Source organism: Micromonospora haikouensis (assembly GCF_000876225.1).
GTDB lineage: Bacteria > Actinomycetota > Actinomycetes > Mycobacteriales > Micromonosporaceae > Micromonospora > Micromonospora haikouensis.
In genome coordinates this window covers 3,619,837-3,677,507 of sequence record NZ_JXSX01000001.1, presented here as the reverse complement: position 1 = coordinate 3,677,507, position 57,671 = coordinate 3,619,837, and the positions used below count along the sequence as shown (strand labels likewise).

The following is a 57,671-nucleotide window of genomic DNA, read 5'->3' as shown; positions in this document are numbered from 1 at the left end:
TTGGTCTGCTTCTTCGTGGGGCTGCGCTCCAGCGCCTGCTGCATCTGCTCGGCCCACTTGTCGACGGTGAGCTGGCCGAGGGTGACCTGCTGCCAGCCGCGGGCCAGGGCGTCGGCCTCGGGGCCGGAGAGCATCACCCCGGCGTGCAGGGTCGGCTGGGCCACCAGCTCCTGGATCTTCAGGAAGGCCGGCGACGAGGGCAGCAGCGCCTTGTCGACGTTCTTGTTCAGCGGCTGGCCCTTGCCGTACTTGACCCACAGCTCGCCGTTCTCCTTGCCGGCGAGCCAGGTGATGAACTCCAGGCCGGCCTGCTTCTTCTGGCTCCACTGGGTGACGCCGTAGACGGCGCCCTCGATGCCGGAGAACTTCTGGGCCAGCGGGGCCGCCGGGTCGATCGCCGGCCACCGGGTGACGCCGAGCTTGTCGTCGCCGAGGGCCTTGCCGAACGCCTCCCAGTTCACCGCGTCGGAGATGATGGTGCCGGCGAACGCGGCGTCACCGCGCTGGAAGATGTCCGCGCCGTCGGGGAGCATGGTGATCGACGGGGCGTTCTTGTTCGCCCAGCCCTTGGTGGTGATCTCCGCGAGCTTCTCCAGCACCGCGACGAGCTTCGGGTCCTTCCAGGACAGCTTGCCGGCGAGCAGGGCCCGGATGTCGTCCTCGGTGAGATAGTTGCGGGCGATCTCCGGGAAGTCCCAGTACGCCGGGAAGGTGCCGGAGAGGCCGAGCGCGAGGCAGTTCTTGCCGGCCTTCTTCACCGCGTCGCAGGCCGCGCCGAACTCGTCCCAGGTCGCCGGGGGCTTCTCCGGGTCCAGGCCGGCGGCGGTCAGGACGGCCTTGTTGTAGTAGAGGACGTTGCCCTGATAGGAGAACGGCACGCCGTAGCAGGTCTTGCTGGTGTCGAAGCCCTCGCAGGCGCCGCTGTAGGTGACCAGGTCCTTGGTGATCTCGGCGGCCTTGTCGCCCAGCGGCACGTACGCGCCGCGCCGGTCGAACAGCTCCAGGCCGGCGTTGTTGGCCATCACGTCCGGCCCGGACTGCGAGGTGATGTAGGGGCCCTGCACCTCGGGGTACTTGTCGAAGGGGACGGACTGCATCTCCAGCTTGATGTTCGGGTGCCCGGCCTCGAAGGTGCTCTTGACCTGCTTCCAGTACTCGGTGCCGCCGGGCTCCCAGGTCAGCACCTTCAGGGTGACCGGGCCGTCGCTGGCGTCGTCACCGCCGCCGCCGCATCCGGTCAGCAGCGCGGCGGCCGCCATGCCGGCGGCGAGGGCGCCGGCCAAACTCCGTCGAAACATCGGGTAGCTCCTGTCACAAGTGGGGGCTCTGAGGGACGCGGCGGGCCGACCCGCCGGCGGAGGCGCTGTCGACCACGGCCTCGGCGACCCGGACGACGTGCAGGCCGTCGGCGAGCGGGACGACCGCCGTCGGCTCGGTGCCGTCGATCCGGCCGAGGAAGTGCCGCAGCTCGGCGGCGAGCGCTCCGCCGCCGTCGACCGGGGAGAGGAGCCAGTCCGGCGCCTCGGTCGGCTCGCCCTGGACGAGCAGCGTGGGGTGGCCGAGGTCGACGTGCGCGACCCCGTCGGTGCCGTACACCTCGACCAGGTCCGAGGTGTGGTTCGGGGTGTGTTCGGGCAGCAGGTAGCTGTTGCGGATCGACGACACGACGTCGTTGGCGTGCCGCAGCTCCGCCCACACCAGGACCGGGGTGGCCGATCCGGGTCGGGTCCGGGCCGCCGCGCGGACCTCGACCACGGGCGCTCCGGCGTACCAGAGGGCGAGGTCGATGTCGTGCACGGCGGTGAGCAGCGCGGGGTGTTCGCGCGGGAAGAGCCGGCTGAGGGTGCGGGGCCGGTCGCGGCGCGACGACACGGCGAGCACCTCGCCGATCCGGCCGGCGCGGACCGCGTCGTGCAGGGCCCGGTGCGGGGCGCTGTGCCGCAGGATGTGCCCCGGCTGGCAGAGCACACCGGCGCGTTCGGCGGCGGCCACGATGGCGGCGGCGTCGGCGGCGGTCGCGGCGAGCGGCTTCTCCACCAGCACGGGCACCCCGGCGGCGAGCAGGTCCACGGCGACCGCGCGGTGCGCCGGGCCGGGGACGCACACCGACGCGGCGTCCGGCCCGGCGGCGGCCAGCAGCTCGGCCACGGTGGCGTACGTCCGCGGCACGTCGTGCTCCGCGGCCACCCGCGCCCGGGTCTCGGCGTCCGGCTCGACCAGGGCGTGCACGGGCACGCCGAGCGACCGGTACGCGGCCAGGTGCCGTACGCCGAACGCCCCGGCGCCGACCACGGCCACGGACGGGCGGCTCATGCCCCGACCGCCTCGGAGGCGGCGGCGGGGGCGGCGTCGGCGGCCCGCGCGCCGGGGACGTCGGCGGTCTCCGCCTCGGCGAGGCGGCCGGCGAGGACGGCCCGGGTGAGGCGGTCCAGGGCGGCCACGCCCACCCCGATGCACCGCTCGTCGACGTCGAAGGCGCCGGAGTGCAGCGGCGCGCCGCCGCGCTCGCCGGTCACCCCGAGCTTGACGTACAGGCTGGGGCCGAGCGCGCCCAGCAGGGCGAAGTCGTCGGTGGTCAGCGGCGGCGCGGTCAGGTCCGCGACGGTGACCACGGCGGGCAGCTCGGCGTGGGCGAGGGCCACCAGCGGCGCGGCGTTGCGCACCGGCGGCATCTCGTTGGCCCAGGTGAACCGCAGGCCCAGGTCGAGCGCGGCGGCCTGCTGCCGCGCGATGCGCTCGATGACCTCCTTGAGCCGCGCGCGGGTGGCCTCGTCGTGGGTGCGCAGGGTGCCGGTCGCCTCCGCCCGCTCGGCGACCTGGCTCTGGCTGGCCCCGCCCGCGATCGTGCCGATGTTGAAGGCGACCAGCTCGTGCGGGTTGCGGGAGCGGGCGACCCCGGCGTGCAGGAGGTTGACGATGCCGGCCAGGCCGAGGATGGCGTCCCGGCCCAGGGCGGGGGTGGCGGCGTGCGCGGCGCGGCCGAGCACCTCGACCCGGAAGGCGTCCTTGGCCGCCATCGCGGTCTCCCGGTCGACGCCGACCGCGCCGACGGGCAGGTCGGGCCAGCAGTGCAGGCCGAGGACGGCGTCGAAGCGCCGGCCGCGCAGGGCGGCGTCGGCGAGCACGGCGGCGGCGCCGGAGTCCTCGCCGAAGGGGATCTCCTCGGCCGGCTGGAACAGCACGGTCACCGTGCCCCGCGCGGGCGGGTCGGCCGCGAGCCGGGCCGCGACGCCGGCGACGACGCTCATGTGCACGTCGTGCCCGCAGGCGTGGCAGACCCCCGGGTTGCCCGACGCCCAGGGCACCTCCTTGGCGTCCTGGACCGGATAGGCGTCCATATCGGCCCGAAGCAAGACCGAGGGGCCCGGCGCATGCCCTTCGATCTCGGCGACGAGACCGGTGCCGGCGACACCGGAGCGAACCCGGGCGATCGGGGCGAGCCGGTCGGCGAGGACCGCCGCCGTCTGCTTCTCGGTGAACCGCAGCTCAGGGTGCTGGTGAAGCTGCCTTCGCAGCCGCACCAGATCATCAACGCCCTCGTACGCCTGCACCACGCGGACCACCCCTCGCCTGCGTCCGATAATCCGGACCTAATTGAGACAAGAACCTAAGCGAGGGGTCCTCCCACGTCAATGGGCAGCTCGGAATCGGTTAGGGTCCGGCCATGGAACGCGCCGACGCACACCTGCACCTCTTCGCCGACGGGTATCCGGGCCGCTACGGAAGGTCCCCGGCCGGGGGCGACGAACTCACCGTCTACCGGACTTTGCGCCACGAACACGGCATCGACCGGGCGCTCGTCATCGGCTACGAGGGCGCGCCGGAGTTCGCCGGCAACAACGGGCACCTCGCCGCGCTCGCGGCCACCCACGACTGGATCGCGCCGGTGGCGTACGTTCCGGTCACCGGCACCGACCGGGCCGGCCTGGACCGCCTCTGGGCGGCGGGGTTCGCGGGCGTCGCCGCGTACCTGCCGGACCCGGACGCGGCCGACGCGTTCGCCGGCTGGGCCCTGACCGTCGCCGGGCCGCTCAACGACGCCCGCGCGGTGGTCAGCCTCAACGCCACGCCCGAGGCGACCGGCCGGCTCGGGCGGGCACTGGCCGCGCTCGACGGCTGCCCGGTGCTGTTCAGCCACCTCGGCCTGCCCGGCCGGCAGCGCGCCGTGCCGGCCGACCAGGCCGCCGCCGACCGGCTCGCCCCGCTGACGGACCTGGCCCACCTACCGCACGTCGGGGTCAAGGTCTCCGGCCTGTACGCCGTGAGCGACCCCGCCGAGGCGTACCCGCACGACGCCGCCCGGCCCTTCGTCGACCTGCTGCTGCACCGGTTCGGCGCGCGGCGGCTCTACTGGGGTTCGGACTTCTCCCCCAGCCTGGACCACGTGTCGTTCGCCCAGACCCTGCGCCCGGTCGGGCTCGACGGGCTCTCCGCCGCCGAGGCGGCCGACGTGTTCGGCGGCAACCTCCACCGCGCCCTGCGCGGGCGGTGACGCCGGGGCCGGGCGGGACGGCCCCCGGGGCGGGACGGGCGGTCCGCTGCCCGCCCGTCCCGCCGCAGCCGGGTCACGCCTGCGGCGCGGCCTCCCGGCGCAGCGTCGACGACCCGGCGGCCACGGACCAGCCGGCCACCCACCGGCTGGCGCTGCCCGGACGGGTCCGGTCGGCCAGGTGGTACCAGTCCATCCGGCACGCCTGCCGGGTCACCTCCAGCACTCCGTAGCCGTGGCCGTCCAGCTCCGTCCACCGCACGTGGGTGTTGGTCGCGCGGAGCAGGTCCGCGCCGAGGACGCTGAGCGCGTTGCCCTCCCGCAGGCCGAGGAAGTCGTTGACGTTGTCGCTGGTCACCGAGGGCACCACGAACTCGACGGCGGCCGGGGTGGCGGTGCCGGTGGCCCGGGTGGTGACCTCGTTGGCCCACGAGGTGTGGATGTCGCCGGTCAGGAAGACGACGTCGCGGGTGCCGGTGGCGCGCAGGTGGTCGACCAGTTCGTTGCGGTCGGCGTTGTAGCCGTCCCACTGGTCGGGGTTGAGCACCACGCCGTTCTCGGGGACGCCCAGCAGCCGGCCGATCGGGCCGAGCAGCCAGGCGGGCAGCGTGGCGAGGTCGACCCGGGCGATCATCACGGGGTTGCCGACGAGCTTCCACCGGGCGGTGGAGGCCGCCAGGCCGCTCTTGAGCCAGGACATCTGCGCGTCGCCCGTGATCGTCCGGGCCGGGTCGTCGACGGCGGAGCCCGACGCCTGCTGCGACCGGTAGCTGCGCAGGTCCAGCATGGACAGCTCGGCCAGCCGCCCGAACCGCAGCCGGCGGTAGATCGCCCCGTCCGCGCCCGTGCGCACCGGCATCCACTCGGCGTACGCCTGCCGGGCGGCGGCGACCCGGTCGGCGAAGTCGCCCTCTGTGGCCGGGGTGTGGTTCTCCGCGCCGCCGGACCACTGGTCGTTGGCCACCTCGTGGTCGTCCCAGGTGATCACCCACGGCACGGAGGCGTGCAGGGCCTGCAGGTCGGGGTCGGTCTTGTACAGCGCGTGCCGGATCCGGTAGTCGGCCAGCGTCAGCACCTCGTGCGCCGGGAGCACCGGCCGCACCACCGACCCGCCGGCGTCGAACTCGCCGGTGCCGTACTCGTAGAGGTAGTCGCCGAGGTGCACGACGAGGTTGACCTCGCCGCGGTCGGCCAGGTTGCGGTACGCCGAGAAGTAGCCCGCCTCCCAGTTGGCGCAGGAGACCACGCCGAGGCGGAGCCGGTCGATGTCGGCGTCGGCGGGCGGCGCGGTCATGGTGCGCCCGGTCGCCGACCACGCCCCCGCGTAGCCGAACCTGTACCACCAGGTGGTGGCCGGGGCCAGGCCGGTGACCGCCACCTTGACGGTGTGGTCGCGGGCGGGGCCGGTGGTCAGGGCACCCTGGGCCACCACGGTCGCGAAGTCGGGGTCGGCGGCGACCTGCCAGGTCACCTCCGCCTCCGGGCCGACGCCGGAGCCGGGCTGCGCCTCGTCGGTGGGGGTGAGCCGGGTCCACAGCAGGACCCCGTCGGGCAGCGGGTCGCCGGAGGCCACGCCGTGCCGGAACGCGCCGCCGGCCGCGCCGGCGGGTGCCGCGCCGGTCAGGGTGGCGCCGGCGAGCACGGCCGTGCCGGCGGATGCGCCGGCCAGCCGCAGGAGGGTACGACGGTCGATGGTGTTCGTCATGCCTCACGTATCTACCGTCTTCACCGTCTCGCCCGCTGCCCCGCCCGCCACTGTTCGCCGATCCTTCACCGGCCGTCGGCCGTTCCCGCGCCACGCGGCGGCCTGGCCACCGGAATCCCCGGCCGGCGGAGATAGGGTCGGCAGCCATGCGGACGAAGCATGAGTTGGGCGCGGCCATCCGGCGCGACCGGCGGGCGGCGCTGGTGGTCAACGCCCGCTCCCGCCGGGGTCGCCGCCTCTACGAGCACGCCCGGGCCCTGCTGACCCGCGCGGGCTTCGAGCTGCTCGGGGCGTACCCGGCCGACCGCCCCGGTGAGCTGGAGCGCAGCCTCGACGACGCCCTGGCGCTCGGGCCCGACCTGCTCGTCGCGGGCGGCGGCGACGGCACGCAGAGCGCCGCCGCCCGGCTGCTCGCGCACCGCGACGTGGCGCTGGGCCTGCTGCCGCTGGGCACCACCAACAACTTCGCCCGCACCCTCGGCCTCCCGCTGGACCTGGCCTCCGCGGTGGCGGTCCTCGCCGACGGCAAGGTGATCGACGTCGACCTGGGGCTGGCCGGGGACGTGCCGTTCGCCAACCACGTCGGGGTGGGGATGTCGGCCGACATCATGCTGCGCACGCCGCCCGCGCTCAAGCGGGTCACCGGCCGGCTCGCGTACCCGGCGACCGCGCTGGCGCTGCTGGCCCGGCACCGGGCGCTGCGGGCCACCGTGCGGGCCGGGGACGCGACGCACGAGTTCCACACCCACCAGTTGTACGTGGCCAACGGCGGCTTCCACGCCGGCCGCCCGATCACCGCCGACACCGACGCCGACGACCGGCTGCTGGTGGCGTACCCGGTCGGCGGGCCGACCCGGCGCGGCCTGCTGCGGGACACCGCCCGCAACGCCGCCACGGGGGCCCGGCGCACCCTCGCCGAGACGCCGTTCCTCGCCGTCGGCGAGCTGTGGCTGGAGACCGACCGACCGGCGCGGGTCGAGGTGGACGGCGAGCTGTGCGGCCAGACCCCGATCCGGATCGGGCTGGCCGCCAACGCGCTGCGGGTGATGGCCCCCGCCGACGCCCTCGACCGCTGACGGCGCAAGGAAGGGCCCCCTGTTGACGCATCCGGTAGAGAAGGGCTCCCTTCTCACCCTCCGTACGGCCGGGCCGCCCGCGCCGTGCGCAGCGCCTCGGCCCACCAGCCCAGTTGGTCGAGCATGGCGGTGGCCGCGCGGTTGACCGGTCCCGCGTCGACCGGCTCCCCGGCCGCGTCGAAGCACCCGTGGGCGCCGGCGAAGCTGACCGTTTCGCGGATGGTGACGGTGTGCAGCTCGGCGAAGACCCCTCGCAGCGGCTCCACCGCCCGCAGGCCGCCGGAGATGCCGCCGTACGAGACGAAGCCGACGGGCTTGGCGTGCCACTGGCCGCCCACCGAGTCGATCGCGGCCTTCAGCGGCCCCGGGTAGCTGTGGTTGTATTCCGGCGTCACCACCACGACGGCGTCGGCCGCCGCGATCCGCTCCGCGAAGGGTGCCTCGTCCGGGGCCACGGCACCCGGCACACCGCCGAGCGCCGCCGGGACGTGCGCGAGGTCGACCAGATCGACGACGAGGTCGGCGCGCTGGCCCGCCTGGCGGCAGAACCAGTCGGCCACGACGGGGCCGAACCGGCCGTCGCGGACGCTTCCGACGATGACGGCCAACCGGTACGGGGACTCGGACAACGCATCCTCCAGAGGGGACAACGGGCCGTCCCTCGACGACCACCCGCCGACCGTACGACTTCAACCAGGGTTGAGGTCAATCCGGACGCGACGGGGGCCGCATGCCGTCGTCGCCGGCCCGCCCGAAGGCGGCGGGCCGGCGACGGCGGGGTTCACTGAGCCAGCTCGGCGACCTCCTCGGCGGTCAGCCGCAGGGCGGCGGGGGCCGCGGGCGACGCCAGGCCGCGCGCCGCGGCGGCCGGGGCGGGCGGGGCCGCCGGCGGGTCGGCGGGACGCCGCCGGTGCCAGTCGGTGACCGCCTGGTACGCCGCCGCCACCGACAACAGCCGGTCCTCGCCGTACGGCAGGCCGCCGAGGATGGTGCCGATCGGCACGCCCGCGGCGGTGAACCCGATCGGGAAGGCGATCTCCGGCAGGCCGAGGATGTCGAACGGCACCGGGCTGGTCTGCACCACCACGTCGCAGGAGGCGAAGAGCTGGTCGAGCACCCGCTCCATGAGCAGCAGCTTGGCCCGCTGGCCGGTGATGAACTCGTCGGCGCCCAGCAGCGCGCCCTGCAGCCAGCCCGTCACCGACACGCCGAAACCGCGCAGGTCGGTGCGCAGGTACGGCATGAACGGCTCGCTGCGCTCGGGCAGCCGGACGTTGTTGAACGCGCTGCCGGTGAGCAGGTCCCACTCGTCGGGCAGCGGCACGTCCACCACGGTCGCGCCGGGGATCGCGGCGAGCGTCGCCAGGTACGCGGCCCGCGCCGCCGCCGTCTCGGTGGTGCCGGCGGTGAAGCCCGGCAGCACGCCGATGCGGGTCTTCCAGCGCAGCTTCAGCTTGCCGCCGGAGTACGCCGGGGTGGCCGCGTCGATCAGCTTCGGCACCCCGGGCAGGCCCTGCGTGCGCGGGTCGGCGGGGTCCTCGCCGGCCATCGCGGTGAGCATGATGGCCGCGTCCTTGGCGTCGCGGGCCAGCGGGCCGGGGTGGTCGCGGGTGTAGCTGAGCGGGATGATGCCGTGCAGCGAGACCCGGCCCATCGTCGGCTTGAGGCCGGTGAGGTTCTGCGCGTTGGACGGCGCGGTGATCGAGCCGCCGGTCTGGGTGCCGGTGCCGGAGGCGGCGAGCCGCCCGGCGACGGCGGTGGCGGTGCCGGTGGACGAGCCGCCGGGGTCGGTGCGGCTGTCGGCCGGGGTCCACGCGTTGACGGTGGTGACCACCCCGCTGGGGGTGGTCGCCCGGGTGGTGGCCAGCGGCCCCATCTGGGTCTTGCCGAGCACGATCGCCCCGCCGGCGAGCAGCCGGGACACGGCCGTGGCGTCGTACGGCGGCCGGAAGTCGGCGAACAGGTAGGAGTTGGCGGTGGTAGGCACCCCCGCGGTGTAGTAGTTGTCCTTGATCGCCAGCGGGATGCCGTGCAGCGCGCCCCGCCGGGGCTTCTTCGCCAGGGCGGCCGCCGCCTTGGCCGCCGCCTCGGCGAGCACCAGGTTGAACGCCTGGTACGTGCCGTCGTACGTGGAGATGCGGGCCAGGTACGCCTCGACCAGCCTGGCGGGGGTGAGCTTGCCGGCGCGGATCAGCCAGGCCGCCTCGGCGACGGTGAGTTCGGTGGGGTCGGCCACGGCCTCCGGGCGGGGCTTGACGTAGGCGTTGGGCACGTCCAGCGCCGGGTTCCACTTCGCCGCCGTGAGCAGGGGTGTTCGGGCCGGACCGGCCGCCGAGGCCACGGCGGGCAGCCCGACGGCGCCACCGACCGCCGACGCGGCGGCCAAGGCGGCGGTGCGGGCGAGGAAGGCTCGGCGGTCGACGCCACGGTCGACGGGGGCTGCGGTCATCACTTCCGCCATTCCGTGCTGATCGAGGGGTAGAGCATCGGCGCGGGCTGCTGGGACAGCGCCATGGCGACGACGGGGTCGGTGCCGGCCGGGGCGGGCAGCTGGTACGCGGCGAGCGTGCCGACGGTGCCACGGACGAAGGACCGCAGGGACGCCAGTACGGTGTCGCGGCCGGGGGAACCGGTCTGGGGGTCGGCGGTGGTGCCGGGCGGGAGCTGGTCGAGGTCGATGCCGAGGGACGCGAGCCGGGCGCGGATGAGGACGTCCAGTTCGGCGTCGGTCGGTGGGGTTGGCGCCAAGGGGTGCTCCTCCTGGGTTGGGAGATGATGCGCCCACTGTCGGACCGGGCCGTGTCGCCGGCGTGTCGAGTTGATCTCGACGCGATGAACCCACGCGGGTCTATGCCCTCTGACCTGCGCGGGCGCGGGCCGCCCCGCTCCGCCCGCCCGCCGGGCCGCCCCGGAGCCGGACCGTCCGGAGTGGACCTGCCGTACCGTCACTCAGATTGACAGGCATAACTGCGTTCGGTTATCAATGACGCAGAGAGCGCTCTCCCACCCATCCCGTCTACGGCCCGGCGATCCCGGGCCGGTGCCCGGTGCGCCGGGCGAGGAGGAAGCATGCGGTTCATCCGAGGGCGCCGCGACGCCGGCCCGATCCCCCGCCCGCCCCTGCGCCGCGTCGGCGCGCTGACCGTGGCGCTGCTGACCCTGGTCGCGGGCGGGGTGCTGGCCGACCGGGACGCCGTCGACGCGCAGGCGGCGACCGGCGGTCCGGCCGCCGCCGGCACCCACGCCGGTCACGCGTACGCGCTCAGCCCCGAGCAGGAGGCCGCCGCCCTGGAACTCCAGCTCGCGCCGGTGCGCGGCTCCGAGTTCCGGGCCGACTGCCCGAGCAAGGGCCGGGCCAACGACGACCCGATCGTCATGTCGGGCCGCCCGGGCGCCTCGCACACGCACGAGTTCTTCGGCAACACGACGACCAACGCGTACACCGACCTGGCCTCGCTGCGGGCCGGCGGGACGACCTGCAACCCGGTGGCCGACAAGTCCGCGTACTGGGTGCCGACGCTCTACCAGAACGGTGTGGCGCAGAAGCCGCAGAGCGTCCGGATCTACTACCAGGGCCTCACCGACCGGGCGAACGTCAAGCCCCACCCCCAGGGCCTGCGGATCGTGGTGGGCAACCCGCTTGCCACCAGCGCGGGCCAGAACCCCGCCGCCCGGTGGAACTGCGTCGGCATCCCGGCCGCCAGCGGCGACTTCCCGGTCTGCCCGGCCGGGTCCAAGCTGGAGACGTACCTGGACTTCCCGACCTGCTGGGACGGGAAGAACCTGGACAGCCCCGACCACAAGAGCCACATGGCGTTCGGCCTGGGCGGCGTGGGCGGCACCTGCCCGGCCAGCCACCCGGTGCCCGTGCCCCGGCTGGAGTTCCTCATCACGTACGACGTGCGCGGCACCGGGCTCAGCCTGGCCGGCATCCGCAACGGGGCCAACGTGACCACCGCCCCCGGCTACACGTTCCACGGCGACTTCTTCAACGCCTGGGACGAGGCGGAGCTCGCCCGGCGGGTGAAGACCTGCATCGTCGACGGCTACATCTGCGGCAACGACGGGCAGCCGATCCAGCAGTGACGCCCCCGGCGGCGGCGCGCGTCGACCCACCGGCCGGCGCGCGCCGCCGCGTCGTCGCCCGCCGGGCCGCCGGGTCCTACGGCCTGTCGTCGCGGTCGATGCGCAGCTCCCGCTCCAGTTCGGCGATGACGGCCCGCAGGTCGTCGAGCCGCTGGGTGAGCGCGATCCGGTCCACCTCGTCGGGCACGCCGTCGCCGTCGGCGTCGTAGTCCGGGGCCAGCCGCTCGGTCATCTCCAGCCGGCGGGCCTCCTCCATGGAGTTGACGATGACCGCGATCAGGATGTTGAGCAGCAGGTTGACGGTGATCATCACGTAGCTGACGTAGTAGACCAGCGTCCACGGCGACAGGGCCATGCCCTGCGCCACGAGGTCGGGCAGGGTCTCCAGCGACAGCAGAACGAAGAGGGTCAGCAGCGACCGTCCGATGTCGCCGTACTCCTCCGGCTGGGAGCGACCGAAGATCAGCCAGCCGGCCATGCCGTACACGTAGAGCGTCACGCCGGCGAGCGCGAGGAAGCCGGCGACGCCCGGCAGGCTGCGCCACAGCGCCGCCACGATCGTGCGCAGGCCGGGCGAGAAGCGCACCAGCCGCAGCATCCGGGCGACCCGGACGACGCGCAGCAACGCGGAGTCACCGTGCAGGCCGGGCACGAAGATCGCGGCGGTCACCAGGAAGTCGAAGACGTTCCAGCCGTGGCGGAAGAAGTCCTGCGGACGACGGCCGTAGGCCAACACCCGCACGCCGATCTCGGCGACGAAGGCGAGCCGGAAGGCCCACTCCAGGCCGCGCAGCACCGGCCGCGCCGACCCCAGGTCCGGGTACGTCTCGACGCCGAGCACCGCCCCGTTGGCCAGGATGAGCACGACGATGGCGATCTCGAAGGGCCGGGACCGGGTGACCCGCGCGCACCGCCTGGCCAGCCCTGCCGCGCCCCGTCCCGCCGCCGGCCGCCCACCGGGCGCGCCACCCCCTCGGGACGACGGCCCCCCACCGGGCCCGCGGCCCCCTCGGGACGACGACCCCCCGCCGGCCACCGGCGGAGGCGCATCGAGCATCCCCCCACCCTACCGGGCCCACCCCGACGCGATCTTGGACGGTCGTGGTCGGCCGGTGACACGAAGTGTCCACGTTCGACGACGGGCGACGTGGTGGCGGTGGGCACCGGGGGCTTTAGTGCACAAAGCGGACACCTCCTTGCCATACCCATTCACCGATCCCTATTCTCGGTGTCGGAAAGCGCTTTCCAGGCGACGCGGGTCCGGTCGGTCGGCGGCGATCATCGCCGCGGTCCGGTGCGATCTCCTGCGCATGTTGCCACCGCCACCGGTCCGGCGCGGCCGGGTCCCATACCGGACGCCGACGCACCGGAACGAGGGTGGACGCCATGACGAAGACGCAGCACGCCGCCCGTCGACATGTCGACGGCGACGGGCTCCCGTAGACCACGTCCCAGGGCGGGGGCCTCCTCGTCGCCTCCGGCAGTCGCCGGGCGTACCACCTCCAGGAACACATCGAAGGCGAGGCAAGGATGAGACGACCAGTCCCACTGCGACTCCATGCGGCGGTGGCCGCGACGGTCATCGGGGCCGCGATCTGCGTGGCACTGCCGACGCCCCAGGCGTCGGCGGCGACCGGCGGCGTGACCGGCTACGCGACCCAGAACGGCGGGACCACCGGCGGCGCGGGCGGGCAGACGGTGCGCGCCACCACCGGGACCGCGATCCACACGGCGCTGTGCACCCGGGCCAGCAGCAGCACCCCGATCATCATCCAGGTCGAGGGGACCATCAACCACGGCAACACCGCCAAGGTGTCGGGCGACAGCTGCAACACCAACGCCGGCCTGATCGAGCTCAAGCAGATCAGCAACGTCACGATCGTCGGCGTCGGCAGCGGGGCGGTCTTCGACCAGCTCGGCATCCACATCCGCGACTCCAGCAACATCATCATCCAGAACGTGACCGTCCGGAACGTCAAGAAGTCGGGCTCGCCCACCTCCAACGGCGGCGACGCCATCGGCATGGAGAGCACCGTCCGCAACGTCTGGGTCGACCACGTCACCCTGGAGGCCTCCGGCGGTGAGGCGGAGGGCTTCGACGGCCTGTTCGACATGAAGGACAACGTGCAGTACGTGACGCTGTCCTACAGCATCCTGCGCAACTCGGGCCGGGGCGGCCTGGTCGGCTCCAGCGAGAGCGACCTGGGGAACAACTACATCACGTTCCACCACAACCTGTACGAGAACCTCGACTCGCGCGCGCCGCTGCTGCGCGGCGCCACGGCACACATGTACAACAACTCGTACGTGAACCTGCGCGAGTCCGGCATCAACTCGCGGGCCGGCGCCAAGGCCAAGGTGGAGAACAACTACTTCAAGGACTCCAAGGACGTCCTGGGCACCTTCTACACCAACGAGCGCGGCTCCTGGCAGGTCGCCGGCAACATCTTCGACAACGTGACCTGGTCCAGCCCCGGCAACGAGAACTACCCGGCGGGGCCGAACCCGACCTCCACCACCACCGTCAGCATCCCCTACTCCTACCGCCTCGACGGGGCCAGCTGCGTGCCCAACCTGGTGCGCCAGACGGCCGGCGCCAACAAGGGCCTGCAGGTGTCCGACGGCAGCTGCACGCCGCAGACCCCGGCACCGACCACGCCCGCGCCGACCAACCCGACCCCCGGGCCGACCACCCCGACGCCGGGCCCGACCAACCCGGGCGGCACCAACCTCAGCCTCGGGGCCGGCGCCGACGGCTCCAGCAAGGCCGACGGCAGCAGCTACGGCAACGTGCTGGACGGCAACCTGAGCACCTTCTGGTCGCCCTCCGGCTCCACCGGCCGGATCTCGGTCAAGTGGGACGCCGCCGTCCGGGTCGGCTCGGTGAACATCCGCGAGGCCTCCGGCGCCACCGGCGTCATCCGCTCCTGGCGACTGGTCAACAACGACACCGGCGCCGTGCTCGCCTCGGGCAGCAACGGAGTGGGCGTCGCGTCCTTCAGCCCGACCTCGCTGAAGAAGATCAACCTGGAGATCACCGGCGCGAACGGCACGCCGCGGGTCGCCGAGTTCGAGACGTACGCCGGCTAGCGCCGCGCCGCTGATCGGCGGGAATCGGGGCCAGGGGCCGTCGGCACGTGCGACGGCCCCCGGTTCCCGCCCGCAAGGGGAACGACCCGCGCGGCGCGGATGCGCTGGGTGAGGGCGACGCAGAGCAGGACCAGCAGCGCGGCGACGACGGCGGCGGGCGTGACGCCCTCGCCGAGCAGGAGGGCCGACCAGCCCAGGGTGAGCAGGGGCTGGGCGAGCTGGAGCTGGCCGACCCGGGCGACGCCGCCCCGGGCCAGGCCCGCGTACCAGGCGAAGAAGCCGAGGAACATCGACACGGCGGTGAGGTAGGCGAACCCGAGCCACGCGACGGGTCCCGCGTGCGGCGGGGTACGCACGGCGGCGACGGCGGTGATGGCGACCGTGGCGGGTGCCGACAACACGAGCGCCCAGCAGATGGTGTTCGCCCCGCCGAGCTCCCGCGCCAGCGCGCCGCCCTCCGCGTAGCCGAGCGCGCAGAGGACGACGGCCGCGAGCAGGAACAGGTCCGCGACCGCCGGGGCGGCGGACGCGCCCGAGCCGACCGTCGTGAAGATCAGGACCGCGACGACGCCCGCACCGCTGGCGACCCAGAACGACGTCGGAGGGCGTTCCCGGGCGCGCAGCACGGCGAAGACCGCCGTCAGGCCCGGCAGCACCGCGATCACCACCGCGCCGTGGGCGGCCGTGCTGGCGGTCAGCGCCAGCGAGGTGAACAGGGGGAAGCCCACCACGACCCCGGCGGCGACGACCAGCAGCCTTCGGCACTGCCCGGCGGACGGCCAGGGCACCCGCCGGGCCCGCAGGTAGAGCGCGGCCAGGCCGGCGGCGCCGACGGCGCGCCCGAAGGCCACCACCCACGGGTCGAGGTCGCCGACGGCGACGCGGGTGGCGGGCAGGGACATGCTGAAGGCCAGCACGCCCACCGCGCCCAGCGCGCTACCCGTTATCGCACCACGGCGGGAAGTGTTACTCTCAGCTCTCATGAATGACGATAACGCTGTCGATCGCGTTATCCAAGATCTGCGTCGGGTGATCGCCGCCGGCGCGGGCACCCGGCTGCCGTCCGTGCGGGAGCTGACCGCCCGGCACCGCGCGTCACCGGCGACCGTCGCGCGGGCGACCCGCCGGCTGGTGGCCGAGGGGCTGGTGGAGGCCGTCCCCGGCCGCGGCGTCTTCGTCGTCGACCCGCCCGGCGGCCCGCCGGTCGCACCGGACCTGTCCTGGCAGGCCGTCGCGCTCGGGGCCCGGCCAGCGGGCGAGGAGGCGATGCAGGCGTTGCTCGCCGTCCCGCCGCCCGGGGCGGTCCCGCTGTCGGGCGGCTATCTCGACCCCGCGCTGCAACCCATCGCGGCGCTGGGCGCGGCGCTCAACCGGGCCGCGCGCCGCCCCGAGGCGTGGCACCGGGGACCCGTGGCCGGCAGCGCGGAGCTGCGGGCCTGGTTCGCGCGGGAGTGCGGCGGGGTGTGGCACGCCGACGACATGACCGTCTGCCCGGGCGGGCAGGCCGCGCTCTCCACCGCGATCCGGGCGCTCACCGCCCCGGGCGAGGCCGTGCTGGTGGAGTCCCCGACCTACCTCGGCGTGCTCGCGGCGGCCCGGGCGGCCGGGCGGCAGGTGGTGCCCGTCCCGGCCGACGCCGACGGCGTACGGCCGGACCTGCTGGCCACGGCCCTGCGGCGCACCGGCGCGCGGCTGTTCTACTGCCAGCCGCTGTACGCCAACCCGCACGGCGGCGTCCTGCGCCCGGACCGGCGCGCCGCCGTGCTGGCCGCCGTGCGGGACGCGGGCGCGTTCCTGCTCGAGGACGACTACGCCCGGGACCTGGGCATCGACGGCGATCCGCCGCCGCCGCTGGCGGCGGACGACGTCGACGGCCACGTCGTGTACCTGCGCTCGCTGACCAAGTCGGTCGCGCCGGGGCTACGGGTGGCCGCGCTCGGCGCCCGTGGACCGGCCGGGGCGCGGCTGCGCTCCGCCCGCCTCCTCGACGACTTCTTCGTCGCCGGCCCCCTGCAACACGCCGCCCTGGAGTTCGTCACCTCGCCGGCCTGGGCCCGGCACCGCCGCGCCGTGCGGTCCGCCCTGCGGGAGCGCCGCGACGCGCTGCTGTCGGCGCTGCGCCGGCACGCGCCCGACCTGCGGCCCGACGCCGTGCCGCGCGGCGGCCTGCACCTGTGGGTCCGGCTGCCCGACCACGTCGGCGAGGCCGACCTGGTCGCCGCCGCGGCCGCCGAACAGGTCGTCGTCTTCCCCGGACAGCCCTGGCACGCCGCCGAGCCGCCGGCCGCGTTCCTGCGCCTGACCTACGCCGCCGCCGGCGCGGCGCAGCTCGACGAGGGCGTACGCCGGCTGGCCCGGGCCCTGGCGGGCCTCGGCCGCCACCGGTAGCACGCGCGCCGAAGGCCACCTCCCGTCCCGGGGGAGGTGGCCTTCGGCCGTGGGCGATGGAACCCGGTTACCTACTTGACGACCTTCGCGGTCTCCTTCGACGTGGCCGTGCCGGGCTGCAGGTCCGAACGGGTGGCCGTCACCCGCACGGAGAGCCGGTACCCGACGTCGGCGGCCTTGGGCACGTACGACTTGCCGGTGGCCCCGGCGATGACCTTGCCGCCGCGCAGCCACTGGTAGGAGAAGGTGAGCTTCTTCTCGTCCCACGTGCCCGGGTCGGCGGTGAGGGTCTTGCCGACCTTGGCCGTCCCGCTGACCGACGGGAGCTTGGTGGCCTCGGCGGGGTCGCCCAGCGCGGGCACGTTGAGGGCCCGCTCACGGCTGACGTTGCCGGCCACGTCGTACGCCCGGTAGCGGATCACGTGGGCGCAGCTGTCGATCCGGGCCGGGGCCAGGTACGGCTGCCAGGCGCCCTTGTCGATCCGGTACTCGATGCGGGCCACGCCGGAGTCGACGTCGCTGGCGTTGACCACGAACTTGCGCTCCACCAGGTACGCCTGCACGGTCGGGGCGGTCTCGTCCACCTTGACCTGCAGCGACCACACGTCGCTCCAGAAGAGGTTGACGCCCTGGGCCCGGTAGTCGACGCGGTGGCTGCCCGCCGGCAGGTCCACCGGTTCGCGGTACGGGAACCAGCCGCCGCCGTCGATCTGGTACTCGACCAGCTTCACCTTGTCACCGGCGGTGATGGTCAGGGCGGCGTCCGCGCCGTACCATCCGTCGGCCCCCGCGTCGGTGACCGTCGCCGTCGGCTGCCCGCCCTCGTAGCGCAGCGGGTCGACGCTGCCCAGCGTCGGGACGACCTTCCTGATGGCGCCGTCCGCGTCGAAGTACAGCCGGTCGATCGTGGTCTCCCGGTGCGTGCCGTCGCCGCCGGGGATCCCGAACCGGTGGTACGCGATGTACCAGTCGTCGGTGCCCGGCACCTGCAGGATCGAGTGGTGGCCGGTGCCGAGGATGCCCTGGCTCGGATCCTTGGTGAGGATCTCCCCCTTGGCGCTGAAGGGCCCCAGCGGGCTGGTGCCGGTGCCGTAGCCGACGCGGTAGTTCTCGCTGCCGGTGTCGTCGATCGACCAGGACAGGTAGTAGGTCCCGGCGCGCTTGTGCATGAACAGGCCCTCGCGGAAGTCCGTGAGGCCGGTCAGCCGCACCCGCTTGGCGACGTCGTAGGAGACCATGTCGTCGTTGAGCGGGACCACGTACGGGGTGCCGTTGCCCCAGTAGAGGTAGCTCTGCCCGTCGTCGTCGGTGAAGACCGCCGGGTCGATCTGCTGGGCGTTGTTGTAGTCGGCCTTGCTCACCAGCGGCTTGCCGATGGGGTCGACGAACGGCCCGAGCGGCGAGTCGGCGACGGCGACGCCGATGTTCTGCTGCGCCGAGAAGTAGAAGTAGTACTTGCCGTTCTTCTCGATCGCGGCGGGCGCCCACGCGTTGCTGTCGGCCCAGGTGATGTCCGGCCCGAGGTCGAGGATCGTGTCGTGCTCGGTCCAGTCGACCAGGTTCCGGCTCGACCAGACGGTGAACTTCGAGCTGCCCCAGCCGGGGAAGCCGTCGGTGGTCGCGTAGATGTAGTAGGTGTCGCCGAACCGGACGATGTTCGGGTCGGCGTTGAAGCCGGGCAGCACCGGCGAGCGCATCTGCACCGCCCGCACGGTCCACTCGCGGGTCGCCCCGGCCGCGCTGGTCACGGTCAGCGTCACCGGCTGCGAGTAGTCCCGCGCGCCGCCGGGCGTGACGGTCGAGGTCGGCGCGACCACGTACGTCGGGGCGAGGGCGGTCACGTCGGTGCCCGGCTTGACCGGCAGCGTGATGGTGCTGCTGGCGGCGTCGATGATCGCGGGGACCTTGAGGCTGTCGAGTTCGACCGCCACGACGCTGGTGCCGTTGGAGCCCAGCGCGGCGACCTCGCCGTCGGTGAGCGCCCGGTTGTAGAGGGAGAAGTCGCGCACCCGGCCCTTGAGGTACTTGTCCGAGGCGTACTGGGAGCGGCCGATGTAGTTGGCCGTGGTCCGGCCGCCGCCGATGTCGCCGGGGCGGTGGGTCAGCCCGGTCTTCTCGGCGACCCGCACGCCGTCGAGGTAGATCCGGGCGGTGCCGGCCGAGTTCAGGGTGTACGTGAGGGTCTTCCACACGCCCCGGGGGACGGCGCTGCCGCCGTTGACGGTCTGCTCGCCGGTCCAGTTGCCGAGGCTGATCGAGGTCCGGTAGTTGTTGCCGGTGGTGAACAGGTAGCCGTTGCCGACGCCGTCGGAGTCGGTGTTGCCCAGGCCCCAGATGAAGTACGGGGTGGCCTGGTCGGTGGCCATCTTCACGTCCATCGACACGGTGATCTCGTCGAGGCCGGCCATGATGTTGTCGGGCAGGGCCACGTGGCCGTTGGTCCCGCCGAGGGCGAGGCTGCCGTCGCCCCAGGTCGCGTCGCCGGTCAGCTTCGCGTCGTAGCCGTTGCCGGAGTCGTCGGTGACGGTGGTGCCGCTGGCCTGGTCGAGCGCGTAGTGGGCGACGACGCCGTCGGCGTTGGCGCGCACCGGCGGCGGCGCGTCGTTGAGGGCGTCGAGTTCGGCCTTGGTGACGGGGATGACGGTGCCGTGCCGGGGGCTGGCGGGCAGGTCGTAGGAGGCCGGCACCTTCCAGTTCGGGTTCTCCAGGTCGTCGGTGCCCAGCGGGATGTAGCCCCGGCCGCCGTACTCGTCGACGAACAGGTAGTACTTCGAGCCGGAGGTGTCGCCCGGGTTGGCCTTGAAGACCGTGGGGCCCTCGACGGCGGAGGTGCCGGCGTCGCGGCCGATGCAGGAGTCGAGCACCGTCCAGGAGGGCTTGCCGGGCAGGTCGACGGCGGTCAGCGAGGGCGACTTCTCCTGGATGATGTCGGAGCAGCCGGTGCCGCCGCCGCCCTCGTCCTTGGTGAACCGGTAGTAGGTGTCGCCCTCCCGGATCACGGTGGAGTCGATGCGCGAGTCGCCCGGGTCCTGCCAGATCGTCGGCTGGCTGAACGTGACGAAGTCACGGGTCGTCGCGGCGAGCATCCGGTTGTACGTGTTGCCGGTGTGGTTCGGGTCGTTCTCCGCGTAGAGCTTCGATGCCCAGAAGACGAGGTACTCGCCCCGGGCGGCGTCCCAGTACGCCTCCGGCGCCCAGGTGTTGCCGGCGGTGGGCGGGGAGATCAGGATGTGCCGCTGCTCCGACCAGTTCACCAGGTCGGTGGACTCCCAGACCTCCAGGTACCGGCTGCCCTGGCGCTGCGCGACGTCCCAGTTGCCGTTGCGGCCGATGGACAGGTCGGTGGCGATGAGGAAGAACCGGTCCCCCTCGGGGCTGCGGATCAGGAACGGGTCCCGCAGGCCCAGGGTGCCGAACTTCGACTCCAGCTTCGGCTGGCCGCCGTTGACCTCGGTCCACCGCAGCGCGTTGTTGCCCTGGCTGGCCGCGAAGTAGATCTTCTCCCCGGCGATGGAGTTGCCGGTGAAGTAGCTGAAGGCGTAGCCGGCGTAGGGGGCGGCCTCGGGCAGCTCGCGGACGGTCAGGTCGATGGCCCGCTCGGCGGTGGCCGTGCCGACGGTGACGGTCGCGGTCACGGTGACCTTGACGTCGCCCGCCCCGTGCGCGGGGCGCTTGACGATGCCGTCGGGGCTGACGACGTCCGGGCTGGCGGAGCGCCAGGCGACGGTCGCGCCGTTGATCCCGGTGCTCGGCATGGTGAGGTTGCCGCGCACGTCGCCGGCGTTCACGAGCGAGAGGGCGGCGGCGGCCGCGTCGGCCCGCGTCTGGTCGGTCTCGTTGGGCAGGACGGTGGCGGTGAACGCCTTGGTGTCGCTGCTGCCGCCCCGGCTGACGGTCGCGGTGAGGGTGACCGTGGCGGGCCCGTCGGCGGGGGCGGGGCGGGTCACCTGGCCGGTCGCGCTGATGGTGCCGGGGGCGCTGGAGGACCAGGCGATCGCCGACCCGTACGTGCCGGTGGTGGGCAGGGTGAGCTTCCCGGTCACGGCCGAGAGGTCGCCCAGGTCGAGGGCGGCGGTGTCGCCGGCGACGCGGGTGGCGTCGGGCAGCGCGATGGCGGCCACCTCGTCGGCGGGCAGCGCGCGGTCGTAGATGCGGAAGTTGGCCACCCGGCCCTTGAGGTAGCGGTCCGCGGCGTAGTTGGACCGGCCGAGGTTGTTGTTGGTCGTCGTGCCGTTGCCGACGGCGCTGGGCAGCACGGTGACGCCGGTGTTCTGCGCAACCTGCACGCCGTCCTCGTAGAGGGTGCCGGTGGTGCCGGTCTGCGTGTAGGTGACGGACTTCCACACGCCCCGGGTGAGGTTCGCGCCCTTGCCGGTCACCTTCTCGCCGGACCAGTTGGTGGTGGTGATGGCGGTGCGGAAGGCGTCGCCGCTGGTGAACAGGTAGCCGGTGCCGGAGTTCGAGGTCGCCGGGTTGCCGAGGCCCCAGATGAAGTACGGGGTCTGCTGCGTGGGGTCGACGAGCACGTCGACGGCGACGGTGATCGACGACAGCCCGGCCATGATGTTGTTGGGCAGCTTGACGTGGTCGTCGACGCCGTCGAGGACGAGACCGCCCTGGCCGGTCCAGGTGCCGCCGCCGGTGAGCGTGCCGTCGTTGCCCCGGCCGGAGCTGTCGGTGACGGTCGTGCCGGTGGTCTGCGTCAGGTCATAGCGCACCAGCAGGCCGTCGGTCACGTCGGCGGCGGCGGCCGGCGCGGCGGTGGCGGGCAGCAGACCGGCGACCAGGGCGAGGAGCGCCCCGGCGACGAGGGGCCGGGCCCGGCGCCGGGAGCGGGACGGGAAGGAGGATCGCGGTTCCGGGGGAGCTTCGCGCATGGGGTTCCCTCGTGGTGGCGGGGGTGTGAGCGTTAACAAGCCCGAATTCTCGGCGCTACAAAACCCCGAAGTCAAGGGCCCCACCAGGTACAACGCTGGGTATGTGCGCGCTAACAGGGGTCGCTGCAATCCGGGGCGGGACGGCCACCGGCCGGCAGCGGGCGGACCCTCACGGTCGGCCGACACGGCGAAGACCGGCGCGGCCCTTGCGGCGCACCGGATCCCGACGTGCGGTCAGCCCTTCCGACCGCCGCTGCTCGCGCGTACGACGAGCTGCGGCTCGACCTGCGGATGCGGGAAGCGCCCCGCCGGGCCGTCGGCGTCGAACAGCTCGAGCAGGGCCGCCACGCACCGGCGGCCCACCTCGTCGAAGTCCTGCCGCACCGTGGTCAGCGGCGGCGAGAGGTATTCGGCCTCGGGGATGTCGTCGAACCCGACCACGCTGACGTCCTCCGGAACCCGCACGCCGCGCTGGTGCAGCGCCCGCAGCAGGCCGAGCGCCTGGTGGTCGTTGGCGCAGAACACGGCCGTCACGTCCGGGCGGTCGACCAGCGACTGCCCGATCTCGTAGCCCGCGCGCGGGCTCCAGTCACCGACGAGGACCGGCGGGACGGACCGCCCGGCCTGCTCCAGCGCCAACCGCCACCCGTCGACGCGGTCGCGGGCCTCCAGCCAGTCCCGGGGGCCGGCGATGTGCCACACCGTCTCGTGCCCGAGGGACAGCAGGTGCTCCACGGCCAGCCGGGCCCCGGCGACCTGGTCGACGGAGATGCTCGGCAGCTCCCGGGCGCCGCCGCTCGACTCGACCACCACGGCGGGCACGCCGGTGGGCAGTCCGTGCACGGCCACCGCCGCCGTCATCATCGGGGCGATGACGACCACCCCCGCCACCGACTGCTCGGTGAGGGCGTCGATCGCCGACCGCATCCCGGCCCGGTCGAGCTGCTCCAGGGTGACGATGCTGATGCCGTACCCCGCCGCGCGGGCGGCGCGCTCGATGCCGAGCAGGGTCGCCGCCGGGCCGTAGAGGATGGTGTCGAAGCTGACCACGCCGATGACCCGGGAGCGCCGCCCGGCCAGCCCCCGAGCCAGGGCGTTGGGCCGGTAGTTGAGCTGGTGCACCGCGCGCATCACCCGCTCGCGGGTCTCCTGCCGGACGCTCGGGTGGTTGTTGAGCACCCGCGACACCGTCTGGTGCGAGACACCGGCGAGCCGGGCGACGTCGTTCATCACCGCCGCGCGTGCGGCCGGCTGCTGACCCATGGCAACTCCCCTCGTGGCCATCGTAGCCCGTCGTGATCAACAAGACGGGCGGTCAGGCTCGCTGCGCGGACGGTGTGTCCGGCGTGCTCCCGCCTCCGGGACCACGCCGGACACCCGGTCGTACGGTCGACCGGTCGGGCCTCAGAAGCCCCTGGCCAACCGGTAGTAGGCCTGGTTCCACCGCAACTCGTTCGTCAGCCCACGGGTGGTCGTCTCCGCGTCGATGACGACCAGCTCGGTGGCGACCATCTCGGCCAGGTCGTGCAGTTCCTCGACCCCGACGGCCTGCGACAGCACCGTGTGGTGCGGCGCGCCGGCCGTGAGCCACGCCTCCGCCGAGCCGGCCAGGTCCGGCCGGGGCCGCCACACCGCGCGGGCCACGGGCAGCTTCGGCAGCGGCTGCGGCGGGACGATCACATCGATCTCGTTGGCGACCAGCCGGAACCGCTCCCCCATGTCGGCCAGCCCCAGCACCACGGCGGGCCCCGCCTGGGCGTCGAACACCAGGCGCACGGGGTCCTCGCGGCCGCCGATGCCCAGCGGGTGGATCTCCACGGCGGGCGTGTCGGCGGCGATGGTCGGGCAGACCTCCAGCATGTGCGCGCCGAGGACCACCTCCTGCCCCGGCGTGAGGTCGTAGGTGTAGTCCTCCATGAAGGACGTGCCGCCCGTGGTGCCCACCGACATCGCCTTGAGCGTGCGCACCAGCACCGAGGTCTTCCAGTCGCCCTCGCCGCCGAAGCCGTAGCCGTCGGCCATCAGCCGCTGCACCGCGATCCCCGGCAGCTGCCGCAGCCCGCCGAGGTCCTCGAAGTTCGTGGTGAACGCGCGGAACCCACCCGCGTCGAGGAAGTCGCGCAGGCCCGCCTCGATCCGGGCGGCGTAGCGCAGCGAGTCGTGCCGCTCGCCGCCGGCCCGCAGCTCGGCGACGAGCCGGTACCTGTCGTCGTACTCCTTGACCAGCTCGTCGATGCGCGAGTCCGCCACCGCGTCCACGGCCGCCACCAGGTCGTTCACGCCGTACGTGTTGACCGACACGCCGAAGCGCAGCTCCGCCTCGACCTTGTCGCCCTCGGTCACCGCCACGTTGCGCATGTTGTCGCCGAAGCGCGCCAGCCGCAGCGACCGCATCTCCGCGTGCCCGATCGCCGCCCGGGTCCACGCCGCGATGCGGGCGGTGACGCTCGGGTTGCTCACGTGCCCCGCGACGGTCTTGCGGGCCACCCCCAGCCGGGTCTGGACGAACCCGAACTCCCGGTCGCCGTGGGCGGCCTGGTTGAGGTTCATGAAGTCCATGTCGATGTCCGACCAGGGCAGCGCCACGTTGGCCTGCGTGTGCAGGTGCAGCAGCGGGGTGCGCAGCGCGTCCAGGCCGGAGATCCACATCTTGGCCGGGGAGAAGGTGTGCATCCAGGCGATCACCCCGACCGCGCCCTGGACGGCGGCGTCACGGCAGACGGCCAGGATGTCGGCGCTGGAGGTGAGCACCGGCTTCCAGACCACCCGGGCGGGGATGGCCGGGTCGGCGTCGAGCTGCGCCGCGATCTGCCGGGACTGGTCGGCCACCTGACGCAGGGTCTCCGGGCCGTACAGGCCCTGGCTGCCGGTGAGGAACCAGACCTCGGCGGCCGGGGATGGGTTGGTCATGGGGTTGCCTTCCGGTGTACTGGGGTGGTCACTTCTTGCGGATGCCGACGAGGCGCTGGAGGAGGATGAACGCGAACAGCAGGCCACCGATCACGATCTTGGTCCACCAGGAGCTGAGGCTGCCGTCGAAGGTGATCAGCGTCTGGATCACCCCCAGCACGAGGACACCCAGCACGGTGCCGAACACGTAGCCGGAGCCGCCCGTGAGCAGGGTCCCGCCGATGACGACGGCGGCGATCGTGTCCAGCTCCATGCCGATGGCGATCAGCGGGGCGCCGGACAGCGTGTAGAACGACAGCAGGATGCCGCCGATCGCCGAGCAGAGCCCGCTGATCGTGTAGACGGCGATCTTCGTGCGCCCCACGGGCAGGCCCATGAGCAGCGCCGACTGCTGGTTGCCGCCGATGGCGTACACGTTGCGGCCCAGCCGGGTGTACGCCAGCGTGTACGCCGCGACCGCCACCACGGCGAGGGCGACCAGGACGCTCACGGTCACGAAGTTCTCGCCGATGCGGATTCGCTCCTGCGCCGCCGAGGTCCAGAACCCGTCGGTGATCGGGATGGACGTCGAGCTGATCCAGGTGCACATGCCCCGGGCGAAGAACATGCCGGCCAGGGTGACGATGAACGGCTGGATGTCGAAGAAGTGGATGACGCAGCCCATCGCGAACCCGAGGGCGGGGCCGATGAGCAGCGCGATCAGCAGCACCAGCGCGGGGTGCACGCCGTCGCCGAGCAGCGACGCCGACACCATCGCGGTCATCGCCACCACCGAGCCGACCGACAGGTCGATGCCGCCGGTCAGGATCACGAAGGTCATGCCGACCGCGACGACGAGCAGGAAGCCGTTGTCGATGAAGATGTTGAAGACGACCTGGATGTTGGAGAAGGCGCGGTACTGCGAGACGCCGATGCCGTACATCACCAGCAGCAGGGCCAGGGTGGCCAGCACCGGCACCTGCCGCTGCGGCACCCGCCACCAGGCCCGGGGGCCTCGCGCGGCCAGTGGGGTCGTGGTCATGCCGGAACCTGCTCCTTCTGCTTCTCGACCGGGGCCACCGGGGGCGCCCCCGGTGCCTGCCGACGCCGGAACCGGGCGCGGAACGCCGGCGCCTGGATGAGGCAGACCGCGATCACCACGACCGCCTTGAACAGCAGGGCCGTCTGCGGGTCGATGTTCATGGCGTACACCGAGGTGGTCAGGGTCTGGATGATCAGCGCGCCGACGATGGTGCCGCTGAGGTAGAACCGGCCACCGACCAGCGACGTGCCGCCGATGACCACGGCGAGGATCGCGTCGAGCTCGACCCAGAGGCCCACGGCGTTGCCGTCGGCGCTGGAGACGTTCGCGGTCATCATGAACCCGGCGACGGCCGCGCAGGCGGCGCTCACCACGTACACGAGGAAGGTGATCCGCCGCGAGCGCACGCCCGCCAGGCGGCTGGCCTCGGCGTTGCCGCCGACCGCCTCGATGATCATACCGAGGGCGGTGCGGCGGGTCAGCACCGCCACGACCAGGGTCACCGCGAGGGCGATGATGATCGCGAACGGCAGCGTGAGCAGGTGCCCGACCCCGATCGTCTTGTACGGCTCGCTGTTGATCGTGATGATCTGCCCGGAGGTGACCAGCTGGGCCAGCCCCCGGCCGGCGACCATCAGGATCAGCGTGGCGATGATCGGTTGGATGCCTATCCCGGCGACCAGGATCCCGTTCCACGCGCCGAGCACCAGAGCGATGCCGAACGCGATCGCCACCGCGGTGAGCACCGCGCCGAGGCTGTTCTGGTCGGGCTGCTCGCTGATGTAGAGGCAGGCTATCGCGCCGCTGACAGCGGCCACGGAGCCCACGGACAGGTCGATGCCGCCGGTGGCGATCACCAGGGACATGCCCAGCGCGACCAGGATCAGCGGGGCGCTGAGCCGGACGATGTCGATCAGGCTGCCGTAGAGGTGGCCGTTCTTCAGCTCGACCGACAGGAAGCTCGGCCGGTAGATGGTGTTCGCCGCCAGCAGCACCACCAGCATGACCAGGGGCCAGAACAGCCGGTGGCCGGTGACGCCCGCGAGGCGGGTACGGGCTGTGCTCATACCTTCTCCAACCCTTCCTGCGCCGCGCCGCTGGCGATGGCCCGCATCACGCGGTCGGCGTCGAGGGTGTCGTCGTTGTCGAGCTGGGCGACCAGCCGCCGGTCGCGCATCACGACGACCTTGTGGCTGAGCCGCAGCACCTCCTCCAGCTCGGCGGAGATGAACAGCACCGCCATGCCGCCGTCGGAGAGCTGCGCCACCAGGCGCTGGATCTCGGTCTTCGCGCCGATGTCGATGCCCCGGGTCGGCTCGTCCAGGATCAGCAGCCGCGGCTCGGTGATCAGCCACCGGGCGAGCAGCACCTTCTGCTGGTTGCCGCCGGAGAGGTTGCGCACCGGCATGTCGGGGTCGGCGGGCCGGATGCTCAGCGCCTTGATGTAACGCTCGACCAGCTCGTCCTGCTTGCGCCGGGGCACCGGCCGCAGCCAGCCGCGGGCGGCCTGCATGGCGAGGATGATGTTCTCCCGCACCGACAGCTCGCCCACCAGTCCCTCGGTGCGGCGGTTCTCGGAGCAGAAGGCGACGCCGCGGTCGATCGCGGCCACCGGGTTGCGGATCGCGGCGGGCGCGCCGTCGACGGTGAGCCGGCCCTGGTCGGCGCGGTCCGCGCCGAAGAACAGCCGGGCGACCTCGGTACGCCCCGACCCGAGCAGCCCGGCCAGCCCGACGACCTCGCCGGCGTGGATGGTGAGGCTGAACGGCGCGACCGAGCCGCTGCGGCCCAGCCCGTCCGCCGCCACGAAGGGCTCCCCCGCCGCGATCGCCGCGCGGTCCCGGTCGGTCTCGGAGTCGAGGCGCTCCAGCGCGTCGAGCTCATGGCCGATCATCTTCTCCACGAGGGCGATCTGGGGCAGCTCGGCCGTCGGGTACTCGCCGACGAGGCGGCCGTTGCGCAGCACGGTGATCCGGTCGGCGATGCCGTACACCTGGTCGAGGAAGTGGGTGACGAAGACGATCGCGATGCCGTCGTCGCGCAGCTGGCGCATGATCCGCATCAGCTGGGCCACCTCGTCGGCGTCAAGGCTGGAGGTGGGCTCGTCGAGGATCAGCACCCGGGCGTTCACGTCGATGGCGCGGGCGATGGCGACCATCTGCTGCACCGCGAGGGAGTAGCTGCCGAGCAGCTCGGTGACGTCGATGTGCAGGTCGATGCGGGCCAGCAGCTCCTGGGCCCGGCGGCGCATCTCACGCCAGTTGACGGACCCGAGGCGGCGCGGCTCGCGGCCGATGAAGATGTTCTCCGCCACCGACAGGTTCGGCAGGAGGTTGACCTCCTGGTAGACGGTGCTCACCCCGGCCGCGGTGGCCTGCATCGGCCCGGCGAAGGAGACCTGCTGACCGTCGAGGGTGATCGTGCCGGCGTCCGTGCCGTAGACGCCGGTCAGCACCTTGATGAGGGTGGACTTGCCGGCGCCGTTCTCGCCCATCAGGGCGTGGACCTCACCGGGGAAGAGGCGGAAGTCGACGCCGTCGAGGGCGCGTACTCCCGGGAAGATCTTGCTGATCGCGGTCATCGTCAGGACCGGATGCCTCTGCGACATCTGACCAGGCCTTTCGTGTGTCGCGGAAGCGAGCGGCGGGGCCGCCGCGCGTGGCGCGGCGGCCCCCTCCGGTCAGTACTTCCGGGTCGGCAGAGCGGCCTTGGCCTGCTCCTGGGTGAAGGTGGTCTCCTGGGTCTCGACCCGGGCGGGGACCTCCTCGCCGGCCTTGACCTTCTTCACCAGCTCCATCAGCTGGTCGCCCAGCAGCGGGCTGCACTCGGCGATGAAGTTGAACTTGCCGTCGGCCAGGGCCTGCATGCCGTCCTTGACCGCGTCGATGGTGATGATGGTGATGTCCTTGCCCGGCACCTTGCCGGCCGCGGTGATCGCCTCCAGCGCGCCGAGGCCCATGTCGTCGTTGTGGGCGAACAGCACGTCGATCTTCGGGTTGGCCTTGAGGAACTGCTCCATGACCTGCTTGCCGCCGGCCCGGGTGAAGTCACCGCTCTGCGACGCGACGACCTTCAGGTTGGGGTTGGCGGCGATCGCCTCCGCGAAGCCCTTCTTGCGGTCGTTGGCCGGCGCCGAGCCGGTGGTGCCCTGCAGCTCGACGATGTTCACCGGACCGGTGGCCGACTTCTTCTGCTCGACCAGCCACTCGCCGGCGAGCCGGCCCTCCTTCACGAAGTCGGAGCCGATGAAGGTCTTGTAGAGGCTCTTGTCGGCCGAGTCGACGGCGCGGTCGGTCAGGATGACCGGGATCTTGGCGTCCTTGGCCTCCTTGAGCACGGTGTCCCAGCCCGACTCCACCACCGGCGAGAAGGCGATCACGTCGACCTTCTGCTGGATGAAGTTGCGGATCGCCTTGATCTGGTTCTCCTGCTTCTGCTGCGCGTCGTCGAACTGCAGCTTGATCCCGGCCTTCTCGGCGGACTCCTTGATGGAGTTGGTGTTCGCCGTCCGCCAGCCGCTCTCCGCGCCGACCTGCGAGAAGCCGAGGACGATCTGGCCGTTGCCGTCGCCCTTGCCGTCGCCAGCGTCCGAGCCGGTGTCGCTGTTGCCGCACGCGGCCAGGCTGGTGGCCATCAGGCCGGCGGCCAGGATCGCGCCGAACCCGCGGCGGGTGATGGTCGTGCCGGACTTGCGCATGTGATGACTCCTTGCGGGGGTGGGTGGGGTACCTACATGGGCCGGGGCCGCCTCGGCGTGCCGGGACGGCACGGCCAACCGGTGGTGCTGTGGTGAGGTGCGGTGGAACGGGCCGGGCCCTCGGGGTGCGGACCGGCCTGGACGGTGCGGGCGGCGGTCAGGGGGCCGCTGACGAGACCCCGGGCTGCCCGTAGACGTTCTGGTAGCGGTCGTAGAGGGAGTCGATGTCCTCGCGGGCCATCGGCACCGGCCGGCCGAGCGTGCGGGCCAGGTGGGCGGTGCGGGCGACGTCCTCGCACATCACCGCCGCCTTGACCGCCGCGCGGGCGTCCTTGCCGATGGTGAAGACGCCGTGGTTGCGCATGAGCACCGCCGGCGAGCGGTGCCCGGACAGGGTGGCCACGATGCCCTTGCCGATGTCGTCGCCGCCGATGAGCGCGAACGGGCCGACCGGGATCTCGCCGCCGAACTCGTCGGCCTGGGCGGTGAGGTGGCACGGGATCGACTCGCCGCAGGCCGCCCAGGCGGTGGCGTAGGAGCTGTGCGTGTGCACCACTCCCCCGACCTCCGGCATCGCCCGGTAGACGTAGGCGTGCGCGGCGGTGTCGCTCGACGGCGACAGGTCGCCCTCCACGACGGCCCCGTCGAGGTCGCAGACGATCATGTTGTCGGGTCGCAGGTCGTCGTAGGAGACGCCGCTGGGCTTGATGACCATCAGGTCCACGCCCGGCACCCGGGCGGAGACGTTGCCGGCCGTCCAGGCCACCAGGCCGTACCGGACCAGCTCGCCGTGCAGGGTCGCGACCTGCTCACGCAGGCGCGTCACCTCGGCGCCCAGGTCGGGGCTCATGCCAACACCTCCAGGGGGACTGCGGCCTCGCCGGCCGGGGAGTGGTCGGCCGCCCGGCGGGCGGCGTTGCGGATGGTGCGCAGCCGCAGCAGGACGTCGTCGCCGCCCCGGCCGAAGTGGTCGTGCAGACGCCGGTACTCCGCGTAGAGCGCGTCGTAGGCGAGCGCCCGCTGCGGGTCGGGCCGGTAGACGTCGCGGTCGACCCGGCCCATCACCGCCGAGGCGGCCGGCACGTCGGGGTACGCGCCCGCGGCGACCGCCGCGTGGATCGCCGAGCCGAGCGCCGGGCCCTGCGCCGAGCCGATGATGCCCAGCGGGCGCTGCGTGACGTCGGCGTAGATCTGCATGAGCAGCGCGTTGTTGGTCAGCCCGCCCGCGACGATGATCTCGTCGACCGGCACCCCGGCGTCGGCGAACGCCTCGATGATCATGCGGGTGCCGAACGCGGTGGACTCCAGCAGCGCGCGGTAGACGTCCGGCGGCCGGGTGGCCAGGGTCAGCCCGACGATCACCCCGCTGAGGTCGTGGTTGACCAGCAGGGAGCGGTTGCCGTTCCACCAGTCCAGCGCCACCAGGCCGTGCGCGCCGACCGGCTGGGCGGCGGCGGCAGCCGTGAGCGCCTCGTGCGAGGCGTAGCCGGCGGGGGCGGCGTGCTGGACGTACCAGCCGAAAATGTCGCCGACGCCGCTCTGGCCCGCCTCGTAGCCCCAGTGCCCGGAGCTGATCCCGCCGTCCACGACGCCGCACATGCCGGCCACCTCGGCCAGCTCGGTGCCGTTGACGACATGGCAGGTGGAGGTGCCCATGATGGCGACCAGCCGGCCCGGCTCGAGGGCCTGGGCGGCGGCGGAGGTGACGTGGGCGTCGACGTTGCCGACCGCCACCGCGATCCCCTCCGGCAGGCCGGTCCAGGCCGCGGCCTCGGCGGTCAGCCCGCCGGCCCGGGCGCCCAGCGGCGCGAGCGGACCGTCGATCTTGGCGACGAAGTCGGCGAAGCCCGGGTTCAGCGCGGCCAGGTACTCCCGCGACGGGTACCGCCCGTCCTGGCGGATGCCCTTGTAGCCGGCGGTGCACACGTTGCGGGTCTCGACGCCGCAGAGCTGCCAGACGATCCAGTCGGCGGCCTCGATCCACCGCTCGGCCCGATCGTAGACCTCCGGGTCCTCCTCCAGCAGCTGCAGGCCCTTGGCGTACTGCCACTCGGCGGAGATCTTGCCGCCGTAGCGGCCGATCCACGGCTCGTTGCGGGCGTGGGCCAGCTCGTTGATCCGGTCCGCCTGGGGCTGGGCCGCGTGGTGCTTCCACAGCTTCACCCAGGCGTGCGGCCGGGTACGCAGGTCGGGCAGCTCGCACAGCGGCGTGCCATCGGCGAGGGTGGGCAGCACGGTGCAGGCGGTGAAGTCGATGCCGATGCCGACGACCTGCTGCGGGTCGACGCCGCTGGCGGCCAGGGCCGCCGGCACCGCCTGCCGCAGCACCTCGCGGTAGTCGTCCGGGTCCTGCAGGGCCCAGTCGGCGGGTAGCGCCTGGCCGTCGACGGCGAGTACCGTGTCCATCACGGCGTGTCGGTACTCGTGCACCGCCGTGCCCAGTTCGGCACCGTCACCGACCCGTACCACCAGCGCTCGACCCGACAACGTGCCGTAGTCGACGCCGACAACGTACCGGTCGCCCGGCCCTGCCGAAACGCTCATGACATCCTCCGCTCACTTGCTGGCAACAGTGTTAGCGCTCACATGTAGTGGCGTCAAGATGCTTCCCGCCAAGATCTTTCAGTCCGGTCCACGACACGGCCCGCTGCCTGGAATCTCTCCAGATGACGACGTCGGCAACGATCCGGTCACGGGACGCGACCCACGACGGAGACGGCCCTGGATCAGGGATGTGTGCGTTCACAAGGAAGTGGGCGCTTCGGCCGCGTGAGGCAGGGCACGCCCCGCCGCCGCGCGCCGGCTGCGGCCGGCGCGCCCGCCCGCCGCCCGGCCGTGACGGGGAGTGAATGTTCTCGACCCAGCGGCACCCCATCCCGCCCACCCGCTTTGCTCTGCACCCAGGGACGCAACGCTCACGCTCCGCCGCCGCGCACGAACCTTCGCGATTCCCGGCGATGCCACGTATCCGCAGCTCCACCAGGGTGCTGCGCCCGTGGGTGCAGAGCAAAGCGCGCGACAGGACCGAGGCGGGCCCCAAAGGATGGCAACGCGGAGTAAGAACGATCGGCCCGATGTGGACAGCTCCCCTTCGTCACGGAGCGCGACGGCACCACCTGAGCCCGCGGGCCCCGCCGAAACCGCACCCCCGGCCCGCGATCCCGGCCCGGCGCCCCGTGTCGGGCAACCGGGTCGACGCCGCCCCGTCCGGCGGCGCCGACCCGGCCGACAGCGGACGCGGAGGCAGGCCGCGCCCGAAAGTTTCGAGCTTGTTTCGGACGCGAGCAGACTAAGCGCCCGCGCGACAGCGCGTCAAGCGTCACCCGTCGATGCGTCGAGGTCGGCCCCGGTTTCCGCCCGCCCCGCCCCCAAGCGTCGAAAGTTTCGGGATATGCTGCGGCGGGCCGGGAGCGAGGGAGATGCCATGGAACAACAGCGGGCGACGCTGGCGGAGATCGCGCAGGCGGCCGGGGTGTCCATCCCCACCGTCTCGAAGGTCCTCAACGGCCGGCCGGACGTCGCACCCGCGACCCGGCACCGGGTGCAGACACTGCTCGACGCACGGGGGTACACGGCCCGGGGCACGGCCCGCCCGGCGAACCGGGCGGGCCTGATCGACCTGGTGCTGCGGGACCTGGGCAGCCCGTGGGCCATGCAGATCATCGACGGCGTGGAGGAGCTGGCCTACCAGGCCGGCTTCGGCGTCGTCGTCTCCGCCGTCCACGGCCGGCACCGCACCCGCCCCGACCGGCGCTGGACCGAGCAGCTGGCCGCCCGACGCTGCAACGGGGTGCTGCTCGTCCTCTCCGACCTCTCGCCCGCCCAGCGCGGCCACCTCGAGGAGCTGGGCATCCCGGCGGTGATCATCGATCCGGCCGGGCAGCCCCCCGCGGACATTCCCTCCGTCGGGGCGACCAACTGGGCCGGCGGGCGGGCGGCCACCGAGCATCTGCTCGACCTCGGCCACCACCGCATCGCCGTCATCGGCGGTCCCCCCACCGTGCCGTGCAGCCGCGCCCGTGTCGACGGCTACCGGGCCGCCATGGACGCCGCCGGCCAGCGGGTCCCCACCGGCCACGTCCGCACCGGCGACTTCCTGGCCCCCTCGGGCTACCGGGAGACGCACGCCCTGCTCGACCTGGCCCGGCCACCGACGGCGCTCTTCGCCTGCTCCGACGAGATGGCCCTGGGCGCCTACGAGGCGCTCTACGAGCGGGGACTGCGGGTGCCGGACGACATGAGCGTCGTCGGTTTCGACGATCTGGACGCCGCCCGGTGGGCCGTGCCGCCGCTGACCACCGTCCGGCAGCCGCTGACGGAGATGGCGGCGATGGCCACCCGCATGCTGCTCAGCCTGGTCAACGGCGAGGAGCTGGCCAGTGACCGCATCGAACTGGCCACCCCGCTGGTCGTACGGCACAGCACCCGACCCTGCTGACCGCGCCGCCGGCCCGTGGCGCGGCGTCGGTCGGCGCGGCACACTTCGACGCATCGACATGTTGCGGAGGTGTTACGCACGCCCCTAAGCTGCCGTGGGAGCGCTCCCGGGCCCCCGCCCGCGCGCCACCCCACCACCCCCGACGGAATGAGACAGCCGATGAAGAGAGCTCCCCGCCCGTCCCGACGACAGCTGGTCGTGGCCGGCGCCGTCGGCGCGCTGACCCTCGGTGCGACGGCGATCCTACCGGCCACCAACGCCATGGCCGCCACCGGTTGCGCCGTCACCTACACGACCAACAGCTGGTCCGGGGGGTTCACCGCGTCGATCAGCGTCAAGAACCTCGGTGACCCGATCAACGGTTGGACCCTCGGCTTCACCTTCCCGGACCAGGGGCAGAAGCTCACCCAGGGCTGGTCGGCGACGTACCAGCAGAGCGGCAGCGCCGTCACGGCGCAGAGCCTGAGCTACAACGGCTCGTTGGCCACGGGCGCGGCGACGAGCATCGGCTTCAACGGCACCTTCACCGGCGGCAACCCGACGCCGACGTCGTTCACGCTCAACGGCACGGTGTGCACCGGTGGCACGACGCCGACCACGTCGACCCCGACGACGCCGCCGCCCACCACGCCGCCGCCGACCACTCCCCCGCCCACCACCGCCCCGCCGACCGGCACGACGCCGGTGGCGATCAACGGTCAGCTGCGGGTGTGCGGGGTCAACCTGTGCAACCGGTACGGCAAGCCGATCCAGCTGCGCGGCATGAGCACCCACGGCCTGCAGTGGTTCGCCCAGTGCTACAACGACGCGTCCCTCGACGCGCTGTCCAAGGACTGGCTGGCCGACCTGCTCCGCGTCTCCATGTACGTGCAGGAGGACGGCTACGAGACCGACCCGGCCGGCTTCACCAACCGGGTCAACACCCTCGTGGACGAGGCCACCGAGCGCGGCATGTACGCGCTGATCGACTTCCACACCCTGACGCCGGGCGACCCGATGTTCAACCTGGAGCGGGCCAAGACGTTCTTCGCCGCCGTGTCCGCCCGGCACGCCAACAAGAACAACGTGATCTACGAGGTCACCAACGAGCCCAACGGGGTGAGCTGGTCGACGATCAAGAACTACGCCGAGCAGGTCATCCCGATCATCCGCGCCAACGACCCGGACGCGATCGTCATCGTCGGCACCCGCGGCTGGTCCTCGCTCGGCGTATCCGAGGGCGGCAACTCCACCGAGGTGATCAACAACCCGGTGAACGCCAGCAACATCATGTACGCGTTCCACTTCTACGCCGCGTCCCACAAGGACAACTACCGGGCCGAGCTGGAGCGCGCCGCCGCCCGGATTCCCATGTTCGTCACCGAGTTCGGCACGGTCACCTACACCGGCGGCGGCGCCGTGGACGTGGCCAGCAGCAACACCTGGATGGACCTGCTGGACCGGCTGAAGATCAGCTACGCCAACTGGACGTTCTCGGACGCCGACGAGGGCAGCGCCGCGTTCCGCCCCGGCACCTGCTACGGCGGCACGTACACCGGCACGTCGGTGCTGACCGACTCGGGCAACTACATGCGCAACCGCATCCGCACCCCGGACAACTTCCCCACGAGCTGACCGCTCGCACCGCCCGGCGTCGCCCCGTCCACGATGGACGGGGCGACGCCGGTCAGACCGGCCCGCCGCGCATGGCGCGTACCGCCTCGCCCGCGTACAGGCAGGCGGCCCGCTGGCCGGCGGCCACCTCCACCAGCGCCGGGTCGACCTCGGCGCAGTCGGGCCGGGCCTGCGGACAGCGGGTCCGGAACCGGCAGCCGCCGGGCGGGTCCACCGGGCTCGGCACGTCGCCGCGCAGGATGATCCGCCGCCGGTGCCGCTCCACCTTCGGATCGGCCACCGGGACGGCCGACAGCAGCGCGGCGGTGTACGGGTGCGCCGGCTGCCGGTAGAGCTGCGCCGGGGTGCCGGTCTCCACGATCCGGCCCAGGTACATCACGGCGATCCGGTCGCTCATGTGCTCGACGGCCGCCAGGTCGTGCGCGATGAACAGGTACGTCAGTCCCAGGTCCCGTTGCAGCGCCCGCAGCAGGTTCATGATCTGCGCCTGCACGCTCAGGTCGAGCGAGGCGATGGGTTCGTCGAGGACGATCAGGTCGGGCTCCCCGGCCAGCGCGCGGGCGATGCCGACCCGCTGGCGTTGCCCGCCGGAGAGCTCGTGCGGGTGCCGGCCGGCGAGGTCGGCGCGCAGGCCGACCAGCTCCAGCAGCTCGGCGACCCGGCGGCCACGGGCCTGGGCGGAGTCGACGAGGCGGTGCACCACCAGCGGCTCGGCGACGCTGGCCCCGATCGTGCGCCGAGGGTCCAGCGACGCCTGCGGGTCCTGGAACACCATGGCTACCCGTCGGCGCAGGCCCCGCAGCCGACGGCGGGACCATCGGGTCACGTCCCGGCCGCCGACCCGCACGTGGCCGGAGGTCGGATCGACCAGGCGCAGCAGCGCCAGGCCGGTGGTGGACTTTCCGCTGCCCGACTCGCCGACCAGCCCGAGCGTCTCGCCCCGCCGGACGGTCAGCGACACCCCGTCGACGGCCCGCACCTGCGCGCCGCCCCCGGCCGGGAACCACACCCGCAGGTCGTCGAGCTCGGCGAGGGGCTCCGGCGGCCCGGCGTCCGGCGTCGGTGCGGCCGGGGCGGTGTCGGTGCTCATGCGTCCTCCCCGCCGGGATAGAAGGTGCGTACCTCGTGGCCGGGGACCACCGGGACCAGCGGCGGCAGCTCGTGTTCGCACCGGGCGTCGCCGCGGACCGGGCAGCGGGGCCAGAACGCGCAGCCGGGCGGCAGGTCCAGGGGGCTCGGCGGCGCGCCGGCGATCGCCGGGAGGTCGCCGCCGGAGCGCTGCGGGTCCGGGCGGGCCGCCAGCAGGGCCCGGGTGTACGGGTGCGCGGGCGCGTCGAACACCGCGTCGACGTCGCCCCGCTCGACGATCCGGCCGCCGTACATGACGGCCACCGTGTCGGCGACCCCGGCGACCACGCCGAGGTCGTGGGTGATCCAGACGACGGCGGTGCCGAGCCGGCGGCGCAGGTCGGCGACCAACTCGACGATCTGCGCCTGGGTGGTGACGTCGAGGGCGGTGGTCGGCTCGTCGGCGATGAGCAGGGCCGGCTCGCAGGCCAGGGCCATCGCGATGACGACCCGCTGGCGCATCCCGCCGGAGAACTGGTGCGGGTACTCCTCGACGCGCCGGCCCGGCGACGGGATGCCGACCAGGTCGAGCAGCTCGACGGCCCGGTCCCGGGCCTGCCGGCGGGTCATGCCCAGGTGCTCCTCGCAGGCCTCGGACACCTGCCGGCCCACGGTGAGCACCGGGTTGAGCGAGGTCATCGGGTCCTGGAAGACGAAGCCGACGTGCCGGCCGCGCAACTGCCGGCGGCGCGGCTCGGGCAGCGCGGTCAGCTCCTCGCCGAGCAGCCGGACCCGTCCGGTGACCCGGGCCGCCCGGGGGGCCAGGCCGGTGGCGGCGAGCACGGTCATGCTCTTGCCGCTGCCGGACTCGCCGACCAGGGCGAGGGTCTGCCCGGCCCGCACCGACCAGTCGACGCCGGCGACGGCGCGGGCCGGGCCGCGGCGGGTGCCGATCGTCACCGTCAGGTCCTCGATGGCCAGCACCGGTGCGTCGCCGCCGCCCGCGGCGGGGCCCGTACCGGCCGCGCCGGCGGCAGGTGGTGGTGTGCTCATGCCCTGCTCCTGTTCGCCTCGCTGACGGTGAGCTGACGCGGGTCCAGCACGTCGCGCAGCGCGTCGCCGACGAGGTTGAAGGCGAGCACGGTGAGGAAGATCGCTGCGCCGGGGAAGACGCCGAGCCACCACGCCTCGGTGACGAACCCGCGCCCGTCGTAGAGCATCCGGCCCCAGGCGGGGTCCGGCGGCTGCACGCCGAGGCCCAGGAAGGACAGGGCCGCCTCGGAGAGGATGGCGAACGCCAGCGACAGCGACGTCTGCACGATCAGCGGGGCCGCGATGTTGGGCAGCACGTGGCGGCGGATGATCCGCGCGTCCGACGCGCCGATGGACACGGCCGCGCGCACGAAGACCTGCTCGCGTACGGAGAGCACGCCCGCGCGGGTGACCCGGGCGAAGATCGGCGTGTAGACCACCCCGATCGCGACCATCGCGGTGACCAGGCCCGGCCCGAGCACGGCCACGATCGCGACGGCCAGCAGCAACACCGGGAACGCGAACAGCACGTCCATGCCGCGCATGAGGACGTTGTCCACCCAGCCCCGGTACCAGCCGGCGAGCAGGCCGACGGTGACCCCGACCAGCAGCGCGATGCCGACGCTGACCAGGCCCACCTCCAGGGAGACCCGGGCGGCGACGAGGACGCGGCTGAGCACGTCGCGGCCCAGTTCGTCGGTGCCGAACGGGTGGTCGAGGCTGGGCGGGCGCAGCATCTGATCGACGTCGACGTCGTTGACCCCGGCCGGCGCCAGCCACCGGCCGGCCACCCCGACGACGAGCAGCAGGAGCAGCACGACGGTGCCGGCGACGGCCGGCGGGTCGTGGCGCAGCGCGGACAGGGTGCGGCGCAGCGTGCCGTCGGACCCGCCGCTCACCGCAGCCCGATCCGCGGGTCGAGGCGGGCGTAGAGGACGTCCACCAGCAGGTTCATCAGCAGGAACAGGGCGGCGACGAAGAGCACCGCGCCCTGTAGCACCGGGTAGTCGCGGGCCTGGACGGCGTCGTAGGTGAGCCGGCCGACCCCCGGCCAGGCGAACAGCACCTCGATCACGATCACCCCGCCGACGAGGCTGGCCAACTGCACCGCCACGACGGTGACCACGGGGATCAGCGCGTTGCGCAGCACGTGCCGGACGACCACGACCCGGGCGCGCAGCCCCTTGGCCTCGGCGGTGCGCACGTAGTCCTCGGAGAGCACCTCCAGCACGGAGGAGCGGATGAACCGGGTGAGGATCGACGCGGTGACGAGCCCCACGGCCGTCGCCGGCAGGATCACGTGCGACGCCCACCGCGCCGGGTCCTCGGTGAGGGCCACGTAGCCCGACGGCGGCAGCCAGCCGAGCACCCCGGCGAAGAGCAGGATGCCCATGATGCCCATCCAGAAGTCGGGCACCGACACGCCGAACTGGCTGAACACCCGTGCGGCGTGGTCGAGGGCCGATCCGCTGCGCACGGCGGAGAGCACGCCCAGCGGGAACGCCACGAGCAGGGCGAGCAGCACGGCGGTCACCGCCAGCGACAGCGTCGCCGGCAGCCGCTCCAGCACGATCGTGGTGACCGGCTGGCCGCTGCGGAAGCTCACCCCGAGGTCGCCGGTGAGCGCGTGGCCGACGTAGCTGACGTACTGCGCGACCAGCGGCCGGTCGAGGCCGGAGCGTTCCCGCAGCGCGTCGTAGGTCTGCTGGTCGAAGCGGGTGCCGAGGGCGACCCGGACGGGGTCGCCGGGGACGAGCTGGAGCAGCAGGAAGACGACAAGCGTCACCCCGAACAGGACGACGACCGACTGGAGCAGCCGGCGCAGGACGAAGCGTGTCATGGCGGCCCCCGTCAGCTCACCTGTCGAGGCCGACGTCGCGGAACCGGATGGCCCGGTCGGAGCGGACCTGGTATCCGGTCACCTGCTTCGACCAGCCCTGCACCACGTCGGGGTTGTAGAGGTAGACGTAGCTGGCGTCGTCGACGATCTGCTTCGCCGCCTGGTCGTACGTCCGCTTGCGGGCCGCCGGGTCGGTCTCGGTGCGGCCGGCGTCGAGGAGCCTGTCGACGGTGGGGTTGCTGTACTTGTGGAAGTTGAACGTCGCGCCGGTGCGGTGCTGGGCGTAGTAGAACTCGTCCGGGTCGATGTTGCCGAGCCAGCCGAGCAGGAACGCGTCGAAGGCGCCCCGGCCCTGCTCGTCGAGCCACTGGGCGAAGTCGAGGGTGCGGATCTTCACGGTGATCCCGACGTCTTTGAGCTGGGCGGCGATGACCTGGGCCGCGCTGACCGTCTCGGGGTACTCGGTGGTCACCATCAGGTCCAGCCTCAGCCCGCTGACGCCGGCCTGGCCGAGCAGTTGCCGGGCCTGCGCGGGGTCGTGCCGGTACGGCGCGTACTCGAAGTGCCAGGAGCTGCCCTTCGGGATCGCGGTCTGGTTGACCGTGGCCTGGCCGAACTTGGCCGCCTTCGCGATCGCGTCCCGGTCCAGGGCGAACGCGATCGCGCGGCGCACGTTCACGTCGTCGTACGGCTTGCGGCCCTCGTTGAGGGCGAGGTACCAGTAGTCGGTCGACGACCGCGACTCGACGGTCACGTCGCCGCCGTTCTCCTTCAGCGCCGCGACCTGCTGGGGCGGCAGGTTGTCGGTCCACTGGACCTCGCCGCCGCGCAGGTTCTGCAGGGCGACCGTGGGGTCCTTGACGAAGGTGAACCGGACCCCGTCGAGCTTCGGCTTCGCGCCCCAGTAGTTGTCGTTACGGGTGAGCTGGATGCTGTCGCCGGAGGTGTAGCCGGCGACGGCGAACGGCCCGCTGCCCACCGGTTTGGTCTTGATCGCCCCGGACTCCACGTTGGCCTTGTCGACGATCGCGACGCCCTTGAACCCGCCGAGGCTGGCCAGCAGGTTCGGGGTGGGCTTGGTGAGCGCGACGACCACGGTGGTCGGGTCGGGGGCGGTCACGGACTTCACGGTCTCGAACCGGTACGCCTGGTTCAGCTTCTCGGAGATGATCCGCTCGTAGGAGTAGACGACGTCCTCGGAGGTCAGCGGTGACCCGTCGGAGAAGCGCACGCCCTCGCGGAGGGTGAAGGTCCAGGTGAGCTGGTCGGCGCTGGTGGTCCACTTCGTCGCCAGCGAGGGGCCCATCCGCAGGTCGGGGCCCGGCTCGACGAGGGTGTCGTAGACGTTCTCCAGCACCTGGAAGCTGTAGTAGGCGGAGGTCCGGTGGGGGTCGAGCTGGTCCGGTTCCCCGCCGATGGCGGCGTTCAGCGTGCCGCCGGATCCCTTGCCGCCGGTGTCGCCGGCCCCGTCCACGTCGACGCTGTCGCCGGCACCGCAGCCGGCGGCGCCGGCGAGCGCGATCGCGAGCACGGCACCGACCATCCTGGATCTGGTCATGGACCCGGTCCCCCTCCGTCACCGAAGCGCGGGAGTGATCCCGCCTCCTGCCCTCCTTGCCCGCAGCGTCCCGAAGGCGAAACCTGCCCCGCCGTCCCGGCCCGCCGCCGGGCGCGGCCACGACGGCACCGGTCCAGGTGAGAGCGGTTTCGTCACACAACCGTCATGGAACCGGGAGGTGCCCTCCAAACCCGCGTACCAGGGTGGGGGCTGCCGCCGCCGAGGAGAGGAGGCCGGATGACGGTCGTACCGGACGATCGCCTGATGACGCTGATCTGCGACGACTGCGGCGACACGACCACCGGCAACGCGTGCGTGCTGCCCGACGCCGAGGTCGTCTGGACGCTGGTGTCCGAGCACGGCTGGAGCGGCTCGCCGTTCGCCGTCGGCCCCCACCGGTGCCCGCCGTGCAGCATCGCCGGACCGGCGCCGGGCCAACTCCTCGGGCTCGACCAGGTCGACGGCTGCGACGACGCGCCCGGCCACGGCGAGGGCCGGCTGCGCGCCGCCCTGCGCGACGCGGTCGAGTTCGACGGGCGGGCCGTGGTGGACCTGCACGGCGTGGACCAGATCGACCCGGCCGGGCTGGGGCTGCTGGTGCGGGCCCACCAGGAGGCCCGGCAGCGGGGTGTCGTCCTGTGCCTCGCCGCCCCGTCCCGGTTCGTCCGCACCGTCCTGCACACCATGCGCCTCGACGGGCTCTTCCCGACCTTCGCGACCCAGCAGGAGGCCCTGGCGGCGGCCGGACCCGCCCTGCCGGCGGCCGACCCCGCGCCGGCCCGCTGACCCGGCGCGGGGCGGGTCGGCTCAGGCCGACCGGTCGGGCTGCGCCTGGTAGACGTCGGGCACCCCGTCGCGGTCACGGTCGACGGTCTCGACCTCGTGCACCCGCCGGTAGGCCCGGCTGCGGATGCGCAGGATGACGCTGGCCAGGCCGGCGGCGAGCACGGACCCGGTGAGCACGGCGACCTTGACGTGGTCGTCGCGCTCGCTGCCCAGGCCGAAGGCGAGTTCGCCGATGAGCAGGGAGACGGTGAACCCGATGCCGCCCAGCAGCGCCAGGCCGAACACGTCGAGCCAGTTCAGCCCCTCGTCGAGGTCGGCGCGGGTGAACCGGGACACCAGCCAGGTCGCCGCCATGATGCCGATCGGCTTGCCGAGCACCAGGCCGACGACGATCCCGACGGCGACCCGGTCGGTCAGGGCGGTGGCGAGGCCGGTGAGGCCGCCGACGGTGACACCGGCGGAGAGGAACGCGAAGACCGGCACCGCGACCCCGGCGGAGACGGGCCGGAACCGGTGCTCGAAGTGCTCGGCCAGGCCGGGCCCGGCGTCCGGGCCGCCCGCGGCCCGGCTGCGGACCACCGGGACGGTGAACGCCAGCAGCACGCCGGCGACGGTGGCGTGCACCCCGGAGGCATGCATCAGCACCCAGGTCACGACGGCCAGCGGCAGCAGCAGCCACCAGGACCGGACCCGGCGCTGCACCAGCAGGCCGAAGACCGCCAGCGGGACCAGCGCGCCCAGCAGCGGCCCGACGGCCAGGTCGGAGGTGTAGAAGACGGCGATGATCACGATGGCGAGCAGGTCGTCGACCACCGCGAGGGTGAGCAGGAAGGTGCGCAGCGCCGAGGGCAGGAAGCGGCCGACGACGGCGAGCACGGCCAGGGCGAAGGCGATGTCGGTCGCGGTGGGGATCGCCCAGCCCTGCGCGGCGTCACCGCCGGCGATGAGGACGTAGAGGAGGGCGGGCACGAGCACGCCGCCCATGGCGGCGGCCACCGGCACCGCCGCGCGGCGCGGGTCCCGCAGGTCCCCGGCGACGAACTCGCGCTTGAGCTCCAGCCCGGCGACGAAGAAGAAGATCGCCAGCAGGCCGTCGGCGGCCCAGGTGGCCAGGCTGAGGTCCAGGTGCAGCGCCGCCGGTCCCACCCGGAGATCCCGCAGCGCCTGGTATCCGTCGGCCCAGGGGGAGTTGGACCAGATCAGGGCCAGCAACGCGCCGACCAGCAGGAGCGCCCCGCCCACGGTCTCCTTGCGCAGGATGCCGAAGATGCGGCTGGTCTCGCCCCACGAGCGTCGGGCGAACAGGCTGGGGCGGCGCCGGGGGGCGTCGGTCACGGGGAACTCCTCGTCGGCAGGGCAGCATCGTCTCGTCGCCGACCAGACTTCCCGGCACACCGAAGCCCTACCCTAGCCGCTTGCGGCCCTCGAAACTTCCGCTGGTTGCCACCCTCACGACATATATACATACTGATGGACGTTCCTGAGCCGGACATGATCGGACGCCGGGCAGCCCCGATCGGAACCTCGCCCCATCGGCACTCTCCGGAGGAACCTGCCCCATGAGATCAAGGATGAAGCTGCTGGGCGCCGCCCTGGTGGCCGCCGCGGTGGCCGCGCTGGCGGCCGTCACGGTGCCCGCGCCCGCCTCGGCGGCGGCGCTGACCGAGGTCACCAACTTCGGCGCGAACCCCAGCAACCTGCGCATGTACCTGTACGTGCCGGACCGGGTCGCGCCCCGGCCGGGCCTGCTGGTCGCCGTCCACTACTGCACCGGCACCGGCCCGGCGTTCTTCAACGGCGCCCAGTTCGACGAGCTGGCCAACCAGTACGGCTACATCGTCATCTACCCGTCGGTGACCCGCAGCAGCCAGTGCTTCGACGTCTCCTCCCCGCAGGCGCTGCGCCGTGACGGCGGCAGCGACCCGGTGGGCATCAAGTCGATGATCGACTACGTCCGGGCGCGGTACCCCGTCGACGCGGACCGGATCTTCGCCACCGGCGTCTCCTCCGGCGCGATGATGACCAACGTCCTGCTCGGGCTCTACCCCGACGTGTTCGCCGCCGGCGCGGCCTTCGCCGGCGTCCCGTTCGGCTGCTTCGCCACCACGAACGGCTCGGAGTGGAACAGCGAGTGCGCCAACGGGCAGATCACCAAGACCGCCCAGCAGTGGGGCGACCTGGTCCGCAACGCCTACCCGGGCTACACGGGCAAGCGGCCCCGGATGCAGCTGTGGCACGGCACGAACGACGAGACCCTGCGCTACCCGAACTTCGGCGAAGAGGTCAAGCAGTGGACGAACGTGCACGGGCTTAGCCAGACCCCGACCTACACCGACACTCCGCAGTCCGGCTACACCCGCACCCGCTACGGCGGCAGCGGCACCATGGCGCCGGTCGAGGCGATCAGCATGGCCGGGGTCTCGCACAACCTGCCCGTCGACGCCGCCCAGGCCATCCGGTTCTTCGGACTGGACAGCGCCACCCCGCCCACCACGCCGCCGCCCACCACGGCCCCGCCGACGACGCCGCCGCCCACCACCCCGCCGCCGACCACCCCGCCGCCCACGACTCCGCCGCCGACCACCCCGCCGGCCGGCGGGGGCTGCGCCGTCGGGTACGCCGTCAACGCCTGGAACACCGGCCTGACCGCCGCCGTCACGATCACCAACACCAGCGGCGCGACGGTCAACGGCTGGAGCCTGGCGTTCACGCTGCCGGGCGGGCAGACCATCACCAGCGGCTGGAACGCCACCTACTCCCCCACCAGCGGCGCGGTGACCGCCCGTAACGTCTCGTACAACGGCGCGATCGCGCCGAACACGTCGGTCAGCATCGGCTTCCAGGCCAACCACACCGGCAACACCGCCAAGCCGGCCTCGTTCACCCTCAACGGGGTGGCCTGCTCGGTCTCCTGATCTCACCGGCGGCGAGGCACTCAGCCACCATCGCCTGCGAGGGCGCGCGCCGCTGCCGGTGCGCGCCCTCGTCACGATCCCGGAACGCCGGTCGCCGGCACGGGGGGTCCGGGTACGGCTCCCCGTGCCGGCGACCCACACCGGCCCGCCCGCCGGCTGCGGCAGGCCCGGTGGGCGGTCAGCTCGTCGCGGTGGCGGGCTCCCCGGGACCGTCCCCGGCCACGACCGGCTCGACGGTCCGGTCCGCCAGGTGCTGGCGCACCGACCAGGCCACCGCCGCCGCCCAGGTGGCCACGATGACGAGGTAGCTGGCGTACCGGATGCCGGTGGAGGCGTCGATCCAGTCGCTGAGCAGCAGGGTCCGCACGTTGGTGAGGATGATGACGCCGCCGACGGCGGAGCCGAGGACCCGCGGCGGCACCATCCGCACCAGCCAGGCGGCGATCGGCGCGGCGATCATGCCACCGAGCAGCAGCGCGCCCACCCAGCCGAAGTTGATGTTCTCCGAGCCGATCCCGACCAGGAACCCGGCGCTGGCGGCGATCGCCACCAGGAACTCGCTGGTGTCGATGGAGCCGATCACGCGACGCGGCTCCATCCGGCCGCTGGCCAGGATGGCGGGGGTGCCGACCGGGCCCCAACCGCCGCCGCCGGTGGCGTCGACGAAGCCGGCCACGAGGCCCAGCGGGCCGAGGAAGCGCTTGCGCAGGGGCAGCCCGACCCGGTCGCGGGGCAGCCCGGAGACGGTGAACCGGACCAGCACGTACACCCCGAGGGTGAGCAGGATCAGCGACATGATCGGGGCCGCGGTCGCGGTGGAGAGGCTGGACAGGAACGTGGCGCCGGCGAAGGCGCCGAGTGCCCCCGGCACGCCGACCCTGCGGACCACCGTCCAGTCGACGTTGCCGAAGCGCCAGTGCGCGGCACCGGAGACGAGGGTGGTGCCGATCTCGGCCAGGTGAACAGTTGCGGAAGCGCTCGCGGCGCTGGTGTTGATGGCGAGGAGCAGTGTTGTCGACGTCACGCCGTAGGCCATGCCGAGGCTGCCGTCTACCAGTTGCGCACCGAGTCCCACAAGGGCGAGGAGAAGGAGTTTACGCACAATAACCGCCGATCCGAAAGACAAAAGGGGGTCTGGCAGTGCCGGGCGGTGACGACGGTCGAGGCGGACCGCACCGTCCAGGCGAGCCGAGTCTGTGCAGGTACATGGATTGTCGTAGGCGACGGCGGCTGCCCCATTGACGGGCAACTCCGCGCTAATCATTCCGACAGATTGGGTAAAACGCTCGTTAAGCGGAGCTGTGGTGCCGCCGCCCGGTCGCGGTATCGGCTCGCCCAGCGCGACCGCCGGCAAGGCCGTCGCTGAACTCGCCTCCTGTGGCCGACCGCACTCGATGCGGTCCGCGTCGGTTACCGCAGTCAGGGTGACGCGGGTCACAACAGGTCACCCACCAGGGCGTTCGCTGATCGCCCGGCGAAGCTCACCTCACTTTCGGTGAATGTCGAACTTAATCGATGGGTAATAGCGATGACGACATTGACAGGGATCGTTGAGGCAGCGCGCAACCCCTGGCAAGACCCGTTCCACATCGTGAGACAGAACGACTAAAATCACCCACAGCCAGGGAATGCTCGGAGCACGTAAAACAATTTCGTAATGAACTCGACAATCGCCGCACTGCGGCGGGCGGCACCGTTCGCACCCCCCGCCGCCCCACCTCGCGGCCATTTTGCCTGGCCACCTCGGCGGCAAATCCCGCCGCCTTAGTAGGAAATCTTCACCTCCCCGATCAGGTTGGTCAGATTTAACCGGGCCGTAACTGGGCGACGCTACGTTATGACCCAGCGCGACATTGACTGCCGCAAATTAGGGCCCGAGCGCCGGTGGTACGGCCGGCCGGTCCAGCCCGTCGCCCCGCGATCTTCTCGCGACCGAAGTGGGAGCCTGATGAGTACTGCACCGCACACGCGCGACCTGATCATGGTTGTCAACCCTGCCGGCGCACTGGAGCCCGGCCCACGGATCACCGCCGCCGCCTGCGCCGGTGGCGGGCTGGGCGTGCTCGACCTGGCCGGCGGCGACGACTGGTCGCTGCGCGCGCTGACCCAGGCCGCCTCCTGGTCCCCCGGGCCGATCGGCGTCCGGGTGCCGGCCGGCTGCCTGGCCACACCGGACGAGGTCGACCACGCCGCACGCGGGCGGGTCGACCTGGTGGTGGTCACCTCCGACAGCCCCTGGTCCCTGGCCGAGATCACCCCGAGGTACCGGGTGATCGTGGAGGTCACGAGCCGGGAGGAGGCCCGCGCCGCCGCGGCGGGCGGGGCGCACGGGCTGATCGCCCGGGGCCTGGAGGGCGGGGGCCGGGTCAGCGACCTCAGCTCCTTCGTCCTGCTCCAGCAGCTCGTCGCCGACGACACCGTCGACCTGCCGGTCTGGGTGGCCGGCGGCATCGGCCCGCGCACCGCCGGGGCCTGCCTCGTCGGCGGGGCCGCCGGCATCGTCCTGGACACCCAGCTCGCCCTGATGCCCGAGTCCGAACTGCCGGCCGACGTCAAGGCCGCGATCCGGCGCATGGACGGCTCGGAGACGGTGCTCGCCGACGGGGCCCGGGGGATGCGCCGGGGCGGCCAGCACGACGTACGGTCGGAGCTGCTGCCCATCGGTCAGGACGGCTGGCTCGCCGCCGTCTTCGCCGACCGCTGGGCCGACACCGCCAGCGCGGTGCGGGCCATGCGGGCCATCATGCTCGACGCCGCCGACGACCCCGAGGCGGGCACGCTGCTGCTGCCCGGCGCCCCGCTGGCCGAGGCGCTCGGCGTGCGGGTGCCCGTAGCCCAGGGCCCGATGACCCGGGTCAGCGACGAGGCGGGCTTCGCCGCCGCGGTCGCCGACGGCGGCGCCCTGCCCTTCATCGCACTCGCCCTGAACTCCGCGGACCAGTGCCGCCGGATGCTCACCGAGACCGCCGCGCGGCTCGGCGACCGGCCCTGGGGGGTCGGCGTGCTCGGCTTCGCCCCCGAGGAGCTGCGCGCCGCGCAGCTGGCGGTCATCCAGGAGATCCGCCCCGGCTTCGCGATCATCGCGGGCGGCCGGCCGCCGCAGGCCAAGGCGCTGGAGGAGCAGGGGATCAGCACGTTCCTGCACGTGCCCTCCCCCGGCCTGCTGCGGCAGTTCCTGCGCTCCGGGGCGAGGAAGTTCATCTTCGAGGGCGCCGAGTGCGGCGGGCACATCGGCCCCCGGTTCAGCTTCCCGCTGTGGGAGGCGCAGCTGCTGGTGCTCGAGGAGTACCTCGACGCCGAACCGGGCGCCGCCGCGCAGCTCCAGGTCTTCTTCGCCGGTGGCGTCCACGACGCCCGCTCGGCGGCGATGGTCGCCGCGATGGCCGCGCCGCTGGCGCGCCGGGGGGCCCGCATCGGCGTGCTCATGGGCACCGCGTACCTGTTCACCGCCGAGGCGGTCGAGCACGGCGCGGTCCAGCCGCTCTTCCAGCGGGAGGCGCTCACCGCCGAGCGGACCGCCCTGCTGGAGACCGCTCCGGGCCACGTCACGCGCTGCCTGCACACCCCGTTCGTCGACGACTTCCACGCGCTGCGCGCCCAGCTGGAGCAGGCCGGCGCGGAGAACCGCGAGGTGTGGGAGCAGCTCGAGTTGCTCAACGTCGGCCGGCTGCGGATCGCCAGCAAGGGCCTCAAGCGCAACGGCGAGACCATCGAGACGGTGGACGAGGGCGTCCAGGCCGCCGAGGGGCTGTTCATGGCCGGGCAGGTCGCCGTGCTGCGCGACGCCGCCACCACCGTGGCGGGCCTGCACGACGCCGTCAGCACCGAGGCCCGCGACCTGCACGCCGCCCGGCTCGACGCGCTGCGCGCCCGGTTCGCCCCGCCCGCCGAGATCGAGGAGCGCCCCGCGCCGCTGGACATCGCCATCGTCGGGATGGCCTGCATGCTGCCCGGCTCCCCCGACCTGGACAGCTTCTGGCGCACCGTGCTCACCGGCGCCGACGCGGTCACCGAGGTCCCCGCGGAGCGCTGGGACACCGACCTCTACTACGCCCCGGAGGTCGGGCCGGGCCAGACCGGCCGGATCAGCGTCTCCAAGTGGGGCGGCTTCATCGAGCCGGTGCCCTTCGACGCCATCGGCTACGGCATCCCGCCGACGGCGCTGGGCAGCATCGACCCGACCCAGCTGCTCGCCCTGGAGGTCTCGCACCGGGCCCTGCTCGACGCCGGCTACCCGCACGACGCCGCCGGGGTCGACCACTCCCGCACCGGCGTCGTCTTCGGCGCGGAGGCCGGCAGCGACATGGGCCACGCGCAGACCCTGCGCACCATGCTGCCGGCGTACCTCGGCGAGGTGCCCGACGAGATGCAGGACCTGCTGCCCACGGTCACCGAGGACAGCTTCCCCGGCGTGCTGGCCAACGTCATCGCCGGTCGGGTCGCCAACCGCCTCGACCTGGGCGGGCCGAACTACACCATCGACGCCGCCTGCGCCTCCTCGCTGGCCGCCATGGACGCCGCCTGCAAGGAACTGGTCAGCGGCGACAGCGACATGATGATCTGCGGCGGCGCCGACCTGCACAACGGCGTCAACGACTACCTGATGTTCACCTCGGCGCACGCGCTGTCCCCGACCGGCCGGTCGCGGCCCTTCGACAGCACCGGCGACGGCATCGCCCTGGGCGAGGGCGTGGCCTGCGTCGTACTCAAGCGGCTGGCCGACGCCGAGCGCGACGGCGACCGGATCTACGGCGTGATCAAGGGACTCGGCGGGGCCAGCGACGGCCGCGCCCTCGGCCTGACCGCCCCCCGCCCCGACGGTCAGCGCCGGGCGCTGGACCGCGCGTACCGCCGCAGCGGCGTCTCCCCGCGCGACGTCGGCCTGGTGGAGGCGCACGGCACCGGCACCGTCGTCGGCGACCGCACCGAGCTGGAGACCCTGACCCGGATGTTCGTCGATGCCGGCGCGGAGCCGGGCGGCTGCGCGCTCGGGTCGGTGAAGTCGCAGATCGGGCACACCAAGTGCGCCGCCGGGCTGGCCGGCGTGATCAAGGCGGCCCTGTCGCTGTACCACGGCGTCCGGCCGCCGACGATCCACCTGAAGCGCCCCAACCCGGCCTGGCACCCGCAGCAGAGCCCGTTCGCCTTCTACACCGAGGCCCGCCCCTGGCCGGCCCCCGCCGAGGAGCGGATCGCCGGGGTGAGCGCCTTCGGCTTCGGCGGCACCAACTTCCACGTCGTGCTCAGCGCCCACGCCGGAGCCCCGGAGCCCCGGCACGGCCGGCGGATCTGGCCGGCGGAGCTGTTCTGCTTCCGGGGCCTCGACCGGGCCGCGGCCCACCAGTCGGTCCGGCAGCTGCTCGACGGCCTCGCCGGCGACGCCGGGCGGGACCGCCCGGGACGCCTCGCCGAGCTGGCCGCCTCGGTGGCCGCGAAGTCCGCCGGCCGGTCCGGCCCCACCCGGGTGGCGATCGTCGCCCGGGACCTGACCGAGCTGGAGACGCTGCTGCACCGGGCGCTGGCCGGCGAGCACGACCCGGCGCGGGGCCTGGTGCAGCCGGACGAGGTCGAGCCGGTCGGGCCCGGTCAGGTCGCGTTCCTCTTCCCCGGGCAGGGCAGCCAGCGCCCCGGCGCCCTCGCGGAGATCTTCGTCGCCTTCCCGGAGCTGCGGCACTACCTCGAACTCGACCGCGACGCGGCCGAGCTGCTCTTCCCCGCCGCCGCCTTCGACCAGTCGTCGCGGCGCGAGCAGGAGGAGCGGGTCCGCGACACCCGGGTCGCCCAGCCCGTGCTGGGCATCGGCGGGCTGGCCGTCGACCACCTGCTGCGCCGCCTCGGCGTACGCCCGGACATGACCGCCGGCCACAGCTACGGCGAGCTGGTCGGGCTCTGCGTGGCCGGCGCCTTCGACGCGCCCACGCTCATGGCGCTGAGCCGGGAACGGGCGGCGTCGATCCTGGGCGCCTGCGGGGAGGACCCGGGCACCATGGCGGCCGTCAACGCCTCCGCCGACGACGTCGCCGGTGTCCTCGCCAGCGCCGGGCTGACCAGCGAGGTCGTGCTGGCCAACCGCAACTCCCCGACGCAGGTGGTGGTCTCCGGGCCGACCGCGAAGGTGCAGTCGGCGGTGGTCGCGCTCAAGGAGGCCGGGCTGTCGGCCAAGGCCCTCTCGGTCGCCTGCGCCTTCCACAGCCCCGTGGTGGCCGGCGCGGTGGAGACCTTCGCCGACGTGCTCGCCGCCCACCGGATCGCCGAGCCGCGCATCCCGGTCTGGTCCAACCTGACCGCCGCGCGCTACTCCGGCGACGCCGACCAGGTGCGCCACCACCTCGCCGAGCAGATCGGCGCCCCGGTCCGCTTCGTCGAGCAGGTCGAGGCGATGTACGCCGCCGGCGCCCGCGTGTTCGTCGAGGTGGGCCCCGGCCAGGTGCTCACCCGCCTGGTCAAGGCCGTGCTCGGCGACCGGCCGCACCGGGCGGTCGCCTGCGAGCGCGGTCCCGAGGAGGGGCTGCGCGGCTTCCTGATCTCGGTCGGGGAGCTCGCCTGCGCCGGTGTGCCGGTGCGCCCCGACTGGCTCTTCCACGGCCGGGTCGCCGCCGACGCGCCCGCCACCGCACCGACCCGTCGTCCGATCTGGACGGTCGACGGGCTGCTCGTCCGGGACCAGCACGGCAACTGTCTTCCCGGTGGCATGACCCCTCCCCGACGGATCAAGGAGTTGTCGATGACCCCAGCGAACGGTGCCGTCACCGGTACCCCCACCGGCACCGGCCCCGACGCCGGCGGCCAGGACATCCGTGGCGAGCTGCTCAACGAGTACCTGCGCGCCACCCGGGACATGATCGCCTCCCAGCGCGACGTGATGCTCGCCTTCCTCGGCGACCCCGGCAGCGGCGGCCCGGGCGGCGGCGGCCGGCTCGTCTGGCAGCCCTCCGAGGCGTACCGGGTCGAGGGCCACACGCCGGCCGCGCTGCCGCAGGCGTCGGCGGCGCCCGCCGTCGCCCCGCCGGCCGCCGCCCCCGTGCCCGCCGCCCCGCGGCCCCCGGCGACCGCGCCCACCGCGGCCCCCGTGCCGGCCGTGGCGCTGGCGACCAACGGCGGGTCGGCCCTGGCCACGACCATCGCGCCGGCGCGGCCGGTGGCCCCGGCCGTCGTCCCGGTCTCGCCCGCCGTCGGGCCCATCATCCCCGCGCCGGCCCCCGCCCCCGCTCCGGTGCCGGCCGCGGTGCCGGTGGCCACCGGGCCGAGCGTCGCCGACTTCCAGAACGCCATCCTCGCGGTGATCAGCGAGCGCACCGGCTACCCCGTCGACCTCATCGAACTCGACCTCGACCTCGAAGCCGACCTCTCCATCGACTCCATCAAGCGCGCCGAGGTCGCCGGCGAAGTCGCCCAACGCCTCGAACTCGCCGTCGAAGGCGACGAGAGCGAGCTGGAAGACCTCGTCAAGGCCCGCACCGTCCGCGCCATGGTCACCTGGCTCGACGAGAAGATGGGCTCGGCGCCCGCCGCAGCGCCGATGGCCGGGCCGGTCGTCGTCCCGCCCGCCGGCACGCCGGTCGGCGTCACCACGGCCGACTTCCAGCAGGCGATCCTGAGCGTCATCAGCGAGCGCACCGGCTACCCCGTCGACCTCATCGAACTCGACCTCGACCTCGAAGCCGACCTCTCCATCGACTCCATCAAGCGCGCCGAGGTCGCCGGCGAAGTCGCCCAACGCCTCGAACTCGCCGTCGAAGGCGACGAGTCCGAGCTGGAAGACCTCGTCAAGGCCCGCACCGTCCGCGCCATGGTCACCTGGCTCGACGAGAAGATGGGTGGCAGCGTCCACGTGTCGGTGTCCACCACCGGCCCGGTCGCCCTGCCGACCGCCCCCGCTCCCACCGCTGCCGCACCCGGGGCCTCGCTCGCCGAGTTCCAGAACGCCATCCTCACGGTGATCAGCGAGCGCACCGGCTACCCCGTCGACCTCATCGAACTCGACCTCGACCTCGAAGCCGACCTCTCCATCGACTCCATCAAGCGCGCCGAGGTCGCCGGCGAAGTCGCCCAACGCCTCGAACTCGCCGTCGAAGGCGACGAGTCCGAGCTGGAAGACCTCGTCAAGGCCCGCACCGTCCGCGCCATGGTCACCTGGCTCGACGAGAAGCTCAACGGCGCGGTCACCGCGACGGCGACCCTGACCGCCACGGCGAGCATCGCCGCCCCGCCCGCCCCCGTCCAGGCCGCCCCCGCCGTGGCCCCGGCCGCGCCGGAGCCGGCCGACGCCGGGGTCGGCGTCGGGATCGCCCCGAAGCGGCTGGTGGCGCAGGAGAGCGTCCGCACCGAGCCGGTCGGCGACCCGGCCACCGTGCTCGCCGGCACCCGGTTCCTGATCACCGGCGGCGGCGCGATCGCGGCGTACCTGGCGGAGCTGCTCGGCGAGTACGGCGCCAGCGGCCAGCTCGGCGTGCTCGACAGCCAGCAGGCCGGCGAGGGCTTCGACGGGGTGCTCGTCCTCGACGGGCTCACCAACCTCGACGAGCCGCTGCTGCCCGACGTGTTCCCGCTGCTGCAGCGGGCGCTCGCGACCGGCCCGCGCTGGCTGCTGGCCGCCGGGGCCCGCGACGCCGCCGGTGCCGCCGACGGCATGCCCGGCCTGTTCCGCACCATCGCCCGCGAGTACCCGCAGCTGACCGCCCGCTTCGTCGAGGTGGACCCGGCCGCCGCGGCGGACGTGCTCGCCCGGCAGCTGCTCGACGAGGTGCTCACCAGCAGCGACGCGCCGGTGGTGTACCGCCGGGGCGACGACCGCTACGTCGCCGACCTGGTGCCGGTGGAGCTGGGCGCGCTGGCCGCCGGCGGAGCCGGCCCGGCCGGCGACGGGGTGGCCGAGGCTGCCGCGATCGGCCTGGAGCCGGACTCGGTGATCGTCCTGATCGGCGGGGCGCGGGGCATCACCCCGTGGTTCGCCCGGACGCTCGCCTCGGCCAGCCGGTGCCGCATCGAGCTGGTCGGCCGTACCCCGCTGCCGGAGGGCCCGGAGGACCCGGCGCTGGCCGCGGCCGGCGACAAGCAGGCCCTGGTCGCGGCGCTGGCCCGGCAGGGCCTGCGCAACCCCGCCGAGATCGACCGCACCGCCCAGCGCATCCTGGCCGCCCGGGAGGTCAACGCGACCATCGCCGAGCTGACCGAGCTCGGCGGCGAGGTCCGCTACCACACCCTCGACGTCCGCGACACGGCGGCGACCCGGCACCTGCTGGGCCGCATCCACGCCGAGCACGGCCGCCTCGACGGCCTGGTGTACGCCGCCGGGATCATCGAGGACAAGCTGATCGCCGAGAAGGACCCGGCGTCGTTCACCCGGGTCTTCGACACGAAGGTCGACGGGGCGCGGGGGCTGCTGACCGCCCTGGACGAGCTGCCCGCCAAGCCGCGCTTCGTGGTCTTCTTCGGCAGCATCGCCGCCGCCTACGGCAACCGGGGGCAGGCCGACTACGCGGCGGCCAACGACGCCCTGGACACGATCGGCACCCGCTACGCGGCCCGGACCGGGGTGCGCACCGTGACCGTCCACTGGGGGCCGTGGGCGCCCGGTGCCGGCCACGGCGGCATGGTCACCGCCGAGCTGAGCCGGGAGTACGCCCGGCGCGGCATCGGCCTGATCGACCCGGAGGAGGGCGCGCTGGCCCTGCTGCGCGAGCTGGCCTGGGCCGACGCGGCGGTCACCTCGGTCGTCTACACCGCCTCGGGCTGGTGAGCGCGCCGATGCCCCGCAACGCCCCCGCCCACACCGCACGACGGAGGAACCGATGAGCAACGGCGCACCCGCGCCCGGCCAGATCGCGATCGTCGGGATGGCCGCCCTGATGCCCTCCGCCGGTGACCTGGAGAGCTACTGGCGCAACCTGATCAACGGGGTCGACGCGATCACCGACGTGCCGCCGCACCGGTGGGACGAGGAGTTCTACGACCCGGAGCAGGCACACCGGCCGGACCGGATGTACTGCAAGCGCGGCGGCTTCGTCGACGAGTTCGCCACGTTCGAGCCGCTGCGGTTCGGGGTGATGCCCGCCTCCATCGGCGACATCGAGCCGGACCAGCTCATCACGCTGGAGGTGGCCGCCGCCGCGATCGACGACGCGGGCGGCACCGACAAGCTGCCCGACGGCGAGCGCGTCGGCGTCATCCTGGGCCGGGGCGGCATCCTCAGCCCCGCCCAGGCCCGCTACGCCCAGCGGGTGCGGATGTCCAGCCAGGTCATCGGGATCCTGCGGGAGCTGATCCCGGACGTCGACCCGGCCCGGCTGGAGCTGCTGCGCAAGAAGTTCGACGAGCGGCTCGGGCCGTACCAGCCGGAGGGGACCATCGGCCTGGTGCCGAACCTGGCCGCCTCCCGGGTGGCCAACCGGCTCAACCTGCGCGGCCCCGCGTACACCATCGACGCGGCCTGCGCCTCCTCGCTGATCGCCGTGGACCAGGGCATCACGGAGCTGCTCAACGGCCGGCTCGACGCGGTGCTCGCCGGCGGCGTGCACCACGTGCACGACATCAGCTTCTGGTCGGTGTTCAACCAGCTCCGGGCGTTGTCGCGGCAGGGCGAGATCCGGCCGTTCGACGCCGCCGCCGACGGGCTGCTGATCGGCGAGGGCACCGGCGTGGTGGTGCTCAAGCGGTACGCCGACGCGGTCCGCGACGGCGACCGGATCTACGCGGTGATCCGGGGCAGCGGGGTCTCCAGCGACGGCAAGTCCGCCAGCATGTTCAACCCGGCGGTCTCCGGGCAGGTGCTGGCCATCAGGCGGGCCTGGGAGGCCGCCGGGCTCGACCCGACCGCCCCGGACGCGCTGGGGCTGCTGGAGGCGCACGGCACCGGCACCCCGACCGGGGACGCCGCCGAGCTGACCACCGTGGCCCAGGTGTTCGGCCCGTACGCCGGCGGCCCCCGCCCGGTCATCGGGTCGGTCAAGTCGATGATCGGGCACACCATGCCGGCCGCCGGCGTCGCCGGCCTGATCAAGGCCGCGATGGCGGTGTACCGGGGCGTGCTGCCGCCCACCCTGCACTGCGAGTCCCCCCGGGCGGAGATGGCGGCGACCCGGTTCGCCCCGATCGCCACCGCGCAGCCCTGGGAGAGCGACGGGCCGCGCCGGGCCGGGGTCAACGCGTTCGGCTTCGGCGGGATCAACGCCCACCTGGTCATCGAGCAGGCGCCCGCGTCGGCCGGCGAGCCGCTCGTCGGGTTCACCGCGCCGGCCGCCGGCACCGGGGCGGTCACCGTCGACGAGGCCGACCAGGTGCTGTGGCTGGCCGCGTCGAGCCCGGCCGGGCTCGCCGAGCTGCTGGACCGCGACGACGAGACGGTACGCCGCCTCGGCGCCGACCTGGCCGCACGCTCGGGCGGCGACGCGCCGGGGCGGGCCCGCCTCGGCATCGTCAACCCCACCGACAAGCTGCTCGCCGTGGCCCGCAAGACGGTGGCCCGGGGGCAGGCGTGGCGGGGCGGGCGGGACATCTGGTTCAGCCCGCAGCCGCTGCTGGCCGACGGGGCGGGCAAGCTCGCGTTCGTCTTCCCCGGCCTGGAGGCGGAGTTCTCGCCGCGCACCACCGACCTGGCCGCCCACTTCGGGCTCCCCGACCGGGAGTGGTCCGCCGCCGACCTGGGCCGGCACGGCGCCGGCCTGATCGAGGTCGGCAAGCTGTTCAACGAGGCGCTGGAGCGCATCAACGTGCGCCCGGACGCGGTCGCCGGGCACAGCATCGGCGAGTGGACCGCCGCCGCCGTCAGCGGCCAGATCAGCACCGCCGCGATGGACGAGTTCCTGGAGCTGTTCAACGCCGACTCGGTGGAGGTCTCCGGGTACGTCTTCGCGGCCGTCGGCGCGGGCGCCGACCGGGTCACCCCGCTGCTCGGTGACTTCCCGGGGGTGGTGCTCTCGCACGACAACGCACCGGCCCAGTCGGTGGTGAACGGGCCGGAGACCCAGGTGGACCGCCTGGTGGAGGCGCTGCGGGGCCGCAACATCCTGTGCCAGAAGCTGCCGTTCCGCTCGGCGTTCCACACCCCCGCGTTCGCCGAGGGGCTGACCTCGATCGGCGCGGCGCTGGGCCGGTGGCAGGTGCACCCGACCCGGATGCCGGTGTGGTCGGCGACCCTGCACGCGCCGTTCCCGCCCGACGAGGACCAGGTCAACCACATCTTCGTCCGGCACATGATGGAGCCGGTCTGGTTCCGGCAGACCGTCGAGGCCATGTACGCCGACGGGTTCCGGGTCTTCCTCCAGGTCGGCGCGGGGCAGCTCGCCTCGCTGATCGGCGACAACCTGCGCGGGCGCGACCACCTCGCGATGCCGGTGAACACGGCGCACCGCACCGGGCTGAACCAGCTCCGCCGCGTCGCCACCGCACTGTGGGTGGAGGGGGCCGCCCCGGACCTGCGGGCCCTGACGACCCCGGCGCGTCCCGCGCCGGCCGCCCCGGCGAGCACCGCCCCGGCGAAGCCCGCCAGCAGCACCACCGGTCGGCGTGGTCCCCGGATGAAGCTCGACCTCGGCGGTCCCCTGGTCCGCCTCGGCGCGGACGCGGCCGGCCTGCTCGGGCTGGACGCCATGCCGGGCGCGACCGCCGCGCCGGCACCGGTGCGGCCCGCCGGCAACGGGGCGTCCGCCGCCCGGCCGGCGCTGGGCAACGGCACGGGCCCACGCCCGGCCGCCGGCAACGGCATGCCGGCCGCCCCGGTCGCCGCGCCGGCCCGCGCCACCGGCACCGGCACCCCGGCGGCACCGGTCGCCCGTCCCGCAACAGGCAGCGGCGCACCGGCGGCCACGCCCGCCCGCGCCGCCGCCCCGGCGGCACCGCAGCCGGTCGTACCCCAGGCCAGCGCCGCGCAGCAGGCCGGCGCCGCGCTGTCGAAGGAGGCCAGCGCCGCGGTGACCGCGGTGAGCCGGCTCGCCGGGCAGTCCAGCGCGGCGGCCGAGCTCGCGGCCCTGCTCCAGGACACCGCGCAGAGCGCGGCCAGCGTGCTGGCCGCGACCGGCGGCACCCTGGCCCCGGCCCGCCCGGCGCCGGCCGGCGGACCGGTCCGGTCCCAGCCGCCGCGACC

General features: G+C 73.4%; 36 protein-coding genes (2 of these 36 only partly in view). 11 read left to right on the top strand and 25 right to left on the bottom strand.

The features are described 5' to 3' along the window. The 3 genes in view from TK50_RS15050 to TK50_RS15040 are tightly spaced (at most 13 nt apart) and all read right to left on the bottom strand, a layout consistent with a single transcriptional unit that may run on beyond the window. A protein-coding gene (locus TK50_RS15050; RefSeq protein WP_241773996.1) for an ABC transporter substrate-binding protein crosses the window boundary here: on the bottom strand, window positions 1-1,298 show its 5' portion. Its footprint begins 4 nt before the window's first position; the window shows 1,298 of its 1,302 coding nt (coding positions 1-1,298); its start codon is at window positions 1,296-1,298; its stop codon lies beyond the left edge, outside the window. Between the two features lie 13 nt (window positions 1,299-1,311). Next, window positions 1,312-2,313: a Gfo/Idh/MocA family protein gene (locus tag TK50_RS15045; RefSeq protein ID WP_043963306.1), complete on the bottom strand. Its 1,002-nt coding sequence runs from the start codon at window positions 2,311-2,313 to the stop codon at window positions 1,312-1,314. Beyond that, complete coding sequence (locus TK50_RS15040; RefSeq protein ID WP_158499176.1) at window positions 2,310-3,554, bottom strand: M20 metallopeptidase family protein; 1,245 nt, start codon at window positions 3,552-3,554, stop codon at window positions 2,310-2,312. The genes TK50_RS15045 and TK50_RS15040 overlap by 4 nt, the downstream gene beginning before the upstream one ends. 110 nt (window positions 3,555-3,664) lie before the next feature. On the opposite strand from TK50_RS15040, the gene TK50_RS15035 reads away from it, so the two are divergent. Beyond that, window positions 3,665-4,492, top strand: coding sequence for an amidohydrolase family protein (locus TK50_RS15035; protein ID WP_043963305.1), 828 nt, complete (start codon window positions 3,665-3,667; stop codon window positions 4,490-4,492). Window positions 4,493-4,565: 73 nt separating this feature from the next. Here TK50_RS15035 and TK50_RS15030 read toward each other — a convergent pair whose 3' ends face one another. Continuing rightward, complete coding sequence (locus TK50_RS15030; RefSeq protein WP_043963304.1) at window positions 4,566-6,194, bottom strand: alkaline phosphatase D family protein; 1,629 nt, start codon at window positions 6,192-6,194, stop codon at window positions 4,566-4,568. Between the two features lie 146 nt (window positions 6,195-6,340). On the opposite strand from TK50_RS15030, the gene TK50_RS15025 reads away from it, so the two are divergent. Next, window positions 6,341-7,270: a diacylglycerol/lipid kinase family protein gene (locus tag TK50_RS15025; RefSeq protein WP_043963303.1), complete on the top strand. Its 930-nt coding sequence runs from the start codon at window positions 6,341-6,343 to the stop codon at window positions 7,268-7,270. Window positions 7,271-7,323: 53 nt separating this feature from the next. On the opposite strand, the gene TK50_RS15020 is transcribed toward TK50_RS15025, so the two are convergent. From TK50_RS15020 to TK50_RS15010, 3 genes are all read right to left on the bottom strand, one after another. Continuing rightward, window positions 7,324-7,899: an NADPH-dependent FMN reductase gene (locus TK50_RS15020; RefSeq protein ID WP_043963302.1), complete on the bottom strand. Its 576-nt coding sequence runs from the start codon at window positions 7,897-7,899 to the stop codon at window positions 7,324-7,326. A 152-nt stretch (window positions 7,900-8,051) separates the two neighbouring features. After that, entirely contained in the window at window positions 8,052-9,719 is a 1,668-nt protein-coding gene (locus TK50_RS15015; RefSeq protein ID WP_229406922.1) for an amidase, read from the bottom strand. Continuing rightward, window positions 9,719-10,018, bottom strand: a complete 300-nt coding sequence (locus TK50_RS15010; RefSeq protein ID WP_043963300.1) for a hypothetical protein — start codon at window positions 10,016-10,018, stop codon at window positions 9,719-9,721. The genes TK50_RS15015 and TK50_RS15010 overlap by 1 nt, the downstream gene beginning before the upstream one ends. A gap of 321 nt (window positions 10,019-10,339) precedes the next feature. On the opposite strand from TK50_RS15010, the gene TK50_RS15005 reads away from it, so the two are divergent. Next, window positions 10,340-11,356: a DUF1996 domain-containing protein gene (locus TK50_RS15005; RefSeq protein WP_052503789.1), complete on the top strand. Its 1,017-nt coding sequence runs from the start codon at window positions 10,340-10,342 to the stop codon at window positions 11,354-11,356. 76 nt (window positions 11,357-11,432) lie between these two features. Here TK50_RS15005 and TK50_RS15000 read toward each other — a convergent pair whose 3' ends face one another. Then, a complete protein-coding gene (locus TK50_RS15000) occupies window positions 11,433-12,413 on the bottom strand; it encodes an ion transporter (protein WP_082106329.1) in 981 nt (326 codons plus the stop codon). A 473-nt stretch (window positions 12,414-12,886) separates the two neighbouring features. Here TK50_RS15000 and TK50_RS14995 point away from each other — a divergent pair, with 473 nt between their 5' ends. Then, window positions 12,887-14,446, top strand: a complete 1,560-nt coding sequence (locus TK50_RS14995; protein ID WP_043963298.1) for a pectate lyase family protein — start codon at window positions 12,887-12,889, stop codon at window positions 14,444-14,446. Here the strand turns inward: TK50_RS14995 and TK50_RS14990 are convergent. Beyond that, window positions 14,443-15,429 (bottom strand): DMT family transporter, encoded by a 987-nt coding sequence (locus tag TK50_RS14990; RefSeq protein WP_144420249.1) that lies wholly within the window; start codon window positions 15,427-15,429, stop codon window positions 14,443-14,445. The two genes, TK50_RS14995 and TK50_RS14990, sit on opposite strands and share 4 nt — an antisense overlap. On the opposite strand from TK50_RS14990, the gene TK50_RS14985 reads away from it, so the two are divergent. After that, a complete protein-coding gene (locus tag TK50_RS14985) occupies window positions 15,428-16,834 on the top strand; it encodes an aminotransferase-like domain-containing protein (RefSeq protein WP_043963297.1) in 1,407 nt (468 codons plus the stop codon). The two genes, TK50_RS14990 and TK50_RS14985, sit on opposite strands and share 2 nt — an antisense overlap. Window positions 16,835-16,905: 71 nt before the next feature. Here the strand turns inward: TK50_RS14985 and TK50_RS14980 are convergent, their stop codons facing one another. The 9 genes from TK50_RS14980 to araB form a co-directional block, all read right to left on the bottom strand. Then, window positions 16,906-21,711: a family 43 glycosylhydrolase gene (locus tag TK50_RS14980; RefSeq protein WP_082106328.1), complete on the bottom strand. Its 4,806-nt coding sequence runs from the start codon at window positions 21,709-21,711 to the stop codon at window positions 16,906-16,908. Between the two features lie 234 nt (window positions 21,712-21,945). Beyond that, window positions 21,946-22,974 carry a LacI family DNA-binding transcriptional regulator gene (locus tag TK50_RS14975; protein WP_043963296.1) on the bottom strand — a complete coding sequence of 343 codons (1,029 nt, stop codon included), beginning with the start codon at window positions 22,972-22,974 and terminating at the stop codon, window positions 21,946-21,948. 141 nt (window positions 22,975-23,115) lie between these two features. After that, window positions 23,116-24,621: an L-arabinose isomerase gene (gene araA, locus TK50_RS14970; protein WP_043963295.1), complete on the bottom strand. Its 1,506-nt coding sequence runs from the start codon at window positions 24,619-24,621 to the stop codon at window positions 23,116-23,118. A 28-nt stretch (window positions 24,622-24,649) separates the two neighbouring features. Then, window positions 24,650-25,642 carry a galactofuranose ABC transporter, permease protein YjfF gene (gene yjfF / locus TK50_RS14965; protein WP_043963294.1) on the bottom strand — a complete coding sequence of 331 codons (993 nt, stop codon included), beginning with the start codon at window positions 25,640-25,642 and terminating at the stop codon, window positions 24,650-24,652. Further along, window positions 25,639-26,709: an ABC transporter permease gene (locus TK50_RS14960; protein ID WP_043963293.1), complete on the bottom strand. Its 1,071-nt coding sequence runs from the start codon at window positions 26,707-26,709 to the stop codon at window positions 25,639-25,641. Before TK50_RS14960 ends, yjfF begins: the two co-directional genes overlap by 4 nt. Continuing rightward, window positions 26,706-28,250 (bottom strand): sugar ABC transporter ATP-binding protein, encoded by a 1,545-nt coding sequence (locus TK50_RS14955; protein ID WP_043963292.1) that lies wholly within the window; start codon window positions 28,248-28,250, stop codon window positions 26,706-26,708. The genes TK50_RS14960 and TK50_RS14955 overlap by 4 nt, the downstream gene beginning before the upstream one ends. A gap of 72 nt (window positions 28,251-28,322) precedes the next feature. Beyond that, window positions 28,323-29,339, bottom strand: coding sequence for an ABC transporter substrate-binding protein (locus tag TK50_RS14950; protein ID WP_043963291.1), 1,017 nt, complete (start codon window positions 29,337-29,339; stop codon window positions 28,323-28,325). Window positions 29,340-29,496: 157 nt separating this feature from the next. Continuing rightward, window positions 29,497-30,189 (bottom strand): L-ribulose-5-phosphate 4-epimerase, encoded by a 693-nt coding sequence (locus TK50_RS14945; protein WP_199486030.1) that lies wholly within the window; start codon window positions 30,187-30,189, stop codon window positions 29,497-29,499. After that, entirely contained in the window at window positions 30,186-31,883 is a 1,698-nt protein-coding gene (gene araB, locus TK50_RS14940; RefSeq protein WP_043963290.1) for a ribulokinase, read from the bottom strand. Before araB ends, TK50_RS14945 begins: the two co-directional genes overlap by 4 nt. A gap of 880 nt (window positions 31,884-32,763) precedes the next feature. Here araB and TK50_RS14935 point away from each other — a divergent pair. Both TK50_RS14935 and TK50_RS14930 read left to right on the top strand, forming a co-directional pair. Continuing rightward, window positions 32,764-33,777, top strand: a complete 1,014-nt coding sequence (locus TK50_RS14935) for a LacI family DNA-binding transcriptional regulator (protein WP_043963289.1) — start codon at window positions 32,764-32,766, stop codon at window positions 33,775-33,777. Between the two features lie 159 nt (window positions 33,778-33,936). After that, window positions 33,937-35,391: a cellulase family glycosylhydrolase gene (locus TK50_RS14930; RefSeq protein ID WP_043963288.1), complete on the top strand. Its 1,455-nt coding sequence runs from the start codon at window positions 33,937-33,939 to the stop codon at window positions 35,389-35,391. Between the two features lie 52 nt (window positions 35,392-35,443). Here the strand turns inward: TK50_RS14930 and TK50_RS14925 are convergent, their stop codons facing one another. The 5 genes from TK50_RS14925 to TK50_RS14905 are packed head-to-tail and all read right to left on the bottom strand — an operon-like array spanning window position 35,444 to window position 40,889. After that, the gene (locus TK50_RS14925; protein ID WP_043963287.1) at window positions 35,444-36,481 is read right to left on the bottom strand and encodes an ABC transporter ATP-binding protein; all 1,038 of its coding nucleotides are present in this window, start codon (window positions 36,479-36,481) and stop codon (window positions 35,444-35,446) included. After that, window positions 36,478-37,512: an ABC transporter ATP-binding protein gene (locus tag TK50_RS14920; protein WP_241773994.1), complete on the bottom strand. Its 1,035-nt coding sequence runs from the start codon at window positions 37,510-37,512 to the stop codon at window positions 36,478-36,480. Before TK50_RS14920 ends, TK50_RS14925 begins: the two co-directional genes overlap by 4 nt. Then, window positions 37,509-38,390, bottom strand: coding sequence for an ABC transporter permease (locus TK50_RS14915; RefSeq protein ID WP_043963285.1), 882 nt, complete (start codon window positions 38,388-38,390; stop codon window positions 37,509-37,511). Before TK50_RS14915 ends, TK50_RS14920 begins: the two co-directional genes overlap by 4 nt. Next, on the bottom strand, window positions 38,387-39,331 hold the full coding sequence (locus TK50_RS14910) for an ABC transporter permease (protein ID WP_043963284.1): 945 nt from the start codon (window positions 39,329-39,331) through the stop codon (window positions 38,387-38,389). The genes TK50_RS14915 and TK50_RS14910 overlap by 4 nt, the downstream gene beginning before the upstream one ends. 16 nt (window positions 39,332-39,347) lie before the next feature. Continuing rightward, the gene (locus TK50_RS14905; protein ID WP_043963282.1) at window positions 39,348-40,889 is read right to left on the bottom strand and encodes an ABC transporter substrate-binding protein; all 1,542 of its coding nucleotides are present in this window, start codon (window positions 40,887-40,889) and stop codon (window positions 39,348-39,350) included. 237 nt (window positions 40,890-41,126) lie between these two features. On the opposite strand from TK50_RS14905, the gene TK50_RS14900 reads away from it, so the two are divergent. Continuing rightward, complete coding sequence (locus tag TK50_RS14900; protein WP_063838577.1) at window positions 41,127-41,675, top strand: STAS domain-containing protein; 549 nt, start codon at window positions 41,127-41,129, stop codon at window positions 41,673-41,675. 21 nt (window positions 41,676-41,696) lie between these two features. Here the strand turns inward: TK50_RS14900 and nhaA are convergent, their stop codons facing one another. After that, complete coding sequence (nhaA, locus tag TK50_RS14895) at window positions 41,697-43,010, bottom strand: Na+/H+ antiporter NhaA (protein ID WP_043963281.1); 1,314 nt, start codon at window positions 43,008-43,010, stop codon at window positions 41,697-41,699. 224 nt (window positions 43,011-43,234) lie between these two features. Here nhaA and TK50_RS14890 point away from each other — a divergent pair, with 224 nt between their 5' ends. Next, window positions 43,235-44,590, top strand: coding sequence for an extracellular catalytic domain type 1 short-chain-length polyhydroxyalkanoate depolymerase (locus TK50_RS14890; protein ID WP_043963279.1), 1,356 nt, complete (start codon window positions 43,235-43,237; stop codon window positions 44,588-44,590). 178 nt (window positions 44,591-44,768) lie between these two features. Here the strand turns inward: TK50_RS14890 and TK50_RS14885 are convergent, their stop codons facing one another. Beyond that, window positions 44,769-45,692: a sulfite exporter TauE/SafE family protein gene (locus TK50_RS14885; RefSeq protein WP_043963278.1), complete on the bottom strand. Its 924-nt coding sequence runs from the start codon at window positions 45,690-45,692 to the stop codon at window positions 44,769-44,771. Window positions 45,693-46,538: 846 nt separating this feature from the next. On the opposite strand from TK50_RS14885, the gene TK50_RS14880 reads away from it, so the two are divergent. Together TK50_RS14880 and TK50_RS14875 are read left to right on the top strand one after the other, a co-directional pair. Next, the gene (locus tag TK50_RS14880; RefSeq protein ID WP_082106327.1) at window positions 46,539-54,329 is read left to right on the top strand and encodes a type I polyketide synthase; all 7,791 of its coding nucleotides are present in this window, start codon (window positions 46,539-46,541) and stop codon (window positions 54,327-54,329) included. A gap of 52 nt (window positions 54,330-54,381) precedes the next feature. Beyond that, window positions 54,382-57,671, top strand: the 5' portion of a protein-coding gene (locus TK50_RS14875; RefSeq protein ID WP_043963277.1) for a type I polyketide synthase. The gene runs 1,672 nt beyond the window's last position; only the first 3,290 of its 4,962 coding nucleotides appear in the window; its start codon is at window positions 54,382-54,384; its stop codon lies off the right edge, out of view.

Excerpts from the sequence above, each read along its gene's own strand:
- TK50_RS15045 (WP_043963306.1), bottom strand. The coding sequence starts at position 2,313 with ATGAGCCGCCCGTCCGTGGCCGTGGTCGGCGCCGGGGCGTTCGGCGTA.
- TK50_RS15035 (WP_043963305.1), top strand. The coding sequence starts at position 3,665 with ATGGAACGCGCCGACGCACACCTGCACCTCTTCGCCGACGGGTATCCG.
- TK50_RS15030 (WP_043963304.1), bottom strand. The coding sequence starts at position 6,194 with ATGACGAACACCATCGACCGTCGTACCCTCCTGCGGCTGGCCGGCGCA.
- TK50_RS15025 (WP_043963303.1), top strand. The coding sequence starts at position 6,341 with ATGCGGACGAAGCATGAGTTGGGCGCGGCCATCCGGCGCGACCGGCGG.
- TK50_RS15015 (WP_229406922.1), bottom strand. The coding sequence starts at position 9,719 with ATGACCGCAGCCCCCGTCGACCGTGGCGTCGACCGCCGAGCCTTCCTC.
- TK50_RS15005 (WP_052503789.1), top strand. The coding sequence starts at position 10,340 with ATGCGGTTCATCCGAGGGCGCCGCGACGCCGGCCCGATCCCCCGCCCG.
- TK50_RS15000 (WP_082106329.1), bottom strand. The coding sequence starts at position 12,413 with ATGCTCGATGCGCCTCCGCCGGTGGCCGGCGGGGGGTCGTCGTCCCGA.
- TK50_RS14995 (WP_043963298.1), top strand. The coding sequence starts at position 12,887 with ATGAGACGACCAGTCCCACTGCGACTCCATGCGGCGGTGGCCGCGACG.
- TK50_RS14985 (WP_043963297.1), top strand. The coding sequence starts at position 15,428 with ATGAATGACGATAACGCTGTCGATCGCGTTATCCAAGATCTGCGTCGG.
- TK50_RS14990 (WP_144420249.1), bottom strand. The coding sequence starts at position 15,429 with ATGAGAGCTGAGAGTAACACTTCCCGCCGTGGTGCGATAACGGGTAGC.
- TK50_RS14980 (WP_082106328.1), bottom strand. The coding sequence starts at position 21,711 with ATGCGCGAAGCTCCCCCGGAACCGCGATCCTCCTTCCCGTCCCGCTCC.
- TK50_RS14975 (WP_043963296.1), bottom strand. The coding sequence starts at position 22,974 with ATGGGTCAGCAGCCGGCCGCACGCGCGGCGGTGATGAACGACGTCGCC.
- araA (WP_043963295.1), bottom strand. The coding sequence starts at position 24,621 with ATGACCAACCCATCCCCGGCCGCCGAGGTCTGGTTCCTCACCGGCAGC.
- yjfF (WP_043963294.1), bottom strand. The coding sequence starts at position 25,642 with ATGACCACGACCCCACTGGCCGCGCGAGGCCCCCGGGCCTGGTGGCGG.
- TK50_RS14960 (WP_043963293.1), bottom strand. The coding sequence starts at position 26,709 with ATGAGCACAGCCCGTACCCGCCTCGCGGGCGTCACCGGCCACCGGCTG.
- TK50_RS14955 (WP_043963292.1), bottom strand. The coding sequence starts at position 28,250 with ATGTCGCAGAGGCATCCGGTCCTGACGATGACCGCGATCAGCAAGATC.
- TK50_RS14950 (WP_043963291.1), bottom strand. The coding sequence starts at position 29,339 with ATGCGCAAGTCCGGCACGACCATCACCCGCCGCGGGTTCGGCGCGATC.
- TK50_RS14945 (WP_199486030.1), bottom strand. The coding sequence starts at position 30,189 with ATGAGCCCCGACCTGGGCGCCGAGGTGACGCGCCTGCGTGAGCAGGTC.
- araB (WP_043963290.1), bottom strand. The coding sequence starts at position 31,883 with ATGAGCGTTTCGGCAGGGCCGGGCGACCGGTACGTTGTCGGCGTCGAC.
- TK50_RS14935 (WP_043963289.1), top strand. The coding sequence starts at position 32,764 with ATGGAACAACAGCGGGCGACGCTGGCGGAGATCGCGCAGGCGGCCGGG.
- TK50_RS14930 (WP_043963288.1), top strand. The coding sequence starts at position 33,937 with ATGAAGAGAGCTCCCCGCCCGTCCCGACGACAGCTGGTCGTGGCCGGC.
- TK50_RS14925 (WP_043963287.1), bottom strand. The coding sequence starts at position 36,481 with ATGAGCACCGACACCGCCCCGGCCGCACCGACGCCGGACGCCGGGCCG.
- TK50_RS14920 (WP_241773994.1), bottom strand. The coding sequence starts at position 37,512 with ATGAGCACACCACCACCTGCCGCCGGCGCGGCCGGTACGGGCCCCGCC.
- TK50_RS14910 (WP_043963284.1), bottom strand. The coding sequence starts at position 39,331 with ATGACACGCTTCGTCCTGCGCCGGCTGCTCCAGTCGGTCGTCGTCCTG.
- TK50_RS14905 (WP_043963282.1), bottom strand. The coding sequence starts at position 40,889 with ATGACCAGATCCAGGATGGTCGGTGCCGTGCTCGCGATCGCGCTCGCC.
- TK50_RS14900 (WP_063838577.1), top strand. The coding sequence starts at position 41,127 with ATGACGGTCGTACCGGACGATCGCCTGATGACGCTGATCTGCGACGAC.
- TK50_RS14890 (WP_043963279.1), top strand. The coding sequence starts at position 43,235 with ATGAGATCAAGGATGAAGCTGCTGGGCGCCGCCCTGGTGGCCGCCGCG.
- TK50_RS14880 (WP_082106327.1), top strand. The coding sequence starts at position 46,539 with ATGAGTACTGCACCGCACACGCGCGACCTGATCATGGTTGTCAACCCT.